This is a genomic window from Paenibacillus sacheonensis (genome assembly GCF_009909195.1).
GTDB lineage: Bacteria > Bacillota > Bacilli > Paenibacillales > Paenibacillaceae > Paenibacillus_Z > Paenibacillus_Z sacheonensis.
In genome coordinates this window covers 1-57,671 of the sequence record NZ_JAAAMU010000005.1, presented here as the reverse complement: position 1 = coordinate 57,671, position 57,671 = coordinate 1, and the positions used below count along the sequence as shown (strand labels likewise).

The 57,671-nt window shown below is 58.6% G+C and carries 47 protein-coding genes and 1 other annotated feature (1 of these 48 running past the window's edge); of the genes, 42 read left to right on the top strand and 5 right to left on the bottom strand.

From position 1 onward, the window contains the following. The 4 genes from rsfS to leuS form a co-directional block, all read left to right on the top strand. Window positions 1–169, top strand: partial view of a ribosome silencing factor gene (rsfS, locus tag GT003_RS10850; protein WP_161697430.1) — the 3' end only. Its footprint begins 179 nt before the window's first position; the window shows 169 of its 348 coding nt (coding positions 180–348); the start codon falls outside the window, past its left edge; its stop codon occupies window positions 167–169. Continuing rightward, complete coding sequence (locus GT003_RS10845; RefSeq protein ID WP_161697428.1) at window positions 166–1,176, top strand: CvfB family protein; 1,011 nt, start codon at window positions 166–168, stop codon at window positions 1,174–1,176. The genes rsfS and GT003_RS10845 overlap by 4 nt, the downstream gene beginning before the upstream one ends. Before the next feature lie 12 nt (window positions 1,177–1,188). Then, window positions 1,189–1,962, top strand: coding sequence for a class I SAM-dependent DNA methyltransferase (locus GT003_RS10840; RefSeq protein ID WP_161697426.1), 774 nt, complete (start codon window positions 1,189–1,191; stop codon window positions 1,960–1,962). 91 nt (window positions 1,963–2,053) lie between these two features. After that, window positions 2,054–2,288: a binding site (T-box leader), on the top strand. Window positions 2,289–2,378: 90 nt separating this feature from the next. Further along, window positions 2,379–4,817, top strand: coding sequence for a leucine--tRNA ligase (gene leuS, locus GT003_RS10835; protein ID WP_161697425.1), 2,439 nt, complete (start codon window positions 2,379–2,381; stop codon window positions 4,815–4,817). A gap of 52 nt (window positions 4,818–4,869) precedes the next feature. On the opposite strand, the gene comER is transcribed toward leuS, so the two are convergent. Continuing rightward, the gene (gene comER / locus GT003_RS10830; RefSeq protein WP_161697423.1) at window positions 4,870–5,709 is read right to left on the bottom strand and encodes a late competence protein ComER; all 840 of its coding nucleotides are present in this window, start codon (window positions 5,707–5,709) and stop codon (window positions 4,870–4,872) included. Between the two features lie 248 nt (window positions 5,710–5,957). Here comER and GT003_RS32245 point away from each other — a divergent pair, with 248 nt between their 5' ends. From GT003_RS32245 to GT003_RS10780, 10 genes are all read left to right on the top strand, one after another. Further along, entirely contained in the window at window positions 5,958–6,605 is a 648-nt protein-coding gene (locus GT003_RS32245; RefSeq protein ID WP_204798902.1) for a helix-hairpin-helix domain-containing protein, read from the top strand. A gap of 68 nt (window positions 6,606–6,673) precedes the next feature. After that, entirely contained in the window at window positions 6,674–7,966 is a 1,293-nt protein-coding gene (locus tag GT003_RS10820) for a homocysteine synthase (RefSeq protein ID WP_161697421.1), read from the top strand. 34 nt (window positions 7,967–8,000) lie between these two features. Further along, complete coding sequence (locus tag GT003_RS10815; protein WP_161697419.1) at window positions 8,001–8,531, top strand: deoxycytidylate deaminase; 531 nt, start codon at window positions 8,001–8,003, stop codon at window positions 8,529–8,531. A 145-nt stretch (window positions 8,532–8,676) separates the two neighbouring features. After that, a complete protein-coding gene (locus tag GT003_RS10810) occupies window positions 8,677–10,863 on the top strand; it encodes a ComEC/Rec2 family competence protein (protein WP_161697417.1) in 2,187 nt (728 codons plus the stop codon). Then, a complete protein-coding gene (locus GT003_RS10805) occupies window positions 10,854–11,525 on the top strand; it encodes a ComEC/Rec2 family competence protein (RefSeq protein ID WP_161697415.1) in 672 nt (223 codons plus the stop codon). Before GT003_RS10810 ends, GT003_RS10805 begins: the two co-directional genes overlap by 10 nt. A 370-nt stretch (window positions 11,526–11,895) precedes the next feature. Continuing rightward, window positions 11,896–12,678: a gluconate 2-dehydrogenase subunit 3 family protein gene (locus tag GT003_RS10800; protein ID WP_161697413.1), complete on the top strand. Its 783-nt coding sequence runs from the start codon at window positions 11,896–11,898 to the stop codon at window positions 12,676–12,678. 21 nt (window positions 12,679–12,699) lie between these two features. Then, window positions 12,700–14,421: a GMC family oxidoreductase gene (locus GT003_RS10795; protein WP_161697411.1), complete on the top strand. Its 1,722-nt coding sequence runs from the start codon at window positions 12,700–12,702 to the stop codon at window positions 14,419–14,421. Next, window positions 14,418–15,185, top strand: coding sequence for a twin-arginine translocase subunit TatC (tatC, locus tag GT003_RS10790; RefSeq protein ID WP_161697409.1), 768 nt, complete (start codon window positions 14,418–14,420; stop codon window positions 15,183–15,185). The genes GT003_RS10795 and tatC overlap by 4 nt, the downstream gene beginning before the upstream one ends. Window positions 15,186–15,224: 39 nt before the next feature. Next, window positions 15,225–15,425, top strand: coding sequence for a twin-arginine translocase TatA/TatE family subunit (tatA, locus tag GT003_RS10785; protein ID WP_161697407.1), 201 nt, complete (start codon window positions 15,225–15,227; stop codon window positions 15,423–15,425). A 12-nt stretch (window positions 15,426–15,437) separates the two neighbouring features. Continuing rightward, the gene (locus GT003_RS10780) at window positions 15,438–15,866 is read left to right on the top strand and encodes a cupredoxin domain-containing protein (protein WP_161697405.1); all 429 of its coding nucleotides are present in this window, start codon (window positions 15,438–15,440) and stop codon (window positions 15,864–15,866) included. A 218-nt stretch (window positions 15,867–16,084) separates the two neighbouring features. Here the strand turns inward: GT003_RS10780 and GT003_RS10775 are convergent, their stop codons facing one another. Beyond that, window positions 16,085–16,417, bottom strand: coding sequence for a hypothetical protein (locus GT003_RS10775; RefSeq protein ID WP_161697403.1), 333 nt, complete (start codon window positions 16,415–16,417; stop codon window positions 16,085–16,087). Window positions 16,418–16,572: 155 nt separating this feature from the next. Here GT003_RS10775 and GT003_RS10770 point away from each other — a divergent pair, with 155 nt between their 5' ends. The 4 genes from GT003_RS10770 to holA all read left to right on the top strand — a co-directional run bounded on the left by GT003_RS10770 (window position 16,573) and on the right by holA (window position 20,714). After that, the gene (locus tag GT003_RS10770; protein WP_161697401.1) at window positions 16,573–17,532 is read left to right on the top strand and encodes a D-2-hydroxyacid dehydrogenase; all 960 of its coding nucleotides are present in this window, start codon (window positions 16,573–16,575) and stop codon (window positions 17,530–17,532) included. Window positions 17,533–17,741: 209 nt separating this feature from the next. Next, entirely contained in the window at window positions 17,742–18,290 is a 549-nt protein-coding gene (locus GT003_RS10765) for a sigma-70 family RNA polymerase sigma factor (protein WP_161697399.1), read from the top strand. Next, complete coding sequence (locus GT003_RS10760) at window positions 18,287–19,441, top strand: anti-sigma factor family protein (protein ID WP_161697397.1); 1,155 nt, start codon at window positions 18,287–18,289, stop codon at window positions 19,439–19,441. The genes GT003_RS10765 and GT003_RS10760 overlap by 4 nt, the downstream gene beginning before the upstream one ends. A gap of 250 nt (window positions 19,442–19,691) precedes the next feature. Continuing rightward, window positions 19,692–20,714: a DNA polymerase III subunit delta gene (gene holA, locus GT003_RS10755; RefSeq protein ID WP_161697395.1), complete on the top strand. Its 1,023-nt coding sequence runs from the start codon at window positions 19,692–19,694 to the stop codon at window positions 20,712–20,714. 143 nt (window positions 20,715–20,857) lie between these two features. Here holA and GT003_RS10750 read toward each other — a convergent pair whose 3' ends face one another. Next, entirely contained in the window at window positions 20,858–21,700 is an 843-nt protein-coding gene (locus tag GT003_RS10750) for an NAD-dependent epimerase/dehydratase family protein (protein WP_161697393.1), read from the bottom strand. Between the two features lie 116 nt (window positions 21,701–21,816). Here GT003_RS10750 and GT003_RS10745 point away from each other — a divergent pair, with 116 nt between their 5' ends. Beyond that, on the top strand, window positions 21,817–22,653 hold the full coding sequence (locus GT003_RS10745) for a helix-turn-helix transcriptional regulator (protein WP_161697391.1): 837 nt from the start codon (window positions 21,817–21,819) through the stop codon (window positions 22,651–22,653). 81 nt (window positions 22,654–22,734) lie between these two features. On the opposite strand, the gene rpsT is transcribed toward GT003_RS10745, so the two are convergent. Further along, complete coding sequence (gene rpsT / locus GT003_RS10740; protein WP_161697389.1) at window positions 22,735–23,007, bottom strand: 30S ribosomal protein S20; 273 nt, start codon at window positions 23,005–23,007, stop codon at window positions 22,735–22,737. A gap of 192 nt (window positions 23,008–23,199) precedes the next feature. Here rpsT and gpr point away from each other — a divergent pair, with 192 nt between their 5' ends. From gpr to GT003_RS10650, 18 genes are all read left to right on the top strand, one after another. Further along, window positions 23,200–24,204 carry a GPR endopeptidase gene (gpr, locus tag GT003_RS10735; protein ID WP_161697387.1) on the top strand — a complete coding sequence of 335 codons (1,005 nt, stop codon included), beginning with the start codon at window positions 23,200–23,202 and terminating at the stop codon, window positions 24,202–24,204. Between the two features lie 296 nt (window positions 24,205–24,500). Continuing rightward, window positions 24,501–25,829 (top strand): stage II sporulation protein P, encoded by a 1,329-nt coding sequence (gene spoIIP, locus GT003_RS10730; RefSeq protein WP_161697385.1) that lies wholly within the window; start codon window positions 24,501–24,503, stop codon window positions 25,827–25,829. Between the two features lie 33 nt (window positions 25,830–25,862). Next, the gene (locus tag GT003_RS10725; RefSeq protein WP_161697383.1) at window positions 25,863–26,288 is read left to right on the top strand and encodes a hypothetical protein; all 426 of its coding nucleotides are present in this window, start codon (window positions 25,863–25,865) and stop codon (window positions 26,286–26,288) included. Between the two features lie 65 nt (window positions 26,289–26,353). Continuing rightward, a complete protein-coding gene (gene lepA, locus GT003_RS10720) occupies window positions 26,354–28,171 on the top strand; it encodes a translation elongation factor 4 (RefSeq protein ID WP_161697381.1) in 1,818 nt (605 codons plus the stop codon). Window positions 28,172–28,448: 277 nt separating this feature from the next. Then, window positions 28,449–29,603, top strand: a complete 1,155-nt coding sequence (hemW, locus tag GT003_RS10715; protein ID WP_161697379.1) for a radical SAM family heme chaperone HemW — start codon at window positions 28,449–28,451, stop codon at window positions 29,601–29,603. A gap of 125 nt (window positions 29,604–29,728) precedes the next feature. Further along, window positions 29,729–30,205: an N-acetyltransferase gene (locus GT003_RS10710; RefSeq protein WP_161697377.1), complete on the top strand. Its 477-nt coding sequence runs from the start codon at window positions 29,729–29,731 to the stop codon at window positions 30,203–30,205. A 299-nt stretch (window positions 30,206–30,504) separates the two neighbouring features. Beyond that, window positions 30,505–31,530 carry a heat-inducible transcriptional repressor HrcA gene (gene hrcA / locus GT003_RS10705; protein ID WP_161697375.1) on the top strand — a complete coding sequence of 342 codons (1,026 nt, stop codon included), beginning with the start codon at window positions 30,505–30,507 and terminating at the stop codon, window positions 31,528–31,530. Window positions 31,531–31,625: 95 nt separating this feature from the next. Beyond that, window positions 31,626–32,195 carry a nucleotide exchange factor GrpE gene (gene grpE / locus GT003_RS10700; RefSeq protein WP_420831448.1) on the top strand — a complete coding sequence of 190 codons (570 nt, stop codon included), beginning with the start codon at window positions 31,626–31,628 and terminating at the stop codon, window positions 32,193–32,195. A 50-nt stretch (window positions 32,196–32,245) separates the two neighbouring features. Further along, complete coding sequence (gene dnaK / locus GT003_RS10695) at window positions 32,246–34,084, top strand: molecular chaperone DnaK (RefSeq protein ID WP_161697373.1); 1,839 nt, start codon at window positions 32,246–32,248, stop codon at window positions 34,082–34,084. Between the two features lie 236 nt (window positions 34,085–34,320). Next, window positions 34,321–35,451, top strand: coding sequence for a molecular chaperone DnaJ (dnaJ, locus tag GT003_RS10690; RefSeq protein WP_161697371.1), 1,131 nt, complete (start codon window positions 34,321–34,323; stop codon window positions 35,449–35,451). Between the two features lie 96 nt (window positions 35,452–35,547). Further along, on the top strand, window positions 35,548–35,724 hold the full coding sequence (locus GT003_RS10685; protein ID WP_161697369.1) for a YfhD family protein: 177 nt from the start codon (window positions 35,548–35,550) through the stop codon (window positions 35,722–35,724). A 13-nt stretch (window positions 35,725–35,737) separates the two neighbouring features. Then, the gene (locus tag GT003_RS10680) at window positions 35,738–35,929 is read left to right on the top strand and encodes a hypothetical protein (RefSeq protein WP_161697367.1); all 192 of its coding nucleotides are present in this window, start codon (window positions 35,738–35,740) and stop codon (window positions 35,927–35,929) included. Between the two features lie 213 nt (window positions 35,930–36,142). Then, a complete protein-coding gene (locus tag GT003_RS10675) occupies window positions 36,143–39,301 on the top strand; it encodes an S-layer homology domain-containing protein (RefSeq protein ID WP_161697365.1) in 3,159 nt (1,052 codons plus the stop codon). A 187-nt stretch (window positions 39,302–39,488) separates the two neighbouring features. After that, on the top strand, window positions 39,489–40,472 hold the full coding sequence (prmA, locus tag GT003_RS10670; RefSeq protein WP_161697363.1) for a 50S ribosomal protein L11 methyltransferase: 984 nt from the start codon (window positions 39,489–39,491) through the stop codon (window positions 40,470–40,472). A 367-nt stretch (window positions 40,473–40,839) separates the two neighbouring features. Beyond that, window positions 40,840–41,547 carry a site-2 protease family protein gene (locus tag GT003_RS10665; RefSeq protein ID WP_338045922.1) on the top strand — a complete coding sequence of 236 codons (708 nt, stop codon included), beginning with the start codon at window positions 40,840–40,842 and terminating at the stop codon, window positions 41,545–41,547. A gap of 134 nt (window positions 41,548–41,681) precedes the next feature. Beyond that, complete coding sequence (locus GT003_RS10660; RefSeq protein WP_161697361.1) at window positions 41,682–42,446, top strand: RsmE family RNA methyltransferase; 765 nt, start codon at window positions 41,682–41,684, stop codon at window positions 42,444–42,446. A gap of 4 nt (window positions 42,447–42,450) precedes the next feature. Next, window positions 42,451–43,860, top strand: a complete 1,410-nt coding sequence (gene mtaB, locus GT003_RS10655) for a tRNA (N(6)-L-threonylcarbamoyladenosine(37)-C(2))-methylthiotransferase MtaB (protein ID WP_161697359.1) — start codon at window positions 42,451–42,453, stop codon at window positions 43,858–43,860. A 107-nt stretch (window positions 43,861–43,967) separates the two neighbouring features. Then, the gene (locus GT003_RS10650; protein WP_161697357.1) at window positions 43,968–44,405 is read left to right on the top strand and encodes an NUDIX hydrolase; all 438 of its coding nucleotides are present in this window, start codon (window positions 43,968–43,970) and stop codon (window positions 44,403–44,405) included. A gap of 28 nt (window positions 44,406–44,433) precedes the next feature. Here the strand turns inward: GT003_RS10650 and GT003_RS10645 are convergent, their stop codons facing one another. Next, window positions 44,434–45,417 (bottom strand): Na/Pi cotransporter family protein, encoded by a 984-nt coding sequence (locus tag GT003_RS10645; RefSeq protein WP_161697355.1) that lies wholly within the window; start codon window positions 45,415–45,417, stop codon window positions 44,434–44,436. Window positions 45,418–45,515: 98 nt separating this feature from the next. On the opposite strand from GT003_RS10645, the gene GT003_RS10640 reads away from it, so the two are divergent. From GT003_RS10640 to GT003_RS10615, 5 genes are all read left to right on the top strand, one after another. Further along, window positions 45,516–46,946 carry a class I SAM-dependent rRNA methyltransferase gene (locus GT003_RS10640; protein ID WP_161697353.1) on the top strand — a complete coding sequence of 477 codons (1,431 nt, stop codon included), beginning with the start codon at window positions 45,516–45,518 and terminating at the stop codon, window positions 46,944–46,946. A 230-nt stretch (window positions 46,947–47,176) separates the two neighbouring features. After that, a complete protein-coding gene (gene addB, locus GT003_RS10635; protein ID WP_161697351.1) occupies window positions 47,177–50,755 on the top strand; it encodes a helicase-exonuclease AddAB subunit AddB in 3,579 nt (1,192 codons plus the stop codon). Continuing rightward, the gene (locus GT003_RS10630) at window positions 50,752–55,374 is read left to right on the top strand and encodes a UvrD-helicase domain-containing protein (RefSeq protein ID WP_239565813.1); all 4,623 of its coding nucleotides are present in this window, start codon (window positions 50,752–50,754) and stop codon (window positions 55,372–55,374) included. The genes addB and GT003_RS10630 overlap by 4 nt, the downstream gene beginning before the upstream one ends. Window positions 55,375–55,502: 128 nt before the next feature. Then, window positions 55,503–56,738: an exonuclease SbcCD subunit D gene (locus GT003_RS10620; protein ID WP_161697349.1), complete on the top strand. Its 1,236-nt coding sequence runs from the start codon at window positions 55,503–55,505 to the stop codon at window positions 56,736–56,738. Further along, window positions 56,735–57,671 (top strand): AAA family ATPase (locus GT003_RS10615; RefSeq protein ID WP_161697347.1); only part of this gene is annotated, 937 nt, incomplete at its 3' end. The genes GT003_RS10620 and GT003_RS10615, both read left to right, overlap by 4 nt.

Sequence of the window (57,671 nt, the reverse complement as noted above, 5' to 3'; positions counted from 1 at the left end):
GGCGGAATCGCGCGGCGTTCGCGTTCGCGGCATCGAAGGCGCCGATAGCGGCAGATGGGTTCTCGTCGACATCGGCGACGTTGTCGTCCACGTGTTCCACCGCGAAGAGCGTGAATATTACAGTATCGAACGTCTGTGGTCGGATGCGAAGGTTGTGGAGTTTGCATGAGCCTGATCGCAGGCACGACGATGAACCTCAAGCTGGTGCGCGAAGTGTCGCCGTATGGTTATTTCATGACCGACGGCGAGAACGAAGTGCTCCTGCACTATACCGAGCTTGTCGGCCATCGCCCGCAAATCGGGCAATCCTATGACGTCTTCCTGTTCTTCGATTCCGAGGACCGGATAGCCGCAACGATGAAGAAGCCGCTGATCCAGCTCGGACAAGTGTCGCGGCTTGCAGTGGCGGACATTCACCCGCGTATCGGCGCTTTCCTCGAGATGGGACTCGGCCGGCAGCTGCTGCTTCCGTTATCGGAGCAGCCGGAACTGAAGGAGCTTCGTCCGAAGCGCGGCGACGAGGTGCACGTGATCCTCGCACATGATAAAATCGGCCGGCTGGTCGCCAAAGTCGCGTTCGAAGAAGAACTGGCCGAGCTAGCGTTCCATGCGCCGACCTCCTGGCATAACACGTGGGTCGAGGGCTGGGTGACGAAGACGCTCAAGATCGGTTCGTTCGTCATGATCGACGGCGGCGTTCTCGGCTTCGGCGCTTACGGCTTCATACCGGCGGGCGACCGTACTCGGCTGCTTCGGCTGGGCGAACGCGTGAAGGCCCGCGTGACCTTCGTGCGCGAGGACGGACGCGTCAACCTATCGATGAATCAGCGCAAGGAAGTCGGCCGGGTGGAAGATTCCGACCGGATTCTGGCGTTCATGAAGGAACGTCCGAACGGCGCCATGCCGTACTCGGACGAAACCCAAGCCGATATCATCAAGCAAAAGTTCGATATCAGCAAAGGCGCTTTCAAGCGCGCGCTCGGCAAGCTGATGCGCGACGGGCTCGTCACGCAGGACGGCAGCTGGACGAAGCTGACGGAGCAGGGCGCTGCGTCTGCCGCCGAACAGGGCGAGGGCGAGGCCTCCGAGGCTCGCGCCTCTAAGCCGGCTGCTACGGTTCCGGCGAGCGGCTCCCGGAGCTCGCGTCCGGCGCCGAAGCCGGACGGATCGAAGTAGGAGGCGGCACGGATGGAAGCTTATACGCAGTTCGCCGCCGTGTATGACCGCCTGATGGCGGACATGCCTTATCCGGCATGGATCGCCTTCGCGGAATCTTGCTGGGAGCGGTATGGGAAGCCCGCGACCGTCGTCGACCTTGGCTGCGGCACGGGAAGCATCGCGCTTCCGCTCGCGCGTTCGGGGTACACGGTATACGGCATCGATATCTCTTCGGATATGTTGACGGTCGGCCGCAGCAAGCAGGAAGACTTGGCGTCGGGGGCTGGTTCAGCGTCCGGCGGCACGGTGGCTTGGCTGGAGCAGGACATGACGGAATGGGAGATCGCCGAGCCCGCGGACAGCGTCTTATCGTTCTGCGACTGCATCAACTATTTGACCGAGGAAGACGACGTGATCGCCGCATTCTCGGCGACGCTTCGAGGCTTGAAGCCGGGCGGCGTGTTTCTGTTCGACGTGCATGCGCCCGGGACGCTTCGCCGGTATGCGGAAGAGCAGCCTTTCCTGTTGGACGAACCGGATATCGCTTACATATGGACGAGCGAGCTGGACGAGGAACGGATGGAAATCGAGCATCATTTGACGATTTTCGCCGAAGCGCCCGGCAGCCGGGGCCGGACGTATGCGCGTATCGAGGAGACGCATGTGCAGCGCGCGTACGATGCGGAATGGATCAAGGAAGCGCTGATCGCGGTAGGCTTCTCGAAGGTGGATATGTTCGGGGATTTCAAGCTGGATCCGGCCGATGACGATACGGAACGGTTGTTTTTTGCCGCCGTGAAGTGAAAAGTGCCGCTTCTTGCCGGTTTAGGCGCTTCCTGGCTTGACATGGGGTTTGCTACTTCTTTATAATCGAGCTAATCATGTTTAATGAATAGGTAAGGCGTTGAAGAGGAGCAGTAGCTTCGGGAACGTTAGGTCAAGAGAGCCGGCGGGTGGTGGAAGCCGGACCAACGTGAAGCGAACTCGCCTTGGAGCCGCATGCAGCTGATTCGATAATCAGTGAGGCATGCCGATTCGCCCGCGATAAGGGAATAGAGTGAACGGACGGTAAAGAATGCCGACCGTTAACTAGGGTGGTACCACGGGAGCGCAATCCTCTCGTCCCTAGCGAATATCGCTGGGGGCGGGAGGTTTTTTTATTGCCTTCCCGGGCCGCCGGGCATGCTCACGCAGGATGGATAAATAGGAGGCTAATGGAAATGACACAGGAACGCCAGGATCAACACGGTTATAACCCGCTTGCGATCGAGCCGAAATGGCAGCAGCACTGGGACGAGAACAAATCGTTCAAAACGACGGAGGACGCGGGCAAGCCGAAGTTTTACGCGCTTGATATGTTCCCGTATCCATCGGGAGCCGGACTTCACGTCGGCCATCCGGAAGGGTATACGGCTACGGATATCGTCTCGCGGTACAAGCGAATGCGCGGCTTCAACGTTCTCCATCCGATGGGCTGGGATGCGTTCGGATTGCCGGCCGAGCAGCATGCGCTCGATACGGGCGAGCACCCGCGCGAGATCACGGTCAAGAACATCGACAATTTCCGCCGCCAGATCAAGTCGCTCGGCTTCTCGTACGACTGGGACCGCGAGTTCAGCACGACGGATCCGGATTATTACAAATGGACGCAGTGGATCTTCATCCAACTGTTCAACAAAGGGCTTGCCTACGTAGCGGAAGTACCGGTCAACTGGTGCCCGGCGCTCGGCACGGTTTTGGCGAACGAAGAGGTCATCAACGGCCTTAGCGAGCGCGGCAACCATCCCGTTATCCGCAAGCCGATGCGCCAATGGGTGCTCCGCATTACGGAATACGCGGAACGCCTGCTCGAGGATTTGGAAGAGCTGGACTGGACGGAGAGCATCAAGGACATGCAGCGCAACTGGATCGGCAAATCCAAAGGGGCGGAAGTCACGTTCGCGATCGACGGGCACGATGCTTCGCTCGTCGTCTTCACGACGCGTCCGGATACGCTGTTCGGCGCGACGTATTGCGTGCTTGCGCCCGAGCATGAGCTGGTAGCGGCCATTACGACGGCCGAGCAGCAAGCGGCGGTGAAAGACTATCAGGATACGGCCGCTCGCAAGAGCGACTTGGAGCGCACGGACCTGAACAAAGACAAATCCGGCGTCTTCACGGGCGCTTACGCGATCAATCCGATTAACGGCTCGCGCGTGCCGATCTGGATCGCGGATTACGTGCTCGCGGGCTACGGAACGGGCGCGATCATGGCGGTTCCGGGTCATGACGAACGCGACTGGGAATTTGCCAAGCAGTTCAATCTGCCGATCCTGGAGGTCGTTCAGGGCGGAGACGTGACCGAGGCCGCTTTCGCGGGCGAAGGTCCGCATGTGAACTCCGGTTTCTTGAACGGTCTCGGCACCGAGGATGCGATTGCCAAAGCGATCGAATGGCTCGAAGCGGAAGGCAAAGGTCAAGGCAAAGTGACGTACCGTCTCCGCGACTGGCTGTTCAGTCGCCAGCGTTATTGGGGCGAGCCGATCCCGATTCTCCATCTGGAGGACGGCACGATGAAGCCGGTTCCGGATGACCAGCTTCCGCTGCTGCTGCCGGACGTCGACCAGATCAAGCCGTCGGGCACGGGCGAATCCCCGCTCGCCAACGTGACGGAATGGGTGGAGACGGTAGACCCGGAAACGGGCATGCGCGCGCGCCGCGAGACGAACACGATGCCGCAATGGGCCGGTAGCTGCTGGTACTACCTGCGTTTCATCGACCCGCACAACGACCAAGAGCTCTGCTCCAAAGAGAAGCAGAAGGAATGGCTGCCGGTCGATCTCTATATCGGCGGCGCGGAGCATGCGGTGCTTCACCTGCTCTATGCGCGCTTCTGGCATAAGGTGCTTTACGATATCGGCGTGGTCGATACGAAGGAACCGTTCCACAAGCTCGTCAACCAAGGGATGATCCTCGGCACGAACAACGAGAAGATGTCCAAATCCCGCGGCAATGTCATCAACCCGGACGACATCGTGAACGTGTACGGGGCGGATACGCTTCGCATGTACGAGATGTTCATGGGGCCGCTCGAAGCGACGAAGCCTTGGAACACGAACGGCGTCGAAGGCATGTACCGCTTCCTCGGCCGCGTATGGCGCCTGTTCGTCGGGGATAACGGCGAGTTGAACGAGAAGGTCGGCGGCGAAGCATCGGAGGCGCTCAAGCGCACGTGGCACCGCACCGTGAAGAAAGTGACGGACGATTACGAGAACCTGCGCTTCAACACGGCCATCAGCCAATTGATGATTTTCGTCAACGATGCGTACAAAGCCGATGGACTGCCGCGCGAAGCGATGGAGCATTTCGTGCAAATGCTGTCGCCGCTTGCGCCGCACATCGCGGAGGAACTGTGGTCGAAGCTGGGCCGCACGGACGCCCTGTCCTATGCCGCATGGCCGACGTACGAGGAAGCTTGGACCGTCGATCAAGAGGTCGAGATCGTCGTGCAGGTGAACGGCAAGATTCTCGACCGCATCGCGATCGCGGCGGATACCGACGAAGCCGAAATGGAACGAATCGCCAAAGCGTCGGAGAAAGTGGCCGAAGCCATCGCCGGCAAAACCGTTCGCAAGCTGATCGTCGTCAAAGGCAAGCTCGTTAACATCGTAGTCGGCTAATCGGCAGGGATACGAAAAAAGAGGTGAACGACCTCTTAACGCAAAGCATGCGTTAAGGGCCGTTCACCTCTTTGCCGTATAAAATGTCGGCGACCTTCTCCAGGTCCTCGCGGTATTTGGCATGCGTGGCCATGATGACCCGGTTGAACACGTTGTCCAGCTCGCGGTTCAGCAGCGCCAACGCCTGTGCGGTAATGCCGCCGGGAACGACGACGCGGGCTTGCAGCTCTTCCGGAGACATGCCGCCGGTTGTCAGCAGCTGCCCCGTTCCGAGCAGCATCTCGCTGGCGATGAGGCGGGCCTGCTCGCGGGGGAGGCCGGTCTCCTCGGCGGCGGCGTCGATAAAGCGCTGCAGCAGGCAGGCCATGATGGCAGGACCGACGCTGGATAGATCCGAGACGATGCGCGTATGCGCTTCGTCGATTTGAAGCGGTTCGCTTATATAGGCGAGCAGGCCGTTCAGCTTGACGATATCGGCATCGGTCATGCGGCTGCCGTACATGCACAGCGAAACTCCGCTGCACATGAAGTTGGTGATGCTGGGAATCACCTTGGCGATCTTGCAGGGAAGCGCATCTTCCAGCTGCTCCAGCAGGACGGGGCTCGTAATCGAGATGACGAGTTGATTCGGCAGCAGATGATCGCGGATGGCGTCCAGCACCGATTTGAACTCCACCGGCTTGATGCAGAGGAAGACGATATCCTGATCGATAACCGCTTCTCGGTTCGAAGAGACAGCCTTAAGGCCGGGATGGCGGTCGGCTAAGCAAATGGCTTTCGCGAACGTTCGATTGCTGACCGTAATTTGCGATGGCTTGAGTGCTCCCGATCCGATGAAAGCATCTACTAGCAGGCTGCCCATGCTCCCAATTCCGATAAACCCGACATTCATTGCAATCCCTCCCATGCGCCTTTTTTGTAGCAGCGCAGCTTCAACAGCATTTGTATTCTGAATCGTTGCTTCACGCAGGCCTCGCTCTGCAAGCGTCAGCCAAGCGTAAGGCTGAGCATATGAGGCTGCGGCTGTACGCAAGCGTTCACCGGAACCATGATGCTCTTAGTACGATATGCATACCGGCAAGGCCATCATGACCATTTTTATGGAAATCGTATCGCAAGCGATGAAAGGAGCGATGGATCGTGCTCAAGCGAACGGGGTTACGAGTCAGGCGGAAAGGGTATTGGGTTGGCGCCGGCTTGTGCATGGCGGTGTCCGCCATCTTGATCGTGATGGCGCTGCTGCCGCAAGGATCGAGCGAGCAGCCGGACTGGACGGCGATGAATCCGCAGGTAATCCGCGCCTTGGCACCGATGGAGGAGCAAGAGGCGGGCGGGAAAAAGAATGATGAGTCGAATGAAGAGAAGAAGAAGGACGAGAAGAAGGACGAGAAGAAGGACGAGAAGAAGGATGAAGAGAAGAAAGAGGACGGGAAGAAGAATGAAGGGAAGGTAACGAGCTCAGCTGGTGCTGGCGCGGTTTCGGAATCCGGGCGAACGGAGCATGCTGCTGCGCCTGATGTGCCAATCCACGATTTGGAACAGACGGCGGGCGAATCAGGTGCCGCGATCGAGCCGGACGCATCGAGTGCCGGCAAAATCGACGTCAATCACGCTTCGGCAGCGGAGCTGGACGCCCTGCCCGGTATCGGTGCCGCAAAGGCAAACGCCATCGTGGCGGATCGCGAGCGCAATGGGGCATTCCGAAGCGCGGACGACCTGCAGCGCGTCAAGGGCATCGGGCCGAAACTAGTGGAAAAGCTGAAGTCTCTCATTGTTCTCGGCACTTGATTATGCGACAATGGAAAAGATAGGGTCATTTTGGGGGCCCGTCCATTCATGTGAGGAGGAACGATCCAATGTCCGAGCAACGCAAACTTTCGATCGAAACGCTATCCGTTCACGCCGGCCAGGAAATTGACCCGACGACCCTTTCGCGCGCAGTGCCGATTTATCAAACGACTTCCTACGGTTTCCGGGACACGGACCACGCGGCGAACCTATTCGCCCTGCAAGAATTCGGCAATATTTACACCCGAATCATGAACCCGACAAGCGACGTGTTCGAGAAGCGGATCGCCGCCCTCGAAGGCGCTCCGGCCGCGCTCGCGGTAGCTTCCGGTTCTTCGGCGATTACATATGCGATTCTGAATATCGCCCAAGCCGGCGACGAAATCGTGTCGGCTAACAGCTTGTACGGCGGAACTTACAACTTGTTCGCGCATACGCTGCCGAAGCTCGGCATCAACGTCGCGTTCGTCGACCCGTCGGCCCCGGCTAATTTCGAAGCGGCCATCACGGACAAGACGAAGGCGCTGTACGCCGAGACGATCGGCAATCCGAAGGGCGACATCGTCGATATCGAGGCGGTGGCGGCCATTGCCCATAAGCACGGCATTCCGCTGATCATCGACAATACGTTCCCTAGCCCGTATCTGTGCCGGCCGATCGAGCACGGCGCGGACATCGTCGTCCATTCCGCGACGAAATTCATCGGCGGCCACGGCACGTCGATCGGCGGCGTCGTTGTCGACAGCGGCAAATTCGATTGGAAAAGCAGCGGCAAGTTCCCGGGTCTGACCGAGCCGGATCCAAGCTATCACGGCGTCGTCTACATGGATGCAGTCGGTCCGATTGCTTATATTATTAAAATGCGCGTCCAGCTGCTGCGGGACACGGGCGCGGCGATATCGCCGTTCAACTCGTTCCTGCTGCTGCAAGGGCTCGAGACGCTCCATCTTCGGATGGACCGCCATTGCTCGAACGCGCTGGCCGTCGCCCAGTTCCTGGAGCAGCACGAAGCGGTGGAGTGGGTCAATTATCCGGGATTGCCGAGCCATCCGTCTTACGATCTCGCGCAGAAATATTTGCCGAAGGGTCAAGGCGCGATTCTGACGTTCGGCATCAAAGGCGGCGTGGAAGCGGGCAAGAAAGTGATCAATGCCGTGGAGCTGTTCTCGCATTTGGCCAACGTCGGCGACTCCAAGTCGTTGATCATCCATCCGGCCAGCACGACGCATCAGCAATTGGACGAGGCAGGGCAGCTCTCCGCGGGCGTATCGCCGGGCATGATCCGTCTGTCGATCGGCACGGAAGGCATCGAAGATATTTTGCATGATTTAACACAAGCATTGGCGGCAAGTCAGCAATAATCGTCAGGCCGCAAGGAAGGAAGTCAAGTCAGACATGGCATCGGGAGTACAAGACAGCTCGAGAAAAGATTGGGACACGTATTTCATGGATATCGCGTATATGGTTTCGACCCGTTCGCGTTGTCCGCGCAGGCATGTGGGCACGGTGCTCGTGCAGGGCAAGAAGCTGCTCGGAACCGCCTATAACGGCGCTCCGATGGGCGTCGCGGACTGCTCCGAGGACGGCTGCATGATCGTGGAGGAATTCGAGATGCAAACGGAGAACGGCGTGGAGCGCATGATCAAGAAGCAGCGCTGCATCCGGACGATCCATGCGGAGCAGAACTTGCTGTTGTTCACGGACCGGGTCGACCGCGAGGGATCCACGGTATACGTGACGGACCAACCCTGCTGGACATGCGCCAACATGCTTGCCAACAGCGGGGTCAAGGAAGTCGTCTACCATCGCGCATACGTGAAGGACAGCGAGAAGGTCGCAGCGCTCATGCAGGTCAAAGGCATCGTGTTCCGGCACCTGCACGCCTACGAGCCGCCCCCTCAAGCGGGCATGGACATCACGAGCTAAAGGAAATCGCATATGAAGAGGAAGAACCTCTGGCAGCATCATGGAAGTCCTGTTCGGCCGTTATTGGCCGAGCTTGCTCCTCCGGTGCTCCCGGAGGTTTTTTCGTATTTGCAAAAGATAAGCTGGAAAGGGGGAGGCGGTTAGGATGACGGGGAGACCGCTCGTTTGGTTTACGGTTTGTTGGGTACTCGGGAGCGGGACTGCGGCTTACCTGACGCCGCTGGGCACTGTGCTGACCGGCGCGGCACTGCTAGCCGCGCTGGCGGCTGCGGTTCTGCTGCGTCGCGGCTCCTGGGCGCTCGCCGCCGCTTGTTTGACGGCGTTCGGTTTGGCTGCCGGGCAGCGGATGTGGGCGGATGGCCGGAACGTGACGGCGCTGCCGGCCGAGTACGCGGCGTCGGTGGCGGCGTGGCCTTCGGCTGCGGCCGAATACGAAGCGGAGCTGGCAGGGACCATCGTCTCTCCGCCCGAAATCGACGGCGACCGGGTGCAGTTTCGCTTGGCTGGCAGCACCATTGCGCTGCATGGGCAGGGCTCGCCGACAGCGCCGGTGAAGCTGGACGGCGAGCGGCTGCTCGTGCAGGTGAAGCTGGGGAAGGAAGAAGAGCTGAAGGACGCGGCCGCATGGAAGCGCGGTCAGAGGGCGGCCGTGACCGGCATGCTGTCGCTGCCGTCCGCGGGGACGAATTTCGGCGGCTTCGATTACCGCGCCTATCTGCATGGCCAGCGCATCCACTGGCTGCTCGCCGCTGACGGAGCATCCGCTGTCCGAGCGTACGCAGGCTCCAGCTGGAGCGGCGCCTCGCTGCTCCAGCACATGGACGCCGTACGCGCATCGCTCGGCAAACGAATGGACGCGCTGTATCCCGGCGTCCAGGCCGGTTACATGAAAGGCCTCGTCCTCGGCATAAGCGACGATCTCGATCCTGACATGTTCCGCCAGTTTTCGCAATTGGGACTTACGCATATTCTGGCCATCTCGGGCCTGCATGTCGCCGTATTCCTCTATGTGCTCGGCGGCCTGCTGCAGCTGCTGCGCATGACCCGCGAGCGCATGCTGCTCTTCATGATCGCGGCGGTGCCGATGTACGTGCTCCTCGCCGGGGCATCGCCGTCGGTGGTCCGCTCCGGCCTCATGGCGATGCTCGGCTTGGCCACGGCGCGCCTGCACAAGCTGAAGGACGGCCTGCATCTGCTGGCCGCGGCGGCGCTGTTCATGCTCCTATGGGACCCGTACATGCTGGGCAACGTCGGTTTTCAGCTGTCGTTTATCGTCACGGCAGGTCTCATACTCGGCACGAAGCCGATCCGCGGACTGCTGCCCCGCGGTCGGAAATGGTGGAGCGCCTCGCTGTTCGATCTGCTTTCCGTCACTCTGGTCGCCCAGGCGGTTTCGCTTCCGCTCACGATCTATTATTTCAATCAGCTGCATCTCTTGTCGATCGCGGCGAATCTGGTGCTCGTGCCGTTCATCAGCTTCATCGTCATGCCGCTTGGCGGCGCGTCGCTGGCGTTCGAAGGCTTATGGCATCCGGCCGGCATGTTGACGGCTCATATCGCGGCCATAGGCAATGATCTAACCTTCGGATTCGTGATGAAGCTTAGCAGCTTGAGCCGCTTCCGGCTGACATGGGCGACGCCGCCGTTATGGTGGGTTGTGGCTTTCTATGCCGCTCTAGGCAACGTGTTCCATGCGCTGAACCGATTGCAGGCTGCGGCCGCTACGCCGCAGGACGGCACGTCGCATGACTTCGAGGTCGCCGAGACGGGAGAGTCGGCATGGTCGGCGCCTTTCATCGAGCTTCCGTCCGCTTCGCCAGCCGCCTTGAGAAGAAGGCGCATTCTCGCTGCGTGCGGCTTGCTGACTTTAGCAGGCTTACTTGGCGGCGCTTATATGCCGGATGCCTTCGACAGGAGCGCCTATGTCGATTTCTTGGATGTCGGCCAAGGCGACTCCATCTTGATCCGGACGTCGGGCGCCAAGCATATTCTCATCGACGGAGGAGGGGCAGTCACCTTCGGAAGCCAGGAAGGGTGGCGCAAGCGCAAGGACCCTTACGAGGTCGGAAGGAAGCTCGTCGTGCCGCTGCTGCAGCAGCGCGGCGTACATCATATCGATCTGCTCGTCCTGTCTCATCTGGACAGCGATCATATCAAGGGCTTGCTCGCGGTCGTCGAGTCGATACCCGTCCGAGCGATCCTCTGGAACGGCACGGTGAAAGACTCCGACGATGCCGTTTCGCTGCTTCGAGCTGCCGTCAAGGATGACATTCCTACCGCGCAGAGGGCGGGCAGAGCTGGCGGATGGACGCCGGTACGTCCATGGCAGTAATCGGGACGCCGCCAAGCCTGCTTCAACTTCCACGGATTAGAACGGCTGAAGTTAAGCCGCCTATCGAACCGGCTAAGGCCGACTCCAACACAGCCGCAAGCCGTGACCTGGCCGTCGACGATGCCGTTCCGGTGGCCGAAGAGCAGAACGGGGAGAGTGTCGCCCTGCTGGTTACGGTATATGGCCGGCAGTTTCTGTTTACCGGCGATGCCGATGCCGCCGAGGAGCAAAGTCTATTGGAACAACTGCATGCAGGGACGGAGACCGGGGAGCAGGCGAGGGAGCTGCAGCAGGCCGAGGAGGGCGGCTCCGTGACGGCTTCGGGTCAGCCGTCGGGATCAGAATTGTCCTTGGCAACCGAGCAGTCTCGGGTGACGCCGAGGCCTCTCCTTCTTCTCAATCATCCGGTGGACGTTATGAAAATCTCGCATCATGGAAGCAAATCCTCGACGACGGACGCATGGCTCTCTTACTGGCAGCCGGCCCAAGCGGTCATCTCGGTAGGCCGCAACAATATTTACGGTCATCCTCATCCCACCGTCATGGAACGGCTGAGGCAAGCGGAGATTCCCGCCGCGAGGACGGATATGAACGGGGAGGTGCAATTCAGAATCACACCCAACGGCGCGATCAGTCAAAGGCATGCAATCCCTTACCGCTAGCTGAGTGAACAGGAGGCCGCTTCAACCCGCTTAATCCGGAGGGGGCGGAAGCGGCCTTCTCGCCACCGCCTCGATCCCGCCCTTCTCTCAACCGCAGCTTTCTTCCAAAACGCGTTTACCCTCGAAATTCCTTGGCCCCTGAAGCTCCTTGACCCCCAAAGCTCCTTCACGCCCAAAGCTCTTTCACCGCCAAAACTTCTTCACGCCCAAAGTCTTTCACGCCCAAAGTCTTTCACCCCCAAACACCGCTGCCGCATAGGTTTCTCCACCTTTGGAATAATTCTTTTGCGGCCTTGGATAATGCCCCTTATGTTGGAAAGACTAAGCGAAGCGAATTCCTCCAACTTCCACAGAGAGAGGCGAATAAAGCATGGCGAACAAGAACGAATCTTCGCAGCAGCCCCGCGACGAGTCGCGCAGGCAATTCTTGAAATACTCCGGAACCGCGATCGGAGGCGTCGTCGTCGGCGGCGTTATCGGCGGTCTCATCGGGGCCAACGCGAACACGGACAAGAAGGATGAAGCAGCTCAGCCCGATACCGGCAAACCGGCCAAGCCGGCCGACCGGGATTACAATCAGGCCCTCATGTTCTTCAATCAGGACCAGTTCATGACGGCAGAAGCGGCATCCGAGCGGATTTATCCGAAGGACGATAGCGGCCCTGGGGCCAAAGAGCTAGGGGTCGCTTTCTTCATCGACCACCAAATGGCGAGCGCTTACGGCATGAACGCGCGCGAGTACATGAGCCCGCCGTTCTACAAGTCTGAAGCGACGCAGGGCTATCAGCTTTCCTTCAAACGCCGCGAGCTGGTCGCCTTGGGTTTGGACTCGCTGAACGTATACAGCATGGATAAGTACCAGAAAGGCTTCCCGGATCTCGCTCCGGAAGAGCAGGACAAAGTGCTCGGCGATTTCGAGCAGGATGCCGTTAACATCAAGGGCGTGCCGGCTTCGACGTTCTTCGCGTACTTCTTGAACCTCACGATCGAAGGCGTTTACGCGGATCCGCTGTACGGCGGCAACAAGAACATGGACGGCTGGCGGATGCGCAATTATCCCGGCAACCAAATGAGCTTCACCGAACAAATCGACAAGGACGATTTCGTGAAAATGGAACCGTTAAGCTTAAGCGATCACTTGGAAATCGGCTAAGGGCAAAGGAGCGAACAGACTATGGCAACGAAACTTCCCAAAGTGCCCATCGTCATTGTCGGCATGGGCTGGGTAGGAGGAATCATCGCATCGGAATTGACCAAGGCCGGCCATTCCGTCGTCGGCCTGGAGCGGGGCAAGAGCCGAAGCACGCAGGATTATTTCCACGTTCACGACGAGCTGCGCTACGCCTCCCGTTACGAACTCATGCAGGACTTGTCGAAGGAAACCGTCACCTTCCGCAACACGAGCAAACTGCGCGCGCTGCCGATGCGCAGCTACGGCTCGTTTCTTCTTGGGGACGGGCTTGGCGGCGCGGGCGTACACTGGAACGGCCAGTACTACCGATTCCTCCCGTATGATTTCGAGATTCGCAGCAAGACGATCGAGCGTTACGGGGCCAAGAAAATCCCGGAAGGCATGGCCATTCGCGACTGGGGCATCAAGTACGACGAGCTGGAACCATACTTCGTCAAATACGAGCAAATGGCGGGCATCGGCGGCGAACCGACGACGCAGGCGAACGTCGGGGCGATGTCCAAGGCGTTCCCGGTCGGTCCGATGAAGAAGACGCCGGCGATGAAGCTGTTCGAGGATTCCGCGAAGAAGCTCGGCTACCATCCGTATGTCATTCCGTCGGCGAATTTGACCGAGGTGTACAAGAACCCGGACGGCATCGAGCGGGCGCCATGCCAATATTGCGGGTACTGCGAGCGGTTCGGCTGCGAGTACGGCGCGAAGGCGGACCCCGTCGTGACGGTCCTGCCCGTCGCCCAGAAGTCGGGCAAGCTGGATCTGAGAACGCATGCGAACGTAACGGAAGTGCTTCACGACGGCAAGAAGGCGACGGGCGTGCGTTACGTGAATACGCCTACGGGCGAAGAGTACATTCAGCCGGCCGACATCGTCATTCTATCGGGCTATCTATTCTCCAACGTAAGACTGCTGCTGCTCTCCAAGCTGGGCAAACCGTATGACCCGAATACCGATACCGGGGCCGTGGGGCGCAATTACGCCTACCAAGTCAACGGCGCCAGCACGAATGTCGTGTTCGAGGACCGGGAGTTCAATATGGCGATGGGCGCGGGAGCGCTCGGAAGCAGCCTGGACGACTTTAACGGCGATAATTTCGACCACAGTGATCTGAAGTTCCTCCATGGCGCGAACATCCGTTTCACGCAGACGGGGCTTCGGCCGATTCAATACCAGCCTGCTCCGATGGGGACGCCGAAGTGGGGCGCGGAATTCAAGAAGCAAACGCTGCACTACGCGAACCGCACGCTGACCGTGGCCGCTCAGGGATCCAGCATGCCGTGGCGGCATCACTACCTGGACCTCGATCCCGAGTATAAGGATGCGCTGGGACTGCCGCTGATCCGGCTCACCTTTGATTTCGAAGACCAGGACCGCGAGCTGGTCAAGTACATTGCCGGGAAGACCAAAGAAATCGCCGACGGCATGGGCGGCACCAAGACGGAAATCCACGATTCCATCAAGCAGTACAATATCGTGCCGTACCAATCCACCCACAATACGGGCGGAGCGATCATGGGCAGCGATCCCAAGACGTCGGTCGTGAATAACTATTTGCAGATGTGGGACGCGGAGAACGTCTTCGTCTGCGGCGCGTCGGCCTTCGCGCATAACAGCGGCTTCAATCCGACCGCGACCGTCGGCGCATTGGCTTACCGCACCGCGGAAGGCATCGCCAAATATCTCGCTAAGCCGGGATCGCTCGTATGAGCGGCGGGGAGAACGCCGGCAAGCTGTCGGTCGACCGCGACCTGATTGCGCATCTGACGGAGCTGCGCAAGCGGCTGATCATCTCGTCGATCTGGTTTGTGCTGTCGCTTGCCGCCGGCCTGTACGTCTCTCCCCGCTTGCTGCATTTCGTCAAGACGCATCTCGGATCCGTGCAGGTGGAGTGGAGCGTATTCGCGCTTTCCGACGGGATCGCCGTTTATATGAAATGCGCCTTGATGGTCGGCTTGCTGCTCTCGCTGCCCGTGTTTATCTATCAGCTGTGGGCGTTTGCAAGACCGGGCATGACGGACACGGAAGCCAAGAGCACGCTGCTGTACGTTCCGTTGTCGTTTCTGCTGTTCTTGTTCGGGGTGTTGTTCGGATACAGCGTCGCGCTGCCGATGATGATTTCGTTCATGATCAAGCTGAATCGATCCATCGGCGCGAACGAGGTATACGGCATCCAGCATTATGTCTCGTTTCTGGTCAGCTTCCTGCTTCCCATGGGCATCGCTTTCGAAATGCCGCTCGTCCTGCTGCTGCTGACCCGGATCGGTTTGTTGACGCCGGGCAAGCTAAAGCAGGTGCGCAAGTACGCCTATGTCGGACTGGCGGTGCTGGGCTCGCTCATCTCGCCGCCCGACTTCGTGTCCCATCTTTCGGTGACGCTGCCGCTTATTCTGCTGTTCGAGATCAGCGCCTTCGTCAGTATCCGGTATTTCAGACGAAGAGAGAAGCGGGCGCTCGAACCGGTGCTGCCTTGATCGACAAGGCATTAGGAACCCGGAAAGGAGGTAAAAGCCATGTTTAACAATGTAGGCGTTTCCGGCCTGATCATCATCTTGGCCATCGCGCTCATCGTATTCGGTCCAGCCAAGCTGCCGCAGCTCGGCCGCGCGTTCGGAGATACGCTTCGTGAATTCCGCAACTCCACGAAGGGCATCATAATCGACGATGCGACCGAAGAGAAGCAGCCCGTGCAAGAATTGGAGCAAGCAAAATAAGGAGTGTTGAGGATGAACAAGCGGATTCGAACCGGCCTTCTGACGGCGGTACTGCTCTTCGCGGCCGCGCTCGCGCTAAGCGGCTGCGGCGGGAAAAACAACGATAACAACGGGGGCAATACGAATACCGGCACCAATAACGGCGGCAATGCCAATACCGGAGCCAGCTCCGGCGGAGAGCAGACGATAACGGTCAAGGCGTCCAACTTCAAATTCGATCAACCCGAGATCCATGTGAAACAAGGAGACAAGGTAACGATCAAGCTGGTGGACGAAGAGGGGCTCCATGGCTTCGCGATCCCGGACTACGATGTCGACATCAAGGAGAACGAAGGCACGGCTACCTTCACCGCGGACAAAGCGGGCGAGCATCCGTATCACTGCTCCATCGTCTGCGGCTCGGGACACGCGAACATGGTCGGCAAATTGATCGTCGACTAATTACCGCATAGGAGACCGCAAAAGCCCTTTTTCATCTGCTGCTCAGATGAAAAAGGGCTTTTGCAATGCCGCCGGAAGCTGTGCTGCTTTTGCAGCGGAGGGGGTACGGAGCGCAAGCGCCGTCAGTTCGAATGAGAGCGACTGTGGTGCGGAACACCACGGGAGCGCTCATCGAATCTGACGGCCCTGCAGCGGCGGCACCTTTGTAGCTCGAAACGTCAGCACAGCTCCTTGATTTGTTTGGCCAGATCCATGCGCTGCAGCTTGAGCTGCCAGATCAGATCCCGGATCGCCGACTCCTCCTCGTTGCTGCTGCTTTTCCGCATCAGCGTGAACAGCTCCATCATTTTATAGTTGATTGTGTTGAACTGCGTCCACAGCTGCTCCTTCGTCCATTCGCGGACCGTGTCGTCGTAGGCGTACTCCTGCCGGCGCAGCAGCGCCTCGATTTCCGTCTGCCATTCCTTATCTCCGAGCGCCAGCGCGTAATTGTACAAGTCCAAATAATCGTCGACCCATTGTTGTTTCCATTGTTCTTTCGTGAGTGTCATCGTAAGACCCCTCCCGCCAGTTAGAGCTTGCTTCGTTCATGGCAAATTTCAACAGTAATTGACCTCGATAATTAAGTAACCGCATTCGATTGGTTTGACACAAATGGTTGCAAATGTTAATCTTTGTTCCAATTAGGAAGGAGGGACCGCAGCTTATGGGTACGATTGTCTCCGTTCAATCATTTTCGCCCGATCAAATCTCGGCGATTCAAGCCGCGCTTCCTGACTTCGGTTTCGTCGATGCTTCGGGACTCGATGCCGAGACGGCACGGAAGCAGCTGAAGTCCGCCGAAATTATTTTGGGCTGGAACCGCGACGTCAAGAAAACGCTGTTCGAAGAGGGCATTGCCCTCAAATGGCTGCAAAACCTGGGCGCCGGCGTGGATCATATCCCGCTGGACCGAATCCAGGCACTGGGCGCCGTGCTGACCAATGCGTCCGGCGTGCATCCGTTTCAAATTTCGGAATCGATTTTCGCCATGCTGCTATCCCTTACCCGCGGCGTTCATCGTGCGGTGCGCAGCCAACTGGAGCGTAAATGGCAGCCGTCGAAAAGTCTCGGCGAAGCCCATGGCAAGACTATCGCGATCGTCGGCGCAGGCGCGATCGGGTTGGAAACGGCCAAGATCGCCAAAGCATTCGGCATGAGAGTGATCGGCGTACGGCGCTCGGGGGCGCCCGCCGAGGGCGTGGATGAGATGGCCGATCTCGCGAAGCTGAACGAAGTCTTGGCGCAAAGCGATTATGTCATCAACTGCCTGCCGCTGACAAGCGAGACCCGCTTCCTGTTCGGCCAAGCCGAGTTCGAAGCGATGAAGCCGACGGCTTACTATATTAATATCGGCAGGGGAGCCACGACGGATACAGCCGCGCTGCTGAGCGCGCTTCGGGACGGGCGCATCGCGGGCGCAGGCTTGGATGTGTTCGAGCAGGAGCCGCTGCCGGAGGACCACCCGCTGTGGACGCTGGAGAACGTGATTCTGACGCCTCACGAAGCGGGCAATACGGACAGCTACATCGAGCGGGCACTCGACATCGTGCTCGATAACCTGGCCGAATATCGCAGCTGCGGATCGCCGAAACGCAATGTCGTCGACTTGAATGCCCAATATTAACGCCGCTTAACGCCGAACGAGGACCGTAACGCTGCTGGTAAATTCCTGGCAGGGTGTACGGTCCTTTTATTTTCTGCTATTCTTTTGATGTGATGCGCGAATTTTCAGGGGCCGTCAACTTCTTAAATTTTTATAAAAAAATTTTTATATGCGATGCAACTTTCGACGGAACGCATGCGTCTGTTAGATTGCAAGAGGGGGGATCCTCCGTGGTGGAGCCAGGCCTGATTAAAGCCGCACAAGCCGGCGATGGCGAAGCTCTTATTACTCTGTTGCGCCAAATCGAGAATCATGTATACCGTACCGCGTTTTATATTGTCAATAATGAGCAGGACGCGATGGATGCCGCGCAGGAAGCACTAATCCGTATCTATACCAAGATCGGTACTTACGAGGAGAAAGCGCAATTCAAGACGTGGGTGCAGCGGATCGTAACGAATATTTGTATAGACAAGTTCCGGCGGAATAAGCCGACCGTCTCGATCGACGAGCACGACATGGTGTTCAAGGATCAGCATTCGGTCGAGGAAGACGTCATGTCTGCCTATACCTCGCAGGATATTCGCAAAGCGATTGACAAGCTTCCCGAGCATCATCGGGCAGTCGTGGTACTGCGATACCTGCAGGACTTCTCGTACAATGAAATTGCAGATTCGCTGGATTTGCCGCTCAATACCGTAAAATCATACTTATTCCGGGCAAGGCAGCAATTGCAGACATACCTGCATGACTATCAGAGAGGAGGTGTCCGAGGATGAATTGTCAAGAGGTGATGGAGTATATGCAAAGACAGCTTGACGGCGACCTGGATGAACAGGAAACCGCAATCTTGATGAATCATACGCGGCATTGCTCCGATTGCGCAGCGATGTTCGAACGGCTGAAGCTGCTCTCTGCAGGGCTCGAAAGCTTGCCTAAAGTAACCCCGGGTTACAGCTTGGTAGATGCGATCCTTCCTAAACTGGCGGAGCTGCAGACCGCTTCCGAGCTGACTATTCCGCAGCCGCATATCGTAATCGCCGGAGAAGAAAAAGCTGCTCCGCGGCGGGCGAAACCGGCTGGAAACTGGCGGCGCTGGCTTCCGATCTCGGCAGCGGGCGGCGTCGTGGCTGCCGGCGTTATTCTGGGCATGTTCTTCTTAAACGGACAGGGCATGCATACGCTTCGGGATAGCGGCAATATGGCAGCCGACGCGGATACTGCCGCAACGGGCAGCAGCAATTCCGCCGCCGACATGTCGGACAACGCTTCGGACACGAGCCCGGCAAGCAATTCGGGCGAGAACAAGAAAGACAGCAGCTTTGTACGATCGCAAGGCACGAAGAACGACGCCGCTCAGAACAACAGCGTAGAGATGAGCAAGGAGCTGAACGTCGACCCGAACGGCGAACCGATGCCGCCGATTACGGGAGGGGAGCACGACCGCATAACGACAGATGAAAATTCGAACTCCCCGAACCAATCGTACGATACGGCCGATTCCGGCGACGCCGGAGATGCAGCCGCGCAGGACGGCGCGAGCGATCAAGCGCCTGCGGCAGGCGGCAATGCAAAGGGCGGCGGCACGACCGACGGCGCCGACAAGGCGGCCGGACAATCGGGCAATTCGGGTGCGGGCAGCGGAAATACGTTGAAGCAAGCCGAATCGCCTGTTCCCACGCTCATGGCTTCGCCGATATCACCGGATGAACAATTTCAGGCGTTTATCGTGGAAGACAAGGTCTTGGTCTACACGGTCAGCGACAGCGTGGCGGTATTCGAAGGCAAGAAGCGATCGGGAATCGCCGATCTGAAATGGTCCGACGACTCGAAGCTGCTTACCTACACGGCAGCGCAGGCCGATGGCTCCAAGATCACGTACGTCGTGGACCCGGCAGCGGGAACGGAGCAAGTACAATCTAGCAAATAATGCTTTTGCCCATGCACACAAGACGGGATATTCGCGTATGGTGTAGGGAAGAAGAAAGTCATGGGACGATCAAGAAAGCCTTGACGTCGTATGACCATTCGCAGCCGGTACCATGGGCCGATCGCTCGCGAATGTTTATATAGATGTTCGGGGACGAAGGGATACGGCGCGGGACGCCGCATCCCTTTGTTGCGTTTTGAGCGGAATGGCGCTATCGTTTAGAGACAATGCGCGTAAGGGGGAAGAGCGGGTGGAACTGAAAGATGCCGCGAAGGAATGGAAAGCCGGGCAGTTCAGGCCCGTTTATGTGTTATATGGCAAAGACCGTTATCGCATGAGGCAGTTCGTCGAAGCCCTGACGGACAAGCTCCTCCCGGAGGGCGAGCGGGAGCTCGGCATCGTGAAGTACGATACGTCGGAGACGCCGATCGAGGAAGCGGTGGCGGAAGCCGACACGATGCCGTTCTTTGCCTCGCGCAAGCTGGTGCTCGTTCGGGATGCATCCGTGCTTGCGGCCGCAGCGGGCAAGGAGAGCAAGCTTCAGCACAGCACGGATACGCTCATCGCCTACGTGAAACAGCCCTGCGAGAGCAGCGTGGTCGTCTTTCAAGTCATGGCGGAGAAGCTCGACGAGCGGCGCAAGGTCGTCAAGCTGCTGAAGGAGCAGGATGCGCTGATTGCGTTCCAGGAACTGCAGGAGCAGGATTTGCTGCAGTGGACCGTGAAGCGGGCGGAAGAGCAGGGACGGTCCATGGGGCGAGAGGCAGCGCAGCTCCTGCTGGTCCGTACGGGAACGAACATGCAGCAGCTTGCGCATGAAGTGGATAAGCTGTGTCTGCACGCCGGCAGCGGCGGGAGGATCACGAGCGAGGATGTCGAGACGCTGATCGCCTCGACGGTGGAGGAAGACGTCTTCGCGCTGATCGATGCCATGGCTTCGCTTAACGTGGAGAAGGCGCTCAAGTTGTATGCCGAGCTGCTGCTGCGCCGGGAAGAGCCGATCAAGATCGCCGCGCTCATCGCCAGGCAGTTCCGGATCATGCTGCAGGTGAAGGAGCTGGAGCAGCACAACTACTCCCAGCAGCAGATGGCCGGACAAATCGGTCTGCATCCTTACGCGGTCAAGCTGGCGGCCGAGAAGGCGAAGCGCTTCACGGCCCAAACGCTGGGCCGTCATCTGAGCAAACTGGCGGATCTTGATTACGGCATGAAGACCGGCCGCATCGACAAGACGCTGGGCTTGGAGCTGTTTCTGCTATCGCTCGCAGCTTGAGTCTGAGCGAAGGTTAGAGATGCCTGATTTATAAGTTGAAGTGTGCATTCCCCTCATTTAGCGGCTGGGATGACGCGACAAAGCGGCAGCAGCCAAGGACATAAGTCCAAGGCTGCTGTCGTCGTTGTATGCGGAAATAAAACCTACAGCGCGCCCGCATCTCTTGCCGTATAGAACGACGGATAGATCGGCCGATAGTGCAGTTCGTCTCTGATGCGCGTCGTATCCACGACCATGTCCCAGGCATTGAATTCTTGCTGCAGCGCTTCTGGCGCGCTGAAGCTGCGATGAAGCTGCAGCAGCTCGGCGACGGAGACCGGCGCGTCGTCGCCGACATTATAGATTCGGCCATCGATGCCCGGCGTTGAGGCCGCGAGCATCAGCGCCTGACCAACATCCGCGTGATGGGCCATGTGGAATCGCTTCGCCGGATGCCAATTGCGCAGGAACGGCAAGAATTCCGCGATATGCGGATCGCGTTCGCCATACACGAACGGAAGCCGGACGATGCGCAAGCCCAATCCGCTTTCGCGGTGCAACGTTAACAACGCGGTCTCGGCTTCCGCTTTGGATCGGGGATACGCGAAGGCCGGGTTCAATGCGTCGTCTTCGCGGTTCGGTCTCGAACGATTCGACGAGCCGTAAACGTTGTTCGTGCTCGCGAAAACGAATCTGGGAACGCCGGCCTGCAGCGCGGCGCGGGCTAAAGCGGCGGTTCCGTCGACGTTCGAGCTGCGCGTGGTGTTCTCGTCGACGCCGCGGAACTGCGCCGCTAGATGTATCACCGCGTCGCTGCCGCGGAGCGCGGAGGCATATAGATCCGGCTGCAGGAGATCGCCCTCCGTAAGCTCCGCTCCCTGCTGGCGCAGCTGATCCGCCTTTGCGGCATCCCTGACCAGCAGCGTCACGCGATGACCGCGCTGCAGCATGCGCGGAACGAACCGGCTTCCCACTTTCCCCGTTGCGCCTGTGATGAATACGTTCATGATTATTGCCTCCTCGATGGTATCGACGTTCTAGAGACACTATAATGGAACGAGCAGGAAGCTGCCTTCCTGCGGTTATCGTAGGATTGAAAGTGTCAGGATAAGGAGGGACTGATTTGGAACGCGTTTTCTCTGCGATGTCGTTGGGCGAATTTCTGCGTTCGCGCCGCGAGCGTCTTACGCCGGAAGAGGTGGGGCTGATCTCGCATGGACGGCGGCGGACACCGGGGCTGCGAAGAGAGGAAGTGGCGCAGCTCGCCCACATCGGATCATCGTGGTATACCGCCTTGGAGCAAGACAGGGACGTCCATCCGTCCGAAGAGGTGCTGGAAAGCTTGGCCGCGGCGCTGCGATTGAACGCAGACGAACGCCGCCATCTGCACCTTCTTGCAAAACCCGTCCATTACGAGAAGCGAGAAGAAGAGCTTATAAATACGGGGTTGAAGCGCATAATCATGTCGCTTGACCCGAATCCGGCATTCGCGATCGGGAGATGCTGGGATTTGCTGATATGGAATAAGGCAGCCGAAGTGGTCTTCCGCTTGCCGTCGTTCGCGGATTGCCCGCAGCCGGGACTCAATTGGATGCGGCATTTATTGTCGGGCGACGTGATCAGCGAGGACATCAAAGATTGGGAAGCGAAGATGCAGGTTTTGATTGCGCGTTTCCGCGCGGACTATGCGTACTATCCAGCGGATGAAGGGTTTAAACGGCTTATCGAGGAATTTATGGGAACCAGTCCGTTTTTCCGCGAATATTGGCCGCTTCATGACGTGAAGGCCGTCATGGACCATCGCAAACGCAGCTACGAACCGCGAATCGGAGAAATGGAGTTCGAGCACGTGACGCTGCAGGTGCCGGCCAATCCCGAACTGAAGCTCATGACTTTCGCGGCTTCGCCGGCAACGGCGGAGCGTTTGCGGCGTTTTTTGGGCATGCGGGATGAGGGATAGCGCTGCATGCCGGGAAGGCGGACAATAAAAAAGCCCTGCTCGATCGCCGGAGCGAAAGAGCAGGACCTTCGTTGGTTTGGTTTAGGCTTGAGCGCTGAGTGCGTTCAGCTTTTTAGCCAAGCGCGACTTTTTGCGGGCTGCAGCATTTTTATGGATCAGGCCTTTAGTTGCAGCTTTGTCCAGCTTTTTAGTAGCAGTGATCAGAGCAGCTTTCGCGGCTTCGACATCAGTAGCAACTACAGCTTGGTCAGCGGCTTTAACGGCCGTGCGAAGCGCGGATTTTTGAGAAGCGTTCAAAGCGCGGCGTTTCTCGATCGTCTTCACGCGTTTGACGGCGGATTTAATGTTCGGCATTGCATTCACCTCCTGTAAAAAGGGAAAACCCTTTGTAACAAACACAACTTGACACAGTGTATCATGGGCAAGGACAAAAAGCAATAGCGCTTACGGATTCAAATCCGCTCGAACCTCGCCGCTTACCGCATAATTCAAGACGCGCTTCGACAAACTAATGCCATTCGACGATGGAAGGAGCGCCCTTATTATATGAGTGACCTGGATCTGCAGCGGTTTAACGTTGGTATCGATTTGGCGCTGGAAGCGAAAGAGTTAGCGGAGTCCAATGGAAGCGGACCTATACCCGGCGTATTGTCGGACGTGACGGATGAAGACGGCATCAAGATTACGCGCCTCGACGTGACGACGGAAGAAGGCTCCCGGATCATGGGGAAAATGATCGGCCACTACGTGACGTTCGAGGTGCCCGAGCTGCGCAAGCAGGATACCGGTCTGCAAGACCGCGTCGCGACGAAGCTGGCGCAGGAGTTTGCCGCCTTCCTGGAACGGATCGGCATCGGGAAGAACGCGAACATTCTCATCGTCGGGCTGGGGAACTGGAACGTAACGCCGGATGCACTCGGTCCGATCGTGGTGGAGAATGCGCTCGTCACGCGCCATTTCTTCGAGCTGATGCCGAATGAAGTCGCGCCGGGATACCGGAACGTGAGCGCGATCGCCCCGGGCGTGCTTGGCATTACCGGCATCGAGTCAAGCGACATCGTGCAGGGCATCGTCGACCGGGCGAGACCGGACGTCATCATCGCCATCGACGCGCTCGCTTCCAAAGCGCTGGAGCGGGTCAATACGACGATACAGATCGCCGACACCGGCATTCATCCCGGCTCCGGAATCGGCAACAAGCGGCGCGGCTTGACGAAAGAGATCCTGGGCGTTCCCGTCATTGCGATCGGCGTCCCTACCGTGCTGTACGCTTCTACGATCGTAAGCAACAGCATCGATCTGCTTCGCGAGCATCTGAAGAAGCATGCAGGCGACAAGGAGGGATTCATGGGCCTCCTGGACGCCATCGACGAGAACGAGCGTCTGCAGCTCGTCCGCGAAGCGCTGGGACCGTTGGGCCATGACCTGCTCGTGACGCCGAAGGAGATCGATCAGTTTATCGAGGATATCGCCAATATCGTGGCAAGCGGATTGAACGCGGCGCTTCACGAAGCCGTCGACAAGAGCAATGTAGCCGCCTATACGCACTGACGGTCGTTTCCGCCGCCCCGCAAGCCCCTCGGCCTCCAAGGCCCGCGGGGCTTTTTTTGGCATGTTTGATCAAACGCACCGCCGGGGTGCTTGGCCGGTAACTCCCTTAAACCTCTCTTTCGCTATGAATGGTGCCCGTCGGTCATGGGCGTGCCTATGAATCTAGCAAGCTAGCAGATGCTCTAGCGTCTACTAAACTTTCGGTTCTAGCAAACGACTCGTCTTCATATGATGGAATCAGGCCTGGCTCAGGCGAACAAATCCATCATGAATGGGAACCGGGAGGAACACCGCTTATGAAACGAGTCATAATGACGCTCAACATCGGCAAAAGCAGCCTGAGGCTCAGGCAGCTGCTCGTCGCCGGCCGCACCTTTGCCCTGCTGTCATTAGGATCGATGGTCCTTGTCCTCGTCGTCGGAATCGGCATGATCGTGCAGCAGCGAGCTTCGACTTCGCCCGTGTCGTCCATGAAAGGCTTTGCCGCCTCGGTATCCAACGGCTTGTTCTCGGACATGCTCGCCATGGAACTTCCCGGAACGGCCAAGGCGGACGTCAAGCCTTCCATATCCGGCCATCAGATCGGCAGTTTTCTCGTTCGTCTGTTGACGGATATCAATCCCGACGATCCCAAGAGCCTGCTCGCCAGTCAGTACCCCGGACTGGAAGGAGATAAGACGACGCTGCTGCAGGGCGGGACGGGAACGGATGCCGCGGTCCAGCCCGAGGATCACGAATCCATACCGGGCAGCGGAGATGGCGCGGATGGCCCTGACGGTCTGTCGGATGCCGACCGGCCTGATCACGATCCCGGCGATACGGGCACGGTTGGCGAGGGCGATGATACAGATGCGCCCGATGACGGCCAAGGCGACACGGGGAATTCGGGAAATACAGGCACGAATGGCGATACGGGAAGCGCGGATCCGGATAAACCTGTCCCTTCCAACCCGGCCAAGCCGACGACGAACGGACGGAACGTCGTGTTCATCTACCATTCTCACGCAAGGGAGTCGTGGTTTCCGGAGATCAGCAACAAGAAAACGCCGGAATCCTCCACCAAGAACATTACGCTGGTCGGCAAGCGCCTGGCGGATCAGTTGGAGAAGCTCGGCATCGGGGCGGCGCACTCTTCGACGGATTACCCGACCGCGATTAAAAACTATAACTGGAACCTATCCTATAAATATTCGAAACAAACGGTGCTCTCGGCGCTAAAGGCCAACAAGGATTTGAAATTCTTCTTCGATATCCACCGGGACTCGCAGGGGCACAAAGAAACGACCGTGACGATCGACGGACAGGAATACGCGCAAATTTTCCTGATTATCGGCCATGCGAATCCCAACTGGGAGGAGAACGAAGCGTTCGCCAGCCAGATCCACGACGCGCTCGAGAAGAAATACCCGGGGCTTTCCAGGGGGATTTGGGCCAAAACGACGGCCAGCGGGAACGGGGAGTATAATCAATCGCTTGCGCCCGACAGCGTGCTGATCGAAGTCGGCGGCGTCGAGAGCACGCTGGCGGAATCGTATCGGACGATCGATGCGCTCGCGAAGGTCGTCTCGGACATTTACTGGAAAGACGAGAAAGTAACGGCGCCACTCAACCAAACGAAGAAGTAGGGCGGTTTCAATCGTGAAAAGGGGGAAACGGATATGCGGCGTCAGACATGGAAAAATGCATTCGTCGGCGGAACGGTCGCGCTTATTGTCTTGTTCGGCATCGATATCGCCACAAGCGGCATCGAACGTATCTATGGACCGGTAGACGGAGCAGGGGGCAATGGCGGCGCGGCAATCGCGACGCAGCCGGCCGCCGAGCGGCTGCCGGAGAACGAAGTCGCGCCCGTGCAGCAGCTGACGGTCTCGGATGCGCAGCATGGCCGCACGGAAGAGGAGATCCGACGCGAGTATGAGCGCAAACTGGAAGAGGAACTGGCCAAACGGCTGCCCGGACTGCCCGATATGCGCAGCCAATCGACCGTTAATCAAGTGGCGGACGGCACGGCGGGAGCGCTGCAATCGATCTCTTCGAAAGGAATCCGCCTCGTCGTCTCGTTTTTTGAGCGGGTCACGGATTGATGGTCTTGGCCCAAACTGGTATAATACAATGATGATTAGTAATTAGGTGCCTCTGGGGGTTAAGCATGACGGACGTACGTGAAAGACAAACGCGAATTAGAAACTTCTCCATCATTGCCCATATCGATCATGGGAAATCGACGCTGGCCGACCGGATTCTTGAGTTTACCGGCGCGCTGTCGTCCCGGGAAATGCAGGAGCAAGTGCTTGACCAAATGGACTTGGAACGCGAACGCGGCATTACCATAAAGCTGCAGGCCGTTCGGCTGGGCTATAAAGCCGACAACGGCGAGGAATATATTTTGAATCTGATCGATACGCCGGGACACGTCGACTTTACGTACGAGGTTTCGCGGAGTCTGGCGGCTTGCGAAGGCGCGCTGCTCGTCGTCGACGCGGCGCAGGGCATCGAGGCGCAGACGCTTGCGAACGTTTACTTGGCGCTGGACAACAATCTCGAGATTATTCCGGTATTGAACAAGATCGATCTTCCGAGCGCGGAGCCGGAGCGCGTGAAGCAGGAGATCGAGGACGTTATCGGGCTTGACGCCAGCGAGGCCGTGCACGCCTCCGCCAAAGCCGGCATCGGCATCAAGGAAATTCTGGAGCAGGTGGTCACGAAGGTGCCGGCGCCAACGGGCGATCCGGACGAGCCGCTCAAAGCGCTTATCTTCGACTCGCACTACGATCCGTACAAAGGGGTCATCGTGTACGTGCGGGTCATCGACGGCAGCATCAAAGCCGGCAAAAAGATCCGGTTCATGGCAACCGGCGCCGAGTTCGAGGTTATAGAGGTCGGCGCGTTCATGCCCCGCATGGGCATCGTCGGCGAGCTGGCTGTCGGTGACGTCGGCTTCGTCGTCGCCGGCATCAAGAACGTGAAGGACACCCGCGTCGGGGATACGATCACGGACGCGAAGAAGCCGGCGCTTGAGGCGCTTCCCGGCTACCGCAAGATCAACCCGATGGTATTCTGCGGCCTGTATCCCATCGAAACGCAGGATTACAACGATTTGCGCGATGCGCTGGAGAAGCTCGAGCTGAACGATGCCTCGCTTCGTTACGAAGCGGAATCCTCGACGGCGCTCGGCTTCGGCTACCGCTGCGGATTCCTCGGCCTCCTGCATATGGAGATCATTCAGGAGCGGATCGAACGGGAATTCAACATTCCGCTCATTACGACGGCTCCAAGCGTTATCTATCGCGTGACGCTGACCAACGGCGAAGTAATCGAGATCGACAATCCGTCCAACTATCCCGAAGTCGGTAAGATCGAGTATGTCGAAGAGCCGTTCGTTAAAGCGGCCATCATCGTGCCGAACGACTACGTCGGCGCCATCATGGAGCTTTGCCAGAACAAACGCGGCGAGTTCGTGAACATGGAATATTTGGATACGAACCGCGTCACGATCACGTACGACATGCCGTTGTCCGAGATCGTCTACGATTTCTTCGATCAATTGAAGTCCAGCACGAAGGGCTACGCTTCCTTCGATTACGAAGTGTCGGGATACCGTCAGTCGAAGCTGGTCAAGATGGACATCATGCTCAACAACGAGCAGGTCGACGCCTTGTCCGTCATCGTTCACCGCGACCGCGCCTACAACCGCGGACGGATCATTTGCGAGAAGCTCAAGGAATTGATTCCCCGCCAAATGTTCGAGGTTCCGATTCAGGCCTCCATCGGGCATAAGGTCATCGCGCGCGAAACGGTCAAAGCGATGCGCAAGAACGTTCTTGCCAAATGCTACGGCGGCGACATCAGCCGGAAGCGGAAGCTGCTTGACAAGCAGAAGGAAGGCAAGAAGCGTATGAAACAGGTCGGTAGCGTCGAGGTGCCGCAGGAAGCGTTCATGGCGGTGTTGAAGATCGACGAGGATTAAGCGTCGTTGAAGGGCTGGCCTGCGGCCGGTAAGGGATTACGCTCGCTGTTGTAGTCAGGAATTTATGAACAATTTTCTAAGGTGAATTTCTGACTACAAAGGCGATCACTTCGTTGCTTCATCTCCTTACCGGCCTTCGGCCCACCTCAACGCAGCCTTTTAAGGGAGCAAACGCGCTTCCTTTTTTTATTTCAGGAAGCAGCGATTATAAGAATTGTTACTGAATAATGATCCGCCGCGCGTGGGTCATTATAAGCAAGCTTGGAGGTAAACAAACATGTTAACCCACGCGCCCAGGGCGCTTTATATTCATATCCCTTTCTGCACGAACAAGTGTCACTATTGCGATTTCACTTCTTATGTCCTGAAGGGTCAGCCCGTCGATGCTTATCTGGACGCGCTCGAGCTGGAGATGGCCCGGACCGTGGAGGCTTTGCCTCCGGAGGAGATTCGCACCGTATTCGTCGGCGGCGGTACGCCGACCGTGCTGACGCCGCCGCAGATGGAACGGTTCCTGTCGTCCGTGAAGCGGTATTTCCCCATTCACCCGGATGCGGAGTTTACGATGGAAGCCAATCCGGGCACGACGGACCTGGAGAAACTGCAGGCGATGCAAGCGGGTGGCGTTAACCGGATCAGCATGGGCGTGCAGTCGTTCGATAACGGACTCCTGGAACGCATCGGCCGGATTCATAACGTCGACGACGTCTATCGCAGCATCGAGAACGCCAGGACGGCAGGCGTCCATAACCTGTCGATCGATCTGATGTTCGGGCTGCCCGGCCAGACGGTCGATCAGCTATCGGACAGCGTCGCCAAGGCGCTTGCGCTGGAACTGCCGCATTATTCGCTGTACGGGCTCAAGGTCGAGGAGAACACGCTTTTCCATGCGCTGTACGAGCGCAACGAGCTGCCGCTGCCTCCGGAAGAAGACGAGCTGGCGATGTACATGCTGCTGATCGACAGGCTGACCGGCGCGGGCTACGATCACTACGAGATCAGCAACTTTGCGAAACCGGGTTTCGAAAGCCGGCACAACATCACCTATTGGCGCAACGAGCCGTATTACGGTCTTGGCGCAGGAGCGCATGGATATGCACGCGGCGAGCGTCACGTCAACATCAAGGGCATCCAGCCGTTTCTCGATGCCGCGGCGGAGCGCCTTCCCCGTCTGGAGACGAACGCCGTCTCGGAAGAGGAAGCCATGGAGGAATTCATGATGGTGGGGCTCCGCATGCTGCGCGGCGTGCGAAACGGCGATTTTGCCGCTCAATTCCCGGGCCGCACGATCGAGGACGCGTTCGGCGAACCGCTGCGTCGCCTGTTGAAGCAAGGACTGCTCGAGACCGTTGAAGGACACGGCGGTGGCTATCGGCTGTCGAAGCAGGGAATTCCGCTGGGCAACGAAGTTTTTGGCGCATTCATAAGCTGAATAAAGAGGCAATAGCTCGCCGTTCGTTGCATAAAAATATTCTTGTGTAGAAATGCATGGTGTTGTATATTTATTCGTATTAAACATGGAAACCGATCGAATTCGAGAGGGTGGAGGCGAGCGCGATGAAGGCGAAGACGATGGAAGCGGTATGCAGAAGAGCGACCGAGAGCGATATCGAAGTTTTATCGGAATTAATTGCCGGTTATGCGGAGAAAGGAATTATGCTGCCGCGATCGCGCGAGACGCTGAAGCGCCAAATCGATACGTTCGTCGTCGCCGAGGTCGGACCCGAAGTCGTGGGCTGCGGTTCGCTGACCCGCCTGGGGGCCGATCTCGTGGAGATTCGCTCGCTCGGTATATCGGAAGGTTATAAAGGTCTCGGCATCGGCAGCAAGCTGGTGGACCAGCTTATCCACGAGGCGAAGGAACAGCATATTCCGAAGATTATGGCGTTGACCTACGAGGTGCGTTTCTTCGAGAAGAACGGTTTCGTCGTCGTCAACAAAGAGATTTTTCCCGAGAAGGTATGGACGGATTGCATCAATTGTCCGAAGCAGCATGCCTGCGATGAGATCGCGGTGCTAAAAATGCTGGATTAATATCGCATTTCTCCAACGGATCACGATCTTATTGGGCCATGGGCATCCAAGAGGACGTGGTCTTTTTTTTTATTCGAAAGCGGCGGTGCATGCTAACCGGACAGGTCACGGCTGATCAGACCCGTATTTCGAATGGAAAAACGCACAAAAATGCTGAATCGACTTGACAATCGTCGAGCCGTTTTGGTATTTTTGTAGTAATGATTAGCACTCAACGCTATCGAGTGCTAACGACGGTGAGAAGGAAGACGACGGGACGCCAAGGGCGGTCCGATCTTTACGAATATGGAGGGACTGCGATGTTAACTGATCGGCAGCGAATGATTTTGAATGTCATCATCGACGATTATATCCGCTCGGCGGAGCCTATTGGTTCACGCAGCATTTCGAAGCGCAGCGACGTCAGCTTTAGCCCGGCGACGATCCGCAACGAGATGGCTGATCTGGAAGAGCTTGGTTTCCTGGAGCAGCCCCATACTTCGGCAGGACGGATCCCTTCGATCAAGGGCTACCGTTATTACGTCGACCATCTCGTCAAGCTGGGCGAAGTGAACGAACAAGAGAAACAGCTGGTACGCTCGTACTTCACCGAGAAAATGAATCAAATGGAGCAAATCATTCAACACGCGGCCATGATTCTGTCGAACATGACGAATTATACGAGCATCGTGCTCGGGCCGGAGACGTTTACGACGTCGCTGAAGCATTTTCAACTGGTGCCGCTGAGCCAGGACACGGCCGTGGCGATCATCGTCACGAATACGGGCCATGTCGAGAACCGAACCATCTCCCTCCCGGAAGATATGACGATGGAGGAGATGCAGCAAGCGGTGAACATCTTGAATGCCAAATTGGTTGGCGTTCCGCTTGTTCGCCTTAAGTCGAAATTGCATTCGGAAGTCGGCCAAGAGCTTGGCCGTTACGCCGATCAGTTCGAGCGGCTGCTCGGCATCCTGGATCAAACGCTGGAGAGCGAGGGCGACCACCGCGTCTTTATGAGCGGTACGACGAACATGCTCACGCAGCCGGAATTCAAGGATGTCGACAAAGTAAAAACGCTTCTCGACCTGTTGGAAGAAACACCCACGATCATGCAGATGTTTAATGCGCTCCCAAGCGGTATTCAAGTGCGCATCGGAACAGAGAATACGCATGAAGCCATTAATACGTGCAGTCTCATTACGGCTACTTATTCCGTTGAAGGCAAATCGCTGGGAACGATCGGTATTCTTGGACCGACAAGGATGGATTATGGTAAAGTGATCGGCCTGCTGGATATTCTTTCGAAAGACATGGCTGTATTGCTCGGGCGCTGGTATAAGTGATTACGGCGGCCCAATCTAATCAGAGTTTGTCTGAATGCTGCGCTGCCTAATGTCAGCGCAAACCAATCAGAGTAGGAGGTGTCGATCGCGTGTCTGTGAATGAACAACATACGGATGAAGAACATAAGCAAGAGATGGACAGTATGGTCGAGGAACGGGAAACGACAGCCCAGGAGCCCGCACCCGAGGTTGATATAACCGAAGGCGCCGAGGAAGACGATCGCATCGCCGAGCTGATGAAGCTTGCCGATGAGAACCAGCAGCGTTATTTGCGCGCGCAAGCCGATTTCGATAACTTCCGCCGCCGCACGGCGAAAGAGCGCGAAGAGCTCGCGCAATACGCGTCGATGAAACTTCTCGGTCAGCTGCTGCCTGTTGTCGACAATTTCGGCCGTGCGATCGAAGCTGCCAAAGCCGGCGGCGACGGCGAGTCGTTCTCCAAAGGCGTGGATATGATTTTCCGTCAGTTGGAAGGCGTGCTGGATGCCGAGGGCTTGAAGCCGATGGATGTCGTCGGCCAACCGTTCAACCCTGAATTCCACCAAGCGATCATGCAAGTGGAATCCGACGAGTACGAAGAAGGCATCGTCGTGGAGGAAGTCCAGAAGGGCTTCATGCTGAAAGATAAAGTGCTGCGTCCCGCCATGGTTAAAGTGAGCGGTTAACGACCGGCTGCCTATAGGCCATTTCATAAATTTAAGGAGGATTTCTACTTATGAGTAAAGTAATCGGTATTGACCTTGGAACGACTAACTCTTGCGTAGCAGTAATGGAGGGCGGCGAAGCGGTCGTCATTCCGAATCCGGAAGGCAATCGTACAACCCCGTCCGTCGTCGGCTTCAAGAAAGACGGCGAGCGCATCGTCGGCGAATCCGCGAAGCGCCAAGCCATCACGAACCCCGACCGGACGATCAGCTCGATCAAACGCCACATGGGCACGAACCACAAAGAAGTCATTGACGGCAAAGACTTTTCGCCGCAGGAAATTTCGGCCATCATTTTGCAGAAGCTGAAATCCGATGCCGAAGCTTACTTGGGCCAAACGGTCACGCAAGCGGTTATCACGGTTCCTGCTTACTTCAACGACAGCCAGCGCCAAGCGACGAAGGATGCCGGCAAAATCGCGGGCCTCGAAGTGCTCCGTATCGTCAACGAGCCTACGGCTGCGGCACTGGCGTACGGTCTTGAGAAATCCGAAGACCAAACGATTCTCGTGTATGACCTTGGCGGCGGTACGTTCGACGTATCGATCCTCGAGCTGGGCGATGGCTTCTTCGAAGTTAAAGCAACGAGCGGCGACAACAAGCTCGGCGGCGACGACTTCGACCAAGTGATCATCGACTACCTCGTATCCGAGTTCAAGAAAGAACAAGGCGTAGACCTTTCCAAAGATAAAGCAGCCGTTCAACGTCTGAAGGACGCTGCCGAGAAAGCGAAGAAAGAACTGTCCGGCGTCCTGACGTCGACGATCTCCCTGCCGTTCATTACGATGGCAGACGGCGTACCGCAGCATTTGGAGCTGAGCCTGACGCGCGCCAAATTCGAAGAGCTGTCCGCAGGTCTCGTAGAACGCACGCTGGGCCCGACTCGTCAAGCGCTGAACGATTCCGGCATTGCCCCAAGCCAAATCGACAAGGTCGTACTGGTCGGCGGTTCCACGCGGATCCCTGCCGTGCAAGACGCGGTCAAGAAGCTGATCGGCAAAGAACCGCACAAAGGCGTTAACCCGGATGAAGTGGTTGCCCTCGGCGCAGCGGTTCAAGCGGGCGTATTGACGGGCGATGTCAAAGACGTCGTATTGCTCGACGTTACGCCATTGTCCCTCGGTATCGAAACGGCAGGCGGCGTATTCACCAAAATGATCGACCGCAACACGACGATTCCTACGAGCAAATCGCAGGTATACTCGACGTACGCGGACAATCAGCCAAGCGTTGAAATTCACGTTCTGCAAGGCGAGCGCCAAATGGCTGCCGGCAACAAAACGCTGGGCCGCTTCACGTTGGGCGACATTCCGCTGGCACCGCGCGGGGTACCGCAAATCGAAGTCACGTTCGATATCGACGCGAACGGGATCGTCAACGTCTCCGCTTTGGATAAAGGGACCGGCAAGAGCCAAAAAATCACGATTACGTCCTCCGGCGGCTTGTCGGATGAAGAAATCGATCGTATGATGAAAGATGCCGAGCTGAACGCGGAAGACGACCGCAAGCGCCGCGAGCTGGTCGAAGCGAAGAACAGCGCGGACCAACTGGTCTATTCCGTCGACAAGACGATCAAGGATCTTGGCGACAAAGTAGATGCCGGCGAAATCGCGAAAGCGAACGAAGCCAAAGAAAAAGTGACTGCGGCGCTCGCAACCGACGACGTGGAGCAGATCAACGCGGCGGCGCAGGAGCTGACGGAAATCATTCAACAGCTATCCGTGAAGCTGTATGAGCAGGCGCAAGCGGCGGGCGGCGCCGAAGGCGCAGGTCCTGAAGCCGGCGGTCCGCAAGGCGGCAAGGACAACGTTGTCGATGCCGACTATGAAGTCGTCGACGACAAGAAATAAGTCAAGCAACAAGCTAAGGCAGCTATAAGTTTGGTCAGGTAAGCTTCGCGTAAACGGTGTGCCGTCCTTTGTATGGGACGGCGCAGCCGTTTTTCGTATGATTACAGGTAAATTATCGGTTTTGATTATGATGACGCAATGCCATGGGATGAGACTCGTCCGGAAACGGGCGTCATGGACCGTTTCATCTCGTTCGAGAGAGAAACGTGCGGAAACAGGAGACGGGGTGACGGATTTTGGCTAATAAGCGGGATTATTACGAAGTGCTAGGCGTTGGGAAAAGCGCAGACGAGGATGAAATCAAGAAGGCATACCGGAAGCTGGCTCGCCAATACCATCCGGACGTCAACAAGGAAGCGGATGCGGAATCCAAATTCAAGGAAGTCAAGGAAGCCTATGACGTGCTCAGCGATGACGGCAAACGCTCGCAGTACGACCAGTACGGGCATGTTGACCCGAATCAAGGCTTCGGCGGCGGAGGCGGAGCGGACTTCAATGGCGGCTTCGGCGATATTTTCGATATGTTCTTCGGCGGCGGAGGCGGACGGCGGGATCCGAACGCGCCGCAGCGCGGCAATGACCTGCAATATACGATGACGATCGAATTCAAGGAAGCCGTGTTCGGCAAAGAAACCGAGATTACGATTCCTCGGACCGAAAACTGCGACACTTGCGTCGGCACGGGCGCCAAACCGGGCACGAAGCCGGAAACCTGCTCCGTTTGCCGCGGTACCGGACAACAGGAAGTCGTTCAAAATACGCCGTTCGGCCGTATGGTCAACCGCCGCGCATGCTCCAATTGCAGCGGGACCGGCAAAGTCATCAAAGAGAAATGCACGACCTGCCATGGCGCGGGCAAAGTAAAGCGGAACCGCAAAATCAACGTGAAAATTCCTGCCGGCGTAGACGAAGGCGCTCAAATCCGTCTGACCGGCGAAGGCGAGAGCGGTACGCGCGGAGGTCCGTCCGGCGATCTGTATATCGTCATCCGCGTCAAGCCGCATGACTTCTTCGAGCGGGAGAACGACGACATCTATTGCGAAGTGCCGCTTACTTTCGCGCAGGCAGCGCTTGGCGACGAGATCGAAATTCCGACGCTGAACGAGAAGGTAAAGCTCAAAATTCCCGCAGGCACCCAAACGGGTACGTATTTCCGCCTGAAGGGCAAAGGCGTACCGCGTCTGCGCGGCTATGGCCAAGGCGATCAGCACGTGAAGGTTACGGTCGTGACGCCGACCAACCTGAACGACGAACAGAAGGAGCTGCTGCGGCAGCTGGCCGGCGGCAACGGCGGCATGAGCGAAGTGCAACACGAGCATCACGAATCGATTTTCGATAAGATGAAAAAAGCGTTCCGCGGCGAATAAGCGGCGTCAAGATTCATCCTGCAGGGATAAGTTTCGGATCAATGGCCGATGCTAACCTTCGTGTTTACCTCATTCCAGACACGAAGGAGAATGACGATGAGCGAGAACCTGGAGAAACAAAATTTCGGTAACCTGCCGATCGGCAAAAACGAAGACGTGGAGTTTTCGGAGGAGCAGGCCGATAATGCGGATCTTATCGCGATGAAGCGCGCGGAAGAGGCGGACGCCAGAGCTCAGGCGGGCGCCTCGCAGCAAGCTCAGCGTCTGCTGTAGGAAGATTCCGGCCGTGATGACGATTCATGCGACGTTTCAGGACGGGGATCGTGCCAGGGAGGCGCAGCATAAGCTGCAATTTCTTCGCGTCGATCAAATCGATGAAGGGACGGATGGTTCCTCTTGGTCAGCCACGGTTGGCGAGGAACTGGTCGAGCGCGCGATTCGCCTCGTTCACCAAACCGGTGGAACGGTGGAGCTGTAGCGCGAGGTTAGCCTAAGAAGCCGGATTGTTCGGGCGAGCATGACTCGTCCGGATCGTCCGGCTTTTTTGCGTTTTCCCGATATTTACAAATGTTTAAATTCGCCCAAACAATAAAAATATAATTCTATGCTACGCTTCCCTATGGTAATTACTAGACTCATAGCAGTTAGTTTCAGGGGCTGTCAACCTACTCTAGGAGGAACAGAGGACCATATGAAGAAACAGACGAAGCATACAACTAAGAAGTGGCTGGCGGGCATGTCCGCGGCAGCGGTAACGCTGAGCATGTTCGCGGCGAGTCCGTTGAACCAGGAAACGGCGAATGCGGACCCGGTGGCCGATCCGCAGGCAGTCATCAAGCAGTTGGAGAACGAGGCTTGGCAAGCGCGCCTGTTCCAGCTCGACGACAAAATCCTCATCGGCAATTCGGTCGTGAACGTACCGGCAAGCGACAAGACGGAGGCCATCAAAGTAGGCGATCCAATGTACCTGGGCGGGTTCTCGGGACTGACGCACGTGGAGGGCGACCCGGCGAACGTGTTCTATACGCATACGGACCGCGGCCCGAACGGCGACATCGACGCGAAGGCCTGCGAAGGCTGCAAAACGTTCGCGGTGCCGACGTTCTCGCCGCAGATCGTGAAGGTCAGCCTGGAGAACGGCAGCATCAAGGTGCTGGACAGGATTCCGTTGAAGCTGCCGAACGGCGCGATCGATCCGATTACGGGCACGTCGAACATCAGCGGCGTGTCGAACTTCCCGGACGCCAAGAAAACGAACGACCATCTGGTCGGCAACGGCGTGGCGGACGAAGTGCCGGTCGGTTCGATCGAATATAACGAAGACGGAACGGTAAAGCCGGGCTTTACCGTGCTGCCGAACGATCCGTACGCGCTTGATTTGGAGAGCATCACGTACGACAGGAGCACGGATACGTTCTGGATGAGCGAAGAGTATCGTCCGAGCATCGTGCAGGTGAAGCGCGACGGAACGATCCTGCAGCGCATCGTGCCTGCGGGCCTGAAGCAGAAATTCATCGACGCGAACGCGACGGCGGTGCCGATCAACGAATCGCTGCCGGCCGTATGGAGCACGCGCATGCCGAACCGTGGCATCGAGGGCTCGTCCTTGACGCCGGACGGCAAATACCTGTTCGCGGCGATCCAATCGCCGATGATCAATCCGATTACGGCAAACGGCAAAGTGAACGCGGCTTCACGCGCGGTACGCATCATCAAGCTGGACGTCACGCAAGCGGTGCCGACGGCAGTCGCGGAATACGTCTACGTGATGGACGACGTAGCGAACGTGAGCAATTATATCTCCGATATGATCGCGGTGGACGAGAACCACCTCATCATCGACGAGCGCGACGCGAACTACGAGTTCAAGAAAATCTTCACCGCGGACCTGACGAACGCGACGGATTTCCTTGGCAAGCTGGATAACGTCGGGGTGGTAGGCGAAGCGGCAGGCAGCACGCTCGAGAGCGCGGTCGTGAAAGGCGCGGTCGTTGACGAACACGGGCAGTATACCGTGACGCCGGTTGGCGGAGCAGTCGTATCGGTTATGCCGATCGTCAAGGCGCTCAAGCTGGATACCAAACAATTCGATTACCCGAACTCGAAGCTCGAAGGCATCTACATGCCGAACGACCACTCGATCCTGATCGCGAACGACAACGATTTCGGCGTGCTGGATCCGGACAAGATCCAAATGTGGATGTACACGCTGAGCGTGCCGGCCGAGAGCGCCTCGACTGTCGCAAGCGCCGGTGGAACAGTTAGCATCAATACCCAGAATGCGACCGGCTCGACGAAAGACGTGCAGTACACGGTCAACCTGCAGGAATCCGCGATGCTGGGTACCCTGCTGATGAAATTGCCAACGGGCTTGACAGTATCGGCTTCGGATACAGTCGCCTTCGGCGGCGCGACGGCGCGCACGGTTCGCGCTTCCGAAATAAAGGAGAACGGCGCATACCTCTTGCTGGACGGGTTGACGCTTCAGAACGGAGGTAGCGTTACCGTAACGTTGAAGGGAAAAGCCGCATCCATCGACGCCGCGGTCCTGCCCGACGTGCAGGTCGACTCCGACGGACCGGAGAACGGCAAATCGCTAAGCCAAACGTTCGCGCTGTATTCCGGTTCCACGGGTCCTTACTATCCGCCGGTAACAACGCCGGATAAGCCGGACAAGCCGGACAAGCCGGCTTCCATGATCGACGCTGATCAAACAGGCGCAGTTGACGCCGATCGATTGGCGGCTTCGCTGGCTGCTTTTAACGAAATCACGATCAGCCTGGCGGCCGATACGGCCTTGCTGCCTGCAGCAGGTCTGACGGCAGCTATTCAAGCCGGCAAATCGATCCATTTCGTTTCGCCGAACGGCGAATATGAATTGCCGCTCGCCGTGCTGGACGCGGCGCAGTTGGCCAAGACCCTTGGCGTTAACCCGGACGAACTCACGATCAAGGTCACGATTGCGGAAGCAAGTGCGGACATCGTTCGCGCGGCGGCGGATCTTCAAGGGGTTTCCTTGGCCTCGAAGCCGGTAGAATTCAACGTTCAAGCGTTCGGCAAAGACGGCAAAACGATCGATGTGCCTTTCGGTCAGGCGTACGTTACCCGTACCATCGTGTTGAGCGGATCGATTGACCCTGCCCATGCGACCGGCGTCATGTACGATCCGGAGACGAAGACGCTGAAATTCGTGCCGACGGTATTCCAAACGGTCGCCGGACAGACGACGGCCGACATCATGCGCAACGGCAACAGTGTTTATGCCGTCGTTACGAATAACAAGTCGTTCGCGGATACCGCTTCTTACTGGGGCAAAGACGACATTGCGCTGCTGGCCGACAAGCTGGTCATCGACGGAACGTCGGACGGCAAATTCGAGCCGAATCGCAATGTATCGCGCGCGGAGTTCGCGGCCATGGCCGTTCGCGCGCTTGGCTTGGCAGCATCGCCGAGCGCGACAGACTTCTCGGATGTGGCGGATGCCGCATGGTATGCGAAAGAAGTCGGCGCAGCGGTTAACGCCGGTATCATTACGGGCTATAACGACGGCACGTTCCGTCCGAACGCTCAAATCTCGCGGGAAGAGATCGCAGTCATTCTCGTTCGCGCGTTGAACTACGCGAACGTTCATCTCGCGGTGCCGGCGAATGATCAAGGAGCCATTATCGGCGCGTTCAAAGACGCGGCCAAAGTCGGCTGGTCCAAGCCGGAGATCGCGGCTGCGGTTCAAGCCGGTCTGATGAAAGGCTACGCCGACGGAACCGTCCTGCCGCAAGGCAAGGCGACTCGCGGCGAGGCCGCAGCCATGATCAAGCGCATGCTCGCAAAGGCGCACTTTATAAACGAGTAATCCTATCGTTCACAGACTCATGCACCTTCTTTATAATCCAAACAGCTCGTTCCCGCTAAGGGAGCGGGCTGTTTGCATGGTTGGGGGAGCGAGCGATTTTGTGCGGATGCGGCTTCTAGTGTAGAATAGACGTCATAGGTTTACATATGAAAACGAGTGCAGGTTAACTAATAGGGGGACATAGAACGTGAAATGGCATGAAATAACGATTAAATCTACGGAAGAAGCAATCGAAATGATTTCGAACTTCCTGCATGAAATGGACGCGGACGGCGTATCCATTGAAGAATCCGGTACGCTGAACAAACCGCGCGACACGTCGCTCGGCCAATGGTACGAACATCCGCTGAACGATATTCCGGAGGGACAGGCCGTCATTAAAGGGTATTTCTCCGAGCTGGATTCCGATGTCGACGCTCTCGTCGCAGCGCTTCCGCCTCGCATCGACGAGCTTCGCGACTTCGACATCGATCCGGGCGACTATACGATCACGACCGCGCTGGTCGACGAAGAAGATTGGGCAAATGCGTGGAAGCAATATTTCAAGCCGATCCGCGTATCGGAACGACTGACCATCAAGCCGACTTGGGAAGATTACGCGCCTTCTCCCGGCGAGCGCATCATCGAGCTGGATCCGGGCATGGCTTTCGGAACGGGCACGCACCCGACGACCGCGCTTTGCCTGCGCACGCTGGAATCGGTCATCAAGGGCGACGAGGAAGTCATCGACGTCGGCACGGGCTCGGGTATCCTGGCCATCGGCGCGATGCTGCTCGGCGCCCGCCGCGTGCTTGCGCTTGATCTGGATCCAATCGCGGTAACCTCGGCGGCGGAGAACAGCCGGCTGAACAATCTTCAGGATGATATCCAAGTGCATCTGAGCGATTTGCTCGGCGTACTGAACAGCCGGGAGGACGGCGAGGCAGCCGTTCCGCTGAACGTTACCGTTCCGGTCGATGTCGTCGTAGCCAATATTCTCGCGGAGATTATTTTGCTGTTTATCGATGATGTATACGCGGCGCTGAAGCCGGGCGGTACGTACATCGCTTCCGGTATTTTCAAGAATAAAGAAGAAGCGGTCGAGCAGGGCCTTGAGGCAGCGGGCTTCAAAATCGTGGACCGCCAGCGCGACCAGGATTGGATCGCGTTCGTGGCGAAGAAACCGGAATAGGCTGCGTCCCGCTCGCAAAACTAGGCGTCCGAAGCGAGTTTTGTGCTTGCAAGGAAGTCAACTCAAGTAGACTCTCACAAAATAGGCGTATGCTTCCGAAGCGAGTTTGTGCTTGCGAGGAAGTCAACACAGGTAGACTCGCACAAAACTAGGCGTATGCTTCCGAAGCGAGTTTTGTGCTCGCAAAGAAGCATCCCCAGTAGACTCGCACAAAACTAGGCGTATGCTTCCGAAGCGAGTTTTGTGCTCACAAAGAAGCATCCCCAGTAGACTCGCACAAAACTAGGCGTATGCTTCCGAAGCGAGTTTTGTGCTCACAAAGAAGCATCCCCAGTAGACTCGCACAAAACTTTTAGGAGGTTGAAGCGTGTCGGATCTTTTATGGTATCCGGTTAAGGATATCCCGTTTATCTTCTTGGTCATCATGCTGGCGTTTACGGTGCACGAGTTCGCGCACGCGTACGCGGCATACAAGTTCGGAGACCGCACGGCATACGACGCCGGCCGGGTGACGCTTAATCCGCGCATGCACCTGGATGTGCTCGGCATGGTGCTTATCTTGATTGCGGGCTTCGGATGGGCAAGGCCTGTTCCCGTGAATCGGGGGAACTTCAAGCATCCCCGGCTGATGGGCATCGTCGTGTCGGCGGTCGGACCGATCAGCAACTTGATCTTGGCTGCCGTCGGCGTATTGGCGGTCCATGAATTGAATCAGACCGGGCTGTTGGACGCGGGCTCGATCGGCGCTCACCGGGCAATCGTACATTTCTTGTATTATCTGATTACGATCAACATCATGCTTTTCATCTTCAATCTTATACCGGTTCCGCCGCTTGACGGTTATCGCATCATTCAAGATCTCGTGCCGACGAACGTACGGATTCGTATGGATCAGAACGCGCATTGGGGTATTTTCGTCTTCCTATTGATCGTGTTTATTCCTTCGCTTCGTGCAGAGACGCTGGATCCGCTGTTCGCGTATTCCGGCGATATTATATCGTGGCTCATTAACACCTGCGAATTGGTGTTCGACAGGGTCGACTGGGCTAAATTTTCTTACGATGCCTCGCGGTAACCCTTGACATCCCGCTGGAAAATGTTTAAGACGGCTGGCGGAGCGAGGGCAAAACGTGTATGATGTAGGTTGGAGTTTTCACGTAGACCGAGAGCAGTTCGGCCTGCGATTTGACGGGAAAGGTAATGCCAGCCATGCAGCGATATTTTGTAACGCCAGAGCAGATCGACGGAAGCCGGATCGTGCTTGCCGGAGACGACGCTCATCATATAACGCGCGTCATGCGCATGGAAACGGACGACGTCATCATGGTGAGCGACGGGGTTTCCCGCGTGGCGGAGGCGAAGATCGTTTCGCTCGCGCCGGGCAAGGTGGAAGCGGAAGCGGCCGAATGGCTTCCGGTCAGCGGCGAGCCGGTTTGGTCGGTGACGGTCGCGCAGAGCCTGCCGAAGGGCGATAAGATGGAACTGGTCATCCAGAAGGGCACCGAGATCGGGGCTGCGGCATTCGTGCCGTTCGAGTCCCAGCGGATGATCGTCCAATACGATGGAAAGAAAGAAGCCAAGCGGCTCGAACGCTGGGGGAAAATCGCCAAGGAAGCCGCCGAGCAGGCGCATCGGAGCCGAATTCCGGCCATCCATGCCGTCGAGTCTTGGAAAGGTTTGCTGGCCCTGATTCCTGCGTTCGATTTGACGTTGTTTTGCTATGAGAAGGAAAGCGGAGGCCGGGGCTTGAGAGAAGCGGTCGCCGATCGAAGCGCCAGTTGGGGCGACGAAGCGAGGCGCATCGCGCTCATCGTCGGTCCGGAAGGCGGCTTCACCGAACGTGAAGCCGAAGAAGCAGAGAAGGCCGGCGCGGTTATCGTCGGTCTCGGCAAGCGAATCTTGCGCACGGAAACCGCTGCGATGGTTGGGCTCGCCTGCCTCATGTATGAATCCGGAGAAATGGGAGGCGTTTAACGACATGCCGTCGGTTGCTTTTTACACATTGGGCTGCAAAGTGAACTTCTACGATACGGAAGCGGTCTGGCAGCTGTTCAAGAACGAAGGTTACGAACAGGTTGATTTCGAGACGACGACTGCGGACGTCTATTTGATTAATACGTGCACGGTGACGAACACGGGGGATAAGAAAAGCAGGCAGATCATCCGCCGCGCCATCCGCCGTAATCCTGACGCGATCATCGCGGTAACGGGCTGCTACGCGCAGACGTCGCCGGCCGAGATCCTCGCGATCGAAGGCGTCGATCTCGTCATCGGCACCCAGGATCGGGACAAACTGATGGGGTACATCGCGGATTTGCAGAACGATCGCAAGCCCGTGAATGCCGTCCGTAACATCATGAAGACGCGCGAGTTCGAAGAGCTCGACGTGCCGGATTTCGCGGAGCGCACGCGTGCTTTCCTCAAGATCCAGGAAGGCTGCAACAATTTCTGTACGTTCTGCATCATTCCATGGTCGCGCGGACTGTCCCGCAGCCGCGATCCGCAGAGCGTGCTCGACCAAGCGCGCCAGCTTGTTGCCGCCGGTTACAAGGAAATCGTCCTGACAGGTATTCATACGGGCGGATACGGCGACGATATGGAGAACTACCGCTTGACGGATCTGATCTGGGACCTTGACGCCATCGAAGGCTTGGAGCGCATTCGGATCAGCTCGATCGAAGCGAGCCAGATCGACGACAAGATGATCGAGGTGCTGAACAAGTCGAGCAAAATGTGCAGGCATCTGCATATCCCGCTCCAAGCGGGCGACAACGACGTCTTGAAGCGGATGCGCCGCAAATATACGGTGGAGCAGTTCGCGGAGAAAATCCGCAGGCTGCACGAAGCGATGCCCGGCGTCGCGATCACCACGGATGTCATCGTCGGGTTCCCCGGCGAAACCGAAGAGATGTACAGGAACGGCTTTCAGTTCATGGAAGAGCTCGGCTTCGCCGAGATGCATGTCTTCCCGTACTCCAAACGGACGGGAACGCCTGCCGCGCGCATGGAAGAACAGGTTGACGAGGAAGTGAAGAACGAACGCGTTCATCAACTGATCGACTTGTCCGAGCGGATGCAGCTGAAGTACGCCGAGAAATACGTCGGCCAGGTGCTGGACGTCATTCCGGAGCGCGCGCTTCAGGGACCTTCCGGCGAAAGCCGCGTGATGGGCTACTCCGACAACTACATTCAAGTGGTGTTCGAGGGTTCCGAATCGCTGCTCGGGGAGCTGTGCCGCGTGAAAGTCACGCAGGCCGGCGTCAACGAATGCTATGGCCAGCTGGTTCGCGTCGTGGATGAGCATACGTCCGCGGCCCTGCGTCCCGAAGGCGCGGCGCGCGCCGAGGATGCGAAGCGCAAGCCGCTGCCGCAGGCCATGCAGGCCTAACGGAATAGAGATCGCTGCAAGGATTCTGAAGCCCCTGTTCCATGGCGGCGGAAGAATCCTTGCTCTACATACTGAGCCAATCACGACAGGGCGGGGGGAGACGCGAAATGAAGGAAATTTCTGCAGGCGGCGTCGTATTTCGCCGGGTAGAAGGCGAATTGCAAATCCAGCTGATTCAAGACCGTTACGGCAAAATATCGCTGCCGAAAGGCAAGATGGAGCCGGGCGAAACGGTGGAGCAGACGGCTCTGCGCGAAATCGTGGAAGAAACCGGCATACAGGGCGCCATCGTGTCTCCGATCGATCAGATCAAATACCGGTACAGCCATGAGTCCAAAGGGCTTGTCGATAAAGAGGTCCATTATTATTTGGTCGAGGCCATCGGCGGCAAGCTTCAAGCGCAGGTGGAGGAAATCCGCGGCGTCGAATGGTTCCCGCCAGCGGAAGCTTGGAGACGGCAGAAGCAGTCCGGTTATCATAACAACGATCGGATCTTGGGCGGCGCGCTGCGCCTGCTCGGGCTGAAAATCGCGGAAGAATCCTAGCGCTCGGGCTGATCTCGATCCTAACGCGTCAAGCGGCATTCAATCTCCGGATGCGCGGATGGTAGCAGAGCGGAAGCGCAAGCAGCGAGCAGGCGACGTTGAACAGGGTCTGCGCGTGGGCGATCTGACTGGCGGGAGACGAACTCAGCCAAGCTGCAGCCGCTCCAAGCTGCGGAGCGAACGGAGCGAACAGCGCGGCGCCGCCGAGGTTGAGCAGCACATGCGACCAAGCGACGAAACGGCCGGAGCGCGTGCCGCCGAGCGCCGCGATGACGGCCGTAACGCACGTGCCGACGTTGGCGCCGAGCACGATCGCGACGCCGACCTCGACCGGCATGGCGCCGGTTTCCGCCAAGCCCATGACGATTCCGATGACGGCTGCGCTGCTATGGATGGCTGCCGTTAGCATGATTCCGGCTGCGAGCCCCCAGAAGACGCTGGCATCCGCACGGGACAGAAAGGCGTCGAAGAAGGCGGTTGACCGCACAGCTGGCGCAATCGACTGCATCATTCGGATGCCGATGAGCAGCAAGGCGAACCCGCCTGTCACGACGGCCCACGTACGCAGCGGGGCGAGCATGCGCGCCATTCCCGTTCCGTCGGTGCGGCTGCCGGCGAATCCCATTTCGCCGAAGACCGCCGTCAGGAGCCATAACCCTATGGAGAAGGCAAGCAGCGGCAAGCCGTGCTTGCCCAAGTTCAATCCGATCAGCTCCGTGGTTAAGCAGGTGCCTATATTGGTGCCGAGTACGATGCCGAGCGTGCGCGGAAACGTCAGCAGTCCGGCATTTACCATCCCGATGGACATCACCGTAACGGCTGTGCTGCTCTGCAGGACAGCCGTTGCTGCGGTTCCGACCGCAAGGCCGTGCAGCGGCGTGGACGTGAACCTTGCCAGGATCCGGTGAAGACGGCGTCCGACGGAGCGTTGGAGAGCGGATTCCATCGTCCGCATGCCGGACAGAAACAGGACGAAGCCGCCGAGCATGGGCAGCGCGATCGCATAGAGCATAACGGTTTGATCTCCTTTACAATCAGGTAACGATACATATGCGAACGAGAAGACGGGCATGACAAGCATTCAGCAGCGAAAAGGGCGGAGATTACGAAATGGAACGCGCAAAAGCAGTATTGAAGAAGGAACGCAAAAAAAGAACGGAATCCGGCCATCCTTGGATTTTTGCCGGCGAGATCGATCGGATGGAAGGCGAAGCGGCGCCGGGCGGCCTGGTCGATGTCGTTAATCATCAAGGGCGCTACCTGGCGACCGGGTATTGGAATCCGGCTTCTCAGATTACGATTCGCGTGACGGCCTACAAGCCGATGGAGGAAATGGACGAAGCTTTCTTCGCGGAACGGCTGCGGCGGTGCAAGCAGCATCGCGACCGGTTCGTGAACGGCAGCGACTGCCGTCTCGTATACGGAGAAGCCGATTTTCTGCCGGGGCTCATCGTCGATCGCTTCGGGGAAGTGCTCGTCGTCCAACTGCTCACGATGGGCATCGAGGTTCATCGCGAAGCGCTGATAGCGGCGCTCGTCGCGGTCTTCGAGCCCAAGGGCATCTATGAGCGAAGCGACGTATCCGTACGCGGGTTGGAAGGATTGGAAGAGCGTACGGGAACGCTATACGGCGAATGTCCGCGTATCGTAGAGATCGTAGAGAACGGACTGAAGCTCGAGGTCGATATCGTCGAAGGGCAGAAAACGGGCTATTTCTTCGATCAACGCGAGAACCGCGCCTCGATCGCTCCGCTCATGAAAGGCTGGGGCGTACGGAGCGGCATTCGTCTCGTAGACAGGGCGGATACCGATCAAGCGGCAACGGAAGCCGACGATACGGGCGTCATCGCCGAATTGAAGGAGCCTGCGCTCGTGCCGGTCAATGCCAATGGCAAAATCGTCACGTTCCCGTACTGGGACGGCGCTACGGTGCTGGAATGCTTCGCGCATACCGGAAGCTTCACGCTCCATGCATGCAAGTACGGGGCGAAGAAAGTAACCTGCCTGGACGTGTCCGCCCATGCCGTCGAGACGGCGCAGCGCAATGTCGAGCGCAACGGCTTCACGGACCGCGTCGAATTCGTCGTCGCGGACGCCTTCGAATATTTGCGAACGCAGGTAAAGGGCATCGAGGAGCGCGCGGAACGCGGCAATGCCGCGAGCGCCAAAGGCGCGAAGCCGGATACCTCTAAGCCTCTCGCCAGCGACGCGGGGCGCAAGTGGGATGTCGTGATCCTGGATCCGCCGGCTTTCGCGAAATCGAAGCATGCGGTCGAAGGAGCGGTCAGAGGCTACAAAGACATTAATCTGCACGGGATGAAGCTCGTGAACGAAGGCGGTTATCTCGTCACGGCAAGCTGCTCGTACCATATGCGTCCGGAGCTGTTCCTGGAGACGATCCAAGCCGCCGCCGCCGATGCCGGCAAGATTCTGCGCCTGATCGAATGGCGTGCCGCCGGGAAGGACCATCCGCAAATTCTTGGCGTGAACGAAGGTCATTACTTGAAATTCGGCATTTTCGAGGTCCGCAGCAGAGCGTAGAAGCGTGTTCCGGCACCGCATGAGAGGAAGATAGTAGAAGAAAGTTCAGGCGGCTCCTATAGGGGGGCCGCTTTTTTGAGCCCGTTATACTCGCTTCAATGCGGCTTCGGACGGCGGGACAGGATTTACCTGCCGAAATAACGAACAAACATTCGCATTTATGGTGAACAGATGGCTGCTGGTATGCTAGAATAGAAGAATCGAAGAATGAGAATGGGGAGGTGTGCGTCGTGGCGCTTCGTTTTGTAATCGGCCGCTCGGGTGCGGGCAAGACCCATCACTGCTTGTCGGCGATCACGAGCCGGATATTGGAGAAGCCGGACGGCGCTCCGCTGATTATGCTCGTGCCGGAGCAGGCAACCTTCCAGACGGAATACGCGCTTCTCGGGGGGCGGAAGTCGCCGCTGACAGGTACGATCCGAGCACAGGCGCTCAGCTTCCGGCGGCTCTCCTTTCGGGTGATGCAGGAGACCGGCGGCACCGCGCTTACGCCGATCAGCGAGAACGGCAAAAACATGCTGCTCTACAAAATCGTATCCAGACTGAACGCGCAGCTGCAGTTATTCCAAGGCAGCGAAAGTCAGCATGGCTTCATCGAACGGCTGGGCGAGCTCATGACGGAATGGAAGCGGTACGGCATCGATGCCGAGGCGCTGCAGGGATTCGGAGAACATCATCTTCCTTCCTCGGGGGGCTCCCTTCTGGGACGCAAGCTTAGCGATCTTGAGCTTATATCGAGCCGACTCGAGGAAGAGCTTGCCGGCCTGTACGTCGACGCGGAGGATTATTTGGGCTGGCTGGTGCGCGGTTTCGGCGAATCGCCTTCCATGAAGGAGTGCGAGATTTGGGTCGACGGCTTCCACGGCTTCACGCCCAAGGAGCTAGAGGCGCTGGAGGCGCTCATGAAGCATGCCGGCAATATGACGGTAACCTTATGCCTTGACAAACATTACGACAACGGGGAGATGCCGCACGAGCTGGACTTGTTCCGTCCTACGGCGGAAACATTCCTGAAGCTGCGCGAGCTTGCCGTGAACAACGGCGTGAATATCGAAGAGCCTCTGCTGCTTGACGGGACGCCATATCGCTTCAAGAACAGCCCGATGCTTGCGCATGTGGAGCGTCACTACGGCCATGGCGGGAGGAAGCCCCTCCGGCTGTCGGACTCGGAGCTTGCGGACGGGGCGATCTCGCTGCATGCCGCATCCGGCCGAAGGGCCGAAGTGGAAGGCGCAGCGCGCGATATCGTGCGGCGGGTAAGGGACGAAGGACTTCGGTACCGGGATCTGGCGGTCATGGTCCGCAACGCGCCGGATTATAACGATTACATCAAAGCGGTCTTTTCCGATTACGGGATCCCGTTCTTCCTCGATCAGAAGAATGCCGCGCTTCACCATCCGCTCGTGGAATTCATTCGCTCCGCGCTGGAGATCGCGTCTCATGGCTGGCGGTTCGAAGCGGTTTTCCGCTGCATCAAGACGGAGCTCTTCCTGCCCGAGGACGGAAGCCTGACCCGGGAAACGTTCGATCTGCTGGAGAACTACGCGCTTGCGACGGGCATGAACGGGAACAAGTGGTTGTCTCTCAGCCAGTGGAAGCCGCTTGCGAGAGATACGCTCGATGGCGATCCGGTACAAGCCGGCGAACGGGAGCTGCGCGAATTTCAAGCGGTCATGGCGGCTCGCGAAGCCGTCGTCCCCGTGTTGAAGAAGTTTATCCGGGAGCTGAAGAAAGCATCGGATGTCCGCGGCATGTGCGAGGCCCTGTACCGCCTGCTGATGAACGTAGAGGCGGCGGACCGTCTGGAACGCTGGAGCCGCAAGGAGATCGCCTTAGGCAACACGCTGCGCGCTCGCGAGCATCGGCAAGTTTGGGATGGCGTCATGGAATTACTCGATCAGTTGACGGAGATGACCGGGACGGAGGATCTGGGCATCGAGCTGTTCGCCGGCATGGCGGAGACGGGACTCGAGAGTCTGAAGCTTGCATCGGTGCCGCCTTCGCTGGATCAAGTGCTGATCGGAAGCATGGACCGCACGCGTTCCGGCGACGTGCTCGTCTGCTACCTGCTTGGGGCGAACGACGGCGTGATGCCGCAGCGGATGAAAGAGGACGGCGTGCTGACGGAGCAGGAGCGGGAGAAGCTGGAAAGCGGCGGACTCGTCATGGCGCCGGGCGTTCGAAGGAAGCTGCTGGACGAGCGGTTCATGATTTACAATGCGCTGACGACGCCGAGCCGGCATCTGTGGATCAGCTGGCCGCTTGCGGACGAGGAGGGCAAGAGTCTGCTGCCGTCGGAGGTGATTCGGCATGTGAAAGGGCTGCTCCCGGGGCTGGAGGAGAACGGCACGGCCGTGGAGCCGGTGCCGGGCATGCCGGAAGACGTACAGCAGTCGTTTATCGCTCACCCCGATCGGACGCTGTCGTACCTGATTACGCAGCTCCGGTCTTGGCGGCATGGTTCCGTCATGGCTCCGCTCTGGTGGGAGACGTACAACTGGTATGCGGCCAGGCCGTCATGGCAGGACAAGCTGCAGCGGCTTGTCGGCTCGCTGCGGTATACGAACGAGGAGCCGGCTTTGTCCCGCGAGACGGCCGATAGGCTCTACGGCAAGCTGCTCCGTGGAAGTGTTTCCCGCATGGAACGTTTCGTGTCGTGTCCGTTCCAGCATTTTGCGATTCACGGGCTGCGGCTGCGCGAGCGGGATCAGTATAAACTGGCCGCGCCGGACATCGGGCAGCTGTTCCATGCCGCGCTTACCCGGTTGACGGAGACGCTCGGCGACCGATGGGGTTCGCTGACGGCGGAGGAACTGCGCGCGCATTGCACCGCCATCGTGAATGATCTCGCTTTGCGGCTGCAGTCGCAAATTCTGTTCAGCAGCAGCCGCCATCAATATGTGGCGCGCAAGCTCGGCGATATCGTCAGTCAAGCGGCCGTCATTCTTGGCGAGCATGCGCGACGGGCGGCGTTCCGCCCTGTCGGGCTAGAGATCGGCTTCGGACCGGAAGGACCGCTGCCGCCGGTCACGATTCCGTTATCGGAAGGACGTACGCTCGAGATGGTCGGCCGGATCGACCGCGTCGACGCCGCGCAGACGACGGACGGACTGCTGCTGCGCGTCATCGATTACAAATCGAGCGCGAAGCAGCTGCGGCTGGAGGAAGTCGCCTATGGCATGGCGCTGCAAATGCTGACGTACCTGGACGTCCTGCTGACGCATGCGCCGGAATGGCTGGGGCAGCCGGCCAAAGCGGCAGGCGCGCTTTATTTTCACGTGCACAATCCGCTGCTCTCGTCCGCGAACGGCATGCCGCCGGCGAAGGCGAGATCGGAAATGCTCAAGCGCTTCAAGTTGAAGGGACTCGTGCTCGCGGACGAAGAGACGGTCAAACTGATGGACAATGCGCTCTCCACGGGCTATTCCGACCTTCTTCCTCTGGCACTGAAGAAGGATGGCGGCTTCTACGGCAGCTCTTCCGTCGTATCCGACGAACAATGGGGCACGCTGCGCCGATCCGTGCGCGGCACGCTGCGCAAGATCGGCGACCGCATCGCGGGAGGCGACGTATCGATCACGCCTTATCGCCTGGGCGGCAAGACGCCATGCCAATTCTGCGATTATAAGCCGGTATGCCAATTCGATCCGTTGATCGAAGGCAACGCGTACAACAAGCTGCAGAAGACGGGCAAGGACGAGGTGTGGACGCTGCTCGCCTCGGGTCAAGAATCGGAAGAAGAGGACGAGAAGGATTCGGCTGAAGCGCAGCGGCAGGGACGAACAGGGAACGAGGAAGGAGAACGATGACGATGACGGAGCAAACGATGCCGGTGCCGGCCAAGCCGCCGGGCAGTACCTGGACGGACGACCAATGGCGCGCCATCGTAACGGGAGGCAGCAACATTCTCGTCGCGGCGGCGGCGGGCTCGGGCAAGACGGCCGTGCTTGTCGAGCGGATCATACGCAAGATCGCCGCCGATACCGACGTGGACCGGCTGCTCGTCGCGACCTTCACGAAAGCGGCAGCCGCCGAGATGAAAGAGCGGATCCGGATCGCGCTGGAGAAGGAGCTGGATAAGAAGCCGGACTCCGACCATCTGCGCAGGCAGCTCGCGCTCATGGGCCGCGCATCGATCACGACGCTGCATTCCTTCTGCCTGGACGTTATCCGCCGGTACTATTCGCTCATCGGTCTCGATCCTGGTTTTCGGATCGCGAACGAGACGGAAGCGGAGCTGCTGCGCATGGACGTGCTGGACGAGCTGTTCGAAGAGCGCTATGCCGAACTGGACGGACCGGATGGCGGGGCTTTCTTGGCGCTCGTAGACCGGTTCGGGGGCGAGCGCGGGGACGAACCTCTCTATGCGCTCGTGTTGAAACTGTACAATTTTGCGCAGAGCCATCCGTGGCCGAAAGCATGGCTGCAAGCCGCTGCCGCTTCGTTCCGCGTGGAGGATGCGTCGGAGCTGGGACGATCGGAATGGGTTACGAGCCTGGGCAGCGCGGTTGCGCTGACTTTGCAAGGCGCCGAGAGCCTGCTGGAGCAGGCGATGTCGATCGCGCGGCTGCCGGCCGGACCGGATGCGTACGGCGAGACGTTCCAGGATGACCTTGGCGTCGTGCGCACGCTGATTGGCAGCGTAGAGAACAGCTCATGGGAAACGTGGCATGAGGCGTTCGCCGCGGCAAGTTTCGGCAAGCTAAAGGCGCAGCGAGGCGATGCGGGCGACAAGGAGCTGCAGCAGCAGGCCAAGGATTTGCGCGAGCAAGCCAAAAAAATGATCGGCGGCTTGAACGACGAGCTGTTCGCGAGGACGCCGGAAGAGTTTGCCGCGGAGCTCCGGGAATCCGCGCCGCTTATGGAGACGCTGGCTGGGCTCGTGGACGAGTTCGGCACCCGTTTCGAGGCGGCAAAGCTGGAGAAAGGGCTCATCGATTTCGGCGACATGGAGCATTATTGCCTGCGGATATTGCGCGACGGCTCTTCGACGCCGGACAGCATGACGCCCTCCTCGGCAGCATTGGAATACCAGCAGCAGTTCGATGAAATATTGCTGGACGAATATCAGGATACGAACATGGTGCAGGAAGCGATCGTGACGCTGATCAGCCGGCCAGGCCGAGGCAATCGGTTCATGGTCGGCGACGTGAAGCAGAGCATCTACCGGTTCCGTCTGGCGGAGCCGGGCTTGTTCCTGCGCAAGTACAAATCGTACAAGGCTGCCGCGGAGGCCGCGGACAAGCGGAATTCTCTTGCTGAACATGCGACTGGAACCATGGAAGGCGCGGATAGCATAGGCGAGGCTGTCGAAGATACGGATGCCGAATACGGCGTGCGTATCGATCTCGCCCGCAATTTCCGGAGCCGCCAAGAGGTCGTGGACGGCGTGAATGAAGTTTTCCGCGCGATCATGCGCGAAAAAGCGGCGGAGATGGACTACGATGAGCGGGCGGAGCTCGTATGCGGCGCCTCGTATCCGTCCGCCGGGGACGGCGGGCCGCCTGAGCGGTATGCCGTCGAGTTTGCGGTGCTCGACCGCGGTAACGGCGAGGACGGGGAAGAACGTCCAGCGGCAGCCGACGTCGACACAGTGTCTGACGCCGAAGACGGCGAATCGCCGGCCGAAAACGCGGAGGATCTGCAAATCGTGCAGCTGGAAGCGCGTTGGATCGCCAGGCAGATCCTCCGCCTGAGAGGGATGGCCGGAACAGCAGCCGAAGAGCCTTTTCTCGTCTATGACGGCAAGAAAGGGCGCAAGCGTCCGCTGGCGTGGCGGGATATCGTCATTCTGCTGCGGGCGGACAAGCAGTGGGCGCCCGTCATCATCGAAGAGCTGCAGCAGCAGGGTATCCCGGCATATGCAGAGCTGAGCAGCGGATATTTCGAAGCGACGGAAGTCGAGACGGTGCTTTCGCTGCTTCGCGTCATTGACAATCCATACCAGGACATTCCGCTCGCCGGTACGCTTCGTTCGCCGATCTTCGGCTTGTCCGGCGAAGAGCTGGCGCGCATCCGTATCGCAGGCGGACGCGTGTCGTATTTCGAGGCCGTGCGAACGGCTGCGGACGACCTATCCTTGCATGACGAGACGCGGACGAAGCTGCATCGTTTCCTGGAAGCGCTCGAGACCTGGCGGAACGAAGCCCGTCAAGGCTCGCTGGCCGACTTGCTATGGCGAATCTACCGGGAAACGGGCTACTACGATTTGGTCGGGGGCATGACCGGAGGGCTGCAGCGCCAAGCCAACCTCCGCGCGCTTCATGACCGTACCCGTCAATATGAGGCTACGACGCTTAGAGGCCTGTTCCGTTTCCTCCGGTTCATCGACCGGATGCGGGACAGCGGCGGCGACCTCGGTACGGCACGGGCGCTCGGCGAACAGGAAGACGTCGTGCGCATCATGTCCATCCATAAGAGCAAAGGGCTGGAATTCCCCGTCGTCTTCGCGGCCGGTCTCGGCAAGTCGTTTAACCGCCGTGACCTGCACAGTCCGTTCTTGATGCATAAGCAGCTGGGCTTCGGCCCTCGTTACGTGGATACGGATCTGCGCGTCGCTTATCCGACCTTGCCGTATTTGGCGATCAAGCAGCGCCTTGCCATGGAATCGCTGGCGGAGGAGATGCGGATTCTGTACGTCGCGCTGACGCGGCCCAAGGAGAAGATGTTCCTCGTCGGCACCGTCGGAGATGCCGAGAAGCAGCTGCAGCGATGGCAGTCCGCGCTTGACGCGGATGGCCAGCTGCCCGATTTCCGCATCGCGGGCGCTGCGCGTTTCCTGGATTGGCTCGGTCCGCTTGCGATGGGAGCGGGGATTTCGGTCTCGGTTGAAAGCGTGAATGAGCCGGAGTTCGGGGAAGACGCGGACGAGACGCCCAGGGCAAATGCGACCGATGAAGGAACAATCGGATCGCATGTGGCTAGCGAAGCCGGTGTTGGAACGGCTGGGTCGGCTGGTCCGACGATTGAGGACGGCGTGCTGACGGACGAGGACGCGGATGGCGAACAGTCGGAGAGCAAAGCGGCAAGCGGGACTTTGACTTCGACAGAAGGCAAGGTCGTTCCGTTCCGCGATTGGCGTACATCGGTCGTTCCTGCGGCACTGCTCGGCTTAGAGGCGGCGGCGGCCTTGGAAACGGACGATACGGCCAGAGCCGAATTCGAAACGCGCATGAATGCCGTACAGCATCTTGCTCTCGTGGACGAAGCGGCTGAATCGAGCACCGCCTCCGAAATCGACCGTCGGCTCAGCTGGCGGTATCCGTTCGCGCAGGCGGCAATGACCGCCGCGAAAACATCGGTCACGGAGATGAAGCGGCTCCATGCGGAAATGGGCATGGACGAAGATGCGCTTCTCCTTCCTGAGATTGCAAGCATGGATGCTGCTGCAGATGCGGATGACGGTGAAGGGATTTCCCTGGTTGGGGTTACATCCGTTGACGAAGCGGGAGAGGTAGGACCTCGCGAAGAAGCACAGGCAAATGAAGCAGAAGCAGGGGTTGAAGCAGAGGTGGAGCTAGAGGCTGCATCAGATGCAGCAGCCGAGGCTCGCGGTCTACCCGCCTCGGAGATTGCAGATTCCTTGCCGACAAAGCTGCCGGACGCGGAGCCGGAGCCGGAGCAGCTGGATTTATTCAGCAGCGACTTTGAACTGCCGGCGCAGCCTTTGGCAGCTCAGGGGAACGAACGAGGTGATCAGAAAACGCTGCACGCCGATGCGGAGCAGGGACAATCGGACGGAAACGAGCTGGAGGAGCAAGCAGCCGTGCTGCGGGCACAACCGGACCGTACGGAACGCGGCCGTTCGGACAGCAGCGGCTTCTCCTCCCGTGCCTCCAACGGGGACAAGGAATATACGTTCCGGCTGCGCCGTCCGCGATTCATGGAAGAGGTCTCGCTTACGCCAGCGGAACGAGGCACGGTCAGCCATCTCGTCATGCAGCATATTCCGCTTGATGCCCAAGAAGGCGTATCTGAAGACACGATCGCGGCTGCGGTCGCTGGCCTTGTGGAGCGGCGCATGCTTACGAAGCAGCAAGCAGGCGCGGTGAACGTTGCAGGAACGGCAGCCTTTTTCCATGAGGAGATCGGGCGGCGGCTGCTCGCGGCGCCATGGGTGAGACGGGAGACGCCGTTCAGCTGTACGCTCCCGGCTTCCCGCGTCTATCCGGGACTAGCAGGCGGCATTAGCGATGAACCGATTTTGATTCAAGGGGTCATCGACTGTCTCTTCGAAGACGAGCGCGGTCTCGTGCTGCTGGATTACAAGACGGACCGCGTCCGCATGGGACGATGGACGGAGGCGGCGGAGCGCCACCGCTTCCAGTTAACGCTCTACGCGGACGCGATTGCCGGCATTCTTGGCCGCAAGGTGGAGGAATGCTACGTCTTTTTCCTGGACGGCGGGAAAGCGGTCAAGTTGTTTTAAATGACATGCGCGTTTGGTTTTACGACTATAAATCGGGTTTGAATTTCCAAGGTATGGGACGCGCTTCGCCGCCATGGGACGACGACAGCCGTTTCGCCTTGGAACATGGGATGGGGGAACGAATACACATGCGCATATTGCATACGGCGGACTGGCATTTCGGACGTTCGCTGGAGGGACGCAGCCGGCTTGAGGAGCAGGCAGCCTTCGTCGACGAGCTGGCCGCGCTGGTCAAGGACGAAGGCATCGACCTCGTGCTGCTCGCCGGCGACGTCTATGATTCCGTCAATCCGCCTGCCGCGGCGGAGGGGCTGTTCTATGAAGCCGTTTCACGGCTCGCGGACGGCGGACAGCGGACAATTGCCGTTATCGCGGGCAATCACGATCATCCGGACCGCGTCTCTGCCTCCGCGCCGCTTGCCGCTCGCAGCGGGATCCGGCTCGTCGGCATGCCGACGGACCGGCCGATCGTGGTCGACGTGCCTCGAACGGGCGAGCAGGCGGTCATCGCGGCGCTTCCGTATCCGTCGGAATCGCGCCTCCGCGAGCTGCTCAGCGAAGCGACGGACGAAGGTCAGCTTCGGAGCGCTTATTCGGAGCGGGTCGGCCGGCTGATGAAGCAGCTGGGAACGGCTTTCCGCGGCGATACGGTCAATTTGGCGATGAGCCATATCTATGTGCTGGGGGGATTGGAGACCGATTCCGAGCGGCCGATCCAGATCGGAGGCGCGTACACGGTCGATCCGTCCGCCCTCCAAATCGGCGCGCAGTACGTAGCGCTCGGGCATTTGCACCGTCCTCAGCGGGTCGCCGGAGACGAAACGATGCGTTACAGCGGGTCGCCGCTCGCCTACAGCTTCTCGGAAGCCGGGCAGGCCAAAGCGGTAACCGTCTTCGAAGCCGAGCCGGGCAAACTCGTCTTGCCCCGCGAAATTCCGCTCAGCGCCGGCAGGCCGTTGGTCAGCTGGAACGCCAAGGGCGGCCTCGCCGAAGTGTACGGCTGGCTCGAAGAGGGGCGGGATGCCAGATCATGGATCGATCTCAGCATACATATGTCCGAGGCGATGACGCTGCAGCATATCCAGCAGCTGCGCCGCCAGCACGAAGGTCTCGTTCACATCCGACCCGTTTATCCGGAGATGGAAGCCATGGTCGAGCTGGATGCCAGAGCCCGCGAGCAGCTGCCCGCGGAGGAACTGTTCCGCCGATTCTTCTCCAGGCAGACAGGAGGCGGGGAACCCGACGCCGAGACGGTTCAGTTGTTCCTGGAGCTGATCGCGGAAGACGAAGAGAATGAAGCGCCGACAGCCGCCATGGACAATGAGAACGACGGCGAAATCCAGGCAGGAGGCGAGAGCGCATGAAGCCGATAAAGCTCCGCTTGAGCGGATTGCAGAGTTATCGCGAGGCGCAGGAGGTCGATTTCGAGCGCCTGTGCGAAGCGGGCGTATTCGGTATCTTCGGGCCGACGGGCAGCGGCAAGTCGAGCATACTGGATGCCGTGACGCTCGCGCTTTACGGTAAAGTCGAGCGTGCGGCAAACGGCACGCAGGGCATCATGAACCAAGCCGAGAAGACGCTGGCCGTCGCGTTCACGTTTGATCTGGCGGGCGGCGGAGAGCAGAAACGGTTCCGCGTCGAGCGGCAGTTCAAGCGCGGCAGCGACGTGTCCGTCAGCAATACGCTCAGCCGCTTCGTGGAGGTGACCGAAGCCGGTGACGTCGTCATCGCGGACAAGCTGGCGGACGTCACGCGCTGCGTTGAAGCGCAGATCGGGCTTAACATGCAGGATTTCACGCGGGCGGTCGTACTTCCGCAAGGGAAATTCGCCGAGTTCCTGTCGCTGACCGGCAAGGACAGACGCTCGATGCTGCAGCGCCTGTTCCATTTGGAACGATACGGCGACGGGCTCGCGCTGAAGCTCAGCCAGCGCATGAAAGCGGCGGATGCCGCGCTGCAGGAGGCGGCGGCCGAGCAGCTCGGCCTCGGCGACGCCTCCGACGCCGCCGTCGCCGCGGCGGCGGACCGGTACCGCGAAGCGGCAGCCGCAGCCGCCGAGGCGCGGGCGCTGTTCGCGGAAGCGGACCGGCAGCACGCGGAGCGTGCGCAGGTGCACGAGCGGCTGGCGGCGCTGCGCGAGAAGGAAGCGCTGCACGCGAAGCTGCAGGCGGAAGCTCCGCGCGTAGCGGAGCTGGAGCGCGAGCTGCAGCGCCTGGCGGCGGCGGAGCGGCTGCTGCCGGCGCTCGCCGCCGCGGGCGCGGCCGAAGCGGCGCTGCGCGCTGCCGCTTTGCGCCGCG

Coding starts and splice junctions, on each gene's coding strand:
- comER (WP_161697423.1), bottom strand. CDS start 5,709: ATGAATGTCGGGTTTATCGGAATTGGGAGCATGGGCAGCCTGCTAGTA.
- GT003_RS10805 (WP_161697415.1), top strand. CDS start 10,854: ATGGCAGTAATCGGGACGCCGCCAAGCCTGCTTCAACTTCCACGGATT.
- GT003_RS10645 (WP_161697355.1), bottom strand. CDS start 45,417: ATGCTCTATGCGATCGCGCTGCCCATGCTCGGCGGCTTCGTCCTGTTT.
- rpsT (WP_161697389.1), bottom strand. CDS start 23,007: ATGCCGAACATTAAATCCGCCGTCAAACGCGTGAAGACGATCGAGAAA.
- gpr (WP_161697387.1), top strand. CDS start 23,200: ATGAGTGACCTGGATCTGCAGCGGTTTAACGTTGGTATCGATTTGGCG.
- GT003_RS10620 (WP_161697349.1), top strand. CDS start 55,503: ATGCGCATATTGCATACGGCGGACTGGCATTTCGGACGTTCGCTGGAG.
- GT003_RS10685 (WP_161697369.1), top strand. CDS start 35,548: ATGAGCGAGAACCTGGAGAAACAAAATTTCGGTAACCTGCCGATCGGC.
- GT003_RS10640 (WP_161697353.1), top strand. CDS start 45,516: ATGGAACGCGCAAAAGCAGTATTGAAGAAGGAACGCAAAAAAAGAACG.
- GT003_RS10630 (WP_239565813.1), top strand. CDS start 50,752: ATGACGATGACGGAGCAAACGATGCCGGTGCCGGCCAAGCCGCCGGGC.
- GT003_RS10750 (WP_161697393.1), bottom strand. CDS start 21,700: ATGAACGTATTCATCACAGGCGCAACGGGGAAAGTGGGAAGCCGGTTC.
- spoIIP (WP_161697385.1), top strand. CDS start 24,501: ATGAAACGAGTCATAATGACGCTCAACATCGGCAAAAGCAGCCTGAGG.
- GT003_RS10660 (WP_161697361.1), top strand. CDS start 41,682: ATGCAGCGATATTTTGTAACGCCAGAGCAGATCGACGGAAGCCGGATC.
- GT003_RS10725 (WP_161697383.1), top strand. CDS start 25,863: ATGCGGCGTCAGACATGGAAAAATGCATTCGTCGGCGGAACGGTCGCG.
- GT003_RS10795 (WP_161697411.1), top strand. CDS start 12,700: ATGGCAACGAAACTTCCCAAAGTGCCCATCGTCATTGTCGGCATGGGC.
- GT003_RS10770 (WP_161697401.1), top strand. CDS start 16,573: ATGGGTACGATTGTCTCCGTTCAATCATTTTCGCCCGATCAAATCTCG.
- GT003_RS10840 (WP_161697426.1), top strand. CDS start 1,189: ATGGAAGCTTATACGCAGTTCGCCGCCGTGTATGACCGCCTGATGGCG.
- hrcA (WP_161697375.1), top strand. CDS start 30,505: ATGTTAACTGATCGGCAGCGAATGATTTTGAATGTCATCATCGACGAT.
- dnaK (WP_161697373.1), top strand. CDS start 32,246: ATGAGTAAAGTAATCGGTATTGACCTTGGAACGACTAACTCTTGCGTA.
- GT003_RS10675 (WP_161697365.1), top strand. CDS start 36,143: ATGAAGAAACAGACGAAGCATACAACTAAGAAGTGGCTGGCGGGCATG.
- tatA (WP_161697407.1), top strand. CDS start 15,225: ATGTTTAACAATGTAGGCGTTTCCGGCCTGATCATCATCTTGGCCATC.
- GT003_RS10800 (WP_161697413.1), top strand. CDS start 11,896: ATGGCGAACAAGAACGAATCTTCGCAGCAGCCCCGCGACGAGTCGCGC.
- lepA (WP_161697381.1), top strand. CDS start 26,354: ATGACGGACGTACGTGAAAGACAAACGCGAATTAGAAACTTCTCCATC.
- tatC (WP_161697409.1), top strand. CDS start 14,418: ATGAGCGGCGGGGAGAACGCCGGCAAGCTGTCGGTCGACCGCGACCTG.
- GT003_RS10780 (WP_161697405.1), top strand. CDS start 15,438: ATGAACAAGCGGATTCGAACCGGCCTTCTGACGGCGGTACTGCTCTTC.
- GT003_RS10820 (WP_161697421.1), top strand. CDS start 6,674: ATGTCCGAGCAACGCAAACTTTCGATCGAAACGCTATCCGTTCACGCC.
- GT003_RS10760 (WP_161697397.1), top strand. CDS start 18,287: ATGAATTGTCAAGAGGTGATGGAGTATATGCAAAGACAGCTTGACGGC.
- mtaB (WP_161697359.1), top strand. CDS start 42,451: ATGCCGTCGGTTGCTTTTTACACATTGGGCTGCAAAGTGAACTTCTAC.
- GT003_RS10845 (WP_161697428.1), top strand. CDS start 166: ATGAGCCTGATCGCAGGCACGACGATGAACCTCAAGCTGGTGCGCGAA.
- GT003_RS10710 (WP_161697377.1), top strand. CDS start 29,729: ATGAAGGCGAAGACGATGGAAGCGGTATGCAGAAGAGCGACCGAGAGC.
- leuS (WP_161697425.1), top strand. CDS start 2,379: ATGACACAGGAACGCCAGGATCAACACGGTTATAACCCGCTTGCGATC.
- hemW (WP_161697379.1), top strand. CDS start 28,449: ATGTTAACCCACGCGCCCAGGGCGCTTTATATTCATATCCCTTTCTGC.
- GT003_RS10775 (WP_161697403.1), bottom strand. CDS start 16,417: ATGACACTCACGAAAGAACAATGGAAACAACAATGGGTCGACGATTAT.
- GT003_RS10810 (WP_161697417.1), top strand. CDS start 8,677: ATGACGGGGAGACCGCTCGTTTGGTTTACGGTTTGTTGGGTACTCGGG.
- GT003_RS10650 (WP_161697357.1), top strand. CDS start 43,968: ATGAAGGAAATTTCTGCAGGCGGCGTCGTATTTCGCCGGGTAGAAGGC.
- GT003_RS10815 (WP_161697419.1), top strand. CDS start 8,001: ATGGCATCGGGAGTACAAGACAGCTCGAGAAAAGATTGGGACACGTAT.